The organism is Streptomyces sp. NPDC051907, from assembly GCF_040681075.1.
GTDB lineage: Bacteria > Actinomycetota > Actinomycetes > Streptomycetales > Streptomycetaceae > Streptomyces.
This window is the reverse complement of sequence record NZ_JBFAYB010000060.1, coordinates 1-53,947: the sequence shown is the minus strand read 5'-3', so window position 1 is coordinate 53,947 and position 53,947 is coordinate 1. Positions and strand designations below refer to the sequence as shown.

Genomic DNA, 53,947 nt, shown 5'->3' with positions numbered 1-53,947 from the left:
GGGTGAGCCCGGCGCCGCCTGGCCCGGCGCGGGGCCGCCGCCACTGAGGCCGGGGCCTCGCTGGGCCCCGCACCACTGAGCCCCGCATCGCAGAGCCCCTGCGGCGGGGCCGGCGGCCCTCAACCCCCGCCCCCGCTCCTACCCCCGCCCCGCCGCCGCCAAGAAGCGGCGCAAAATCTCCTCGCCCGCGGCGATGCCCTTCTCCTCGAGTACCTCCACGTCCGGGGCGCTCCAGCCGGTGTCGGCCAATTCGCCGTGGCCCGGGCGCCAGGCGTGGTCCGCCGACAGCAGCAGGTCGGCGTCGAGGAGCGAGTCCCCGGCCGCCAGGATCTCCTCCGCGCCCGTGCGGCGCGCCACCTCGCGCACCGCCGCGCTCTTGGTGAGCGGCTGCGGCACGGCGTAGATCTTGCGGCCCTGCAGGGAGACCGTCCAGCCCCGGGGCTCGGCCCACTCGGCGAGCTCCTTCACCCAGCCCTCGGGCAGCAGCGAGCGCTCCACGACGAGGTACGCGAAGAAGTCCTCGGCGATGCGCTCCTTGAGCAGCCACGCGGGGTCCGCCGCGGCGAGCAGATGGGCGCGGACCTCGCCGAGCGAGGCGCACTCGTCGGCGAGCCGGGCGGCGACCTGCCGCTGCCAGTCCGGGTCGCTGACGCCGTCGACGAGCAGATGCCCGCCGTTGGCGCAGATCGCGAACCGGGCGGCGGGGCCCGGGAGGCTGATCCGCTGGTACTGCTCGCGGGTGCGGGTCGTGGTGGGCACGAAGACGGCGGTGCGGGCCAGTTCGTCCAGCAGGGCGGCCGCGGTCTCGGTGACGTACGACAGCGGCTTGCCGCCGTACACCTCGACGCAGAGCAGGCGGGGCGCGTCGGCGTCCGGCATGCGCAGGCCGAGCGCGGCGGCGGAGTAGATGAGCGTGCGGTCGAGGTCGCTCGCGACGAGAGTCGTCATGGCGCCGTCACCGCCTTGCCGTCCGCGCCGGTGGCACCGCGGGTGTACTGCGGGTGGATCAGCCCGACGCAGGTGTACGGCAGGTCGTCGACCTCCTCGACCGCCACGCCGCGCTGCTCGGCGAGCAGCCGCACATGGTCGAGGTCCGCGCCCGCGCCGCGCTTGGCGAGGATCTTCCAGGGGACGCGGCGCAGCAGCACGCGCGTGGTCTCGCCGACGCCCGGCTTGACCAGGTTCACATCGTTGATGCCGTACTCCGCGCTGATCCGCTCGACGGCGGCCCAGCCCTCCCAGGTGGGCGCGCGGTCGGCCGCCAGCAGTTCCTTGACGTCGGCGTCGACGGCGTCGGCGACCTCGTCGAAGCGGGCGGCGACGGTGTCCAGGAAGTCGTTCGACACGTCGGCGGAGGCGAGTTCGCGGTAGAACTTCGCGCCGTGGAAGTCGTGCGGTCCGACCAGGTCTGCGCGCAGGACGGTGCGCGATATCAGGCCGGAGACGGTGGAGTTGAGGCAGGCGGAGGGGATGAGGAAGTCCTCGCGGGTGCCGTAGGTGCGGACGCAGCCGCCGGGGTCGGCGAGGACGGCGATCTCCGGGTCGAAGCCGGCGACGTCGTCGCAGGAGGTCAGGGCCGCGGCCAGTTCGCGGGTGATCGCGCCCTTGCCGGTCCAGCCGTCGACGAAGACGACGTCGGCGGGGTCGTGGTGCTGCTGGAGCCAGCGCAGGGCGTTGGCGTCGATGCCTCGGCCGCGGACGATGGAGACGGCGTAGTGCGGCAGGTCCAGGCCGTGCCGGTGCTGGGCCCAGCGGCGCATCAGCACGCCGACGGGCGTGCCGGCGCGGGCCAGCGAGACCAGGACGGGGCGCGGCGACCGCTCGGCGAGGACGGTCTCGGTGACGGCGCCGACCGCGCGGGCGATCCGGGCGGCCGAGGTCTCCAGGGCGGCCTTGAACAGCTGCTGGTACTGGGCGCTGGGCTGGTACTCCACGGGCAGCGACTCGGCGTAGTGCGCGCCGCCGCTCTGGATCGCCTCCTCGCGCTCCTCCGTCGGGGCCTCCAGGTCGGCGTCGGACAGGTCCTGGAGCAGCCAGCCGACCTCGTCGGGGGCGTACGAGGAGAAGTCGGGGCCGCGGAGGGGCTCGGGCAGCATGGAGGCCCTTTCGGTTGCTCGGGCGGCTACGGGCGCGCCACCGCGGGCGGCCGTCGCGTCGGAGACGGACGAGGGGACGTACGAGGGGACGTACGAGGGGACCACGGCCAGCACGACCCGCGGGGTGTGCGCCGCGAGCTGGGCCAGCAGGCCGTCCTCGCCGTGGAGCAGGGGCGTGTCGGCGGTGGAGTCGACGACGGCGACGACGGCGTCGAAGCCCGCGCCGGCGACGTTGTAGGCGTACCGCTCGCCGGGGCCGTCGGCCGGGTCGTCGTGGGCCGGGAAGACGAGGCGGCTGCGTATGGCGTAGCCGGGGTCGTCGACGGCGAGGACGGGAGAGCGGGTGGTGGTGGAGTACGCGACGTCGGCGCGGACGGTGTGCTCCAGGGCGGTCCCCAGGCGCAGCGGCGCGTACATGAGCTCCTCGAACCCGAGGACGAGGACGCGGGCGCCGTCGTCGGCTGCCCGGTCGCCCAGCGCGTCGGCTATGTGCTGGGCCATCGCGGGCAGGGCGGCCTCCAGCCGCTCCCGGTGCTCGGGCAGGAAGCCGTGCCGCCCGCCGTCGGGGACGGAGGCGGGCCACCCCAGCTCGACCCGCACCGGCGCGGAGCCGGGCGCGCCCTGCGGAGGCTCGGCGGCACCCGCCGCGGCCTGCGGGAGCTCAGTGCCCGCCGCGCCCTGCGGGAGCTCAGCGACCCCCGCCGCGCCCTGCGAAACCCCAGCCGCACCCGCCACGCCCTGCGCAGACCCAGCCGCACCCACCACGCCCTGCGCAGACCCATCCGCACCCGCCACGCCCTGCGAAAGCCCAGCCGCGCTCTCATGGATCGCGACCAGTTCCTGGCCCTTCGCCAGGACGTCGTCGGGGAGCTGGACCGTGCCCGAGGCCAGCGCGATCAGGTCGATCCTGGCGTCGATCTCCTTCGCGAAGTCCGTCAGCCGTGCCCGGTCCGCCGCCGAGCGCATATCGACCAGGGCCACGATCACGTACCACTGGCGCGGATAGCGTTCGTGCAGGTCACGAATGGTGTTGAGCACGGTGTTGCCGGTCGAGAACTCGTCGTCCACCAGCACCAGCGGCCCCTGGCCCGCGAGCAGCTCCGCGTCCTCGGGGAGCAGCAGGTGCGAGGTCGCGTGGGAGTGGGCCTCCTCGAAGCCTCCGGCGCTCGCGACGCCGGCGACCGGGCGGCGCGTGGAGTGCAGGTAGGGCGCGAGGCCCACCCCGTCCGCGACCGAGTGGCCCAGGCCCGTGGCCGTCTCCGCGTACCCCAGGACGACCGAGCGCGCCGCGGCCTGCTCGCCGAGCAGCTCCCGCACCCGCTCGCCGAGCTCGTACCCCGCGCCGTACACCACCGCGGGCGACTGCGGCACATGCTTGCCCAGCACGTTCGACACGAGCAGATGCGCCCGCTTGGGGTTGCGGCGCAGGGCCAGGCCCAGCAGCTCGCGCAGCCTGCCGTCGCCGGCCAGGCCGACGCCGAGCCGGTCGGCCACCCAGGTACCGGACCACACCACGTTCTCGTTCCCTGTCTGCGCCTGTCGGCGCTTCGCCTGGCTCATCAGCGGCCCAGTCCCGCGGCCAGCAGCTCCACGAATCCGACGTCCTCGTGCGCCACGCCGAAGACCTCGGCGCGCAGCAGCGTCCGCTCCGCCCAGGCGCGGTGCGGCTTCACCTCGTTCATCTTGTTCGTGTACGCCGAGCGCATCACTCCGCCGCCGCCCCGCTCGGGCCGCAGGATGTCCTGCGCGTCACTGAACTCCTCGTGGCTGACCACGGACAGCGCGTGCACGGGCAGCACATGGGAGGGGTGGATGCAGGTCTTGCCCTGGAGGCCGTTGGCGCGGTCGAGCTCGATCTCGCGCAGCAGCCCGTCCAGGTCGTGCTCGATCAGCGCGGTGCGCAGCTCCTCGGTGCCGCCTTCGAGGAAGGGGCTCCGCCGCAGCTGGGGCTTGAACATGCGCTCCTGGAGGCGGAAGTACTCCCACACCGGGCCGGTGATCGTGTAGCCCGTGCCGTCGGAGCGGCTGAGCACATTGACCACGTCGCCGATGACGGAGGCGACGATCTGCACGTCGTACGCGGTCATGTCGGGCGGTCTGCGCAGTCCGTACGCCGAGCAGAAGTCGGTGACGCCCAGGCGCAGCGCCAGCACCCGCTCGCGGTACGCGTCGACGGTGCGGGCGATCCCGGCGAGGGTCCCCGTCCGGGTCTCCAGATGCAGCAGCTCCGGCGACTCCAGCACGGGCATGGCGAACAGCCGCCGCCCGCTCGCCGCCTCCGCGGCCGTGAGCGCCTCCAGGAAGGGGACGCCGCGCTCCTCGGTGAATTTGGGCAGCACAAAGCCCGACAGGAGGCGACCGGAGGACCCCAGTCGGCTGACGAGGTCCGGGATCTGCGCCGGCTCGCGGACCCGGATGAACAGCAGCGGCAGCTCGCCGCCCGACTCCTCGAGCTCGGCGAACTGCTTGACCAGGTTCGCCTCGGCGGCCTCGACCTCGGCGTCGTCGATGGAGTCCTCCAGGCACAGCACCATGGAGACGACTCCGCGGCTCGCCTGCTTGATCACATCGTCGGCGAGCTTCGGCCGGGTGGCGGGGCTGTAGAGCGTGGCGCCCAGGGCGGCTGCGAGCGTCCGTGCCGGGGAGTCCGGGCTGAATTCGCTCGGTTCCTGGTGGAACAGCCCCTTCTGGACAGCGGGCGGGATATGCCCGAAATGACGCATGGTAGTCCCCCGTACTGCCGTTATGGCCTGAAGTTGTGTGGCCGGTAATAGTACGTAGACGCCGGTGTCAAGAGTTCCCCAAGTGCATGAAATCCAGGTAACCCATCTGCTCTACCTCCATGCCCTCAGCGTACGCAGTCCTACGGGGAGTGACCCCGCGGGTCCCAGGAGTCACAGGAATCACTGAGATCGTCTGGAGTATTCCCCGCTGAGCCGTCTGAGGCGTCATGCGCCGAGATCCGGGGGAGAGACAGCGAGCGGGAGCGGGGCCCGGAACTGCGGCCCCGCGTTGTCCGGGCGGGCTCCGGGAAGGCAGGATGACGGACATGACGCACGCCATGCTGAAGGGCTCGAACGTCCCACTCGATGCCACGGCCGTACGGGCCGTGCTGCGCTGGACCCCGGGCGGCCGGGTCCCCGACGTGGACGCCTCGGCCCTGCTCCTCGGCGGCGACGGCCGTGTGCGCTCCGACGAGGACTTCGTCTTCTACAACCAGCCGCGCCACCCCTCCGGGCTGGTGCGACGGCTGTCGAAGAAGCGCGTCGCGGAGCATCTGACCGACACGGTCGAGGCGGACCTCGCGGCGCTGGACGCCTCCGTGGACCAGGTGGTGCTCGCGGCGTCCTCGGACGGCGACACCTTCGAGCACGTGCGCGACCTGCGGATACTTCTCTACGACGCGGCCGCCCCGGCCGACGGCGAGCCGCTGGCCGTCTTCGATGTGAAGCCGGAGACCGGCGAGGAGACGGCGATCATCTGCGGCGAGCTCTACCGCCGCGGGGAGGGCTGGAAGTTCCGCGCGGTGGGCCAGGGCTATCCGACCGGCCTGGTCGGCCTGGCCACGGCGTTCGGCATCTCGGTGGACGAGGCGGAGGCCGCCGCCGAGCCGGTCGCGGAGCCCGAGCCGCCGGCCGCTCCCACGGTGGCGCCCGACGCCCCGACCACCGCCCAGCCCGCCTACGGCTACCCGCACCCCGGAGGGGGCCCGCAGCCCGCCTACGGCTATCCGCACGCCGGAGGGGGCGCCCAGCCGGCCTACGGCTACCCGCAGCCCGCGTCCGCCCCGCCGGCTCCAACCGCGCCCCCGGCGCAGCCCGCGTACGGCTACCCGCAGCCCGCCGCCGCGGCGGCGCACGCTCCCGACCCGAACTTCCAGCTGCCGCCGATGGGTCCGCAGTTCGTGCGCCCCTGATTCGTACGCCCCTGATCCGTACGCCCGTGAGCCAGGGTCTGAGCAGGGGTCCGAGCGGGTGTCCGAGCCGGGCCCTGGAGCAGCGCCCCCGCCGGCGCCCGAGACAGAGCATGAGCCTGAGCCGCACGCCCCCGGGCCGGTGACCCCCGGCCCGGGCCCGCGCGCGCTCATACCCGGCTCTTGTAGCCGCGTCCCCACTGCAGACCCCATCCGTACAGCCGGTCGAGCTCTGCCTGGAAGCCGTACACGAACTTCACCTCGCGGCGCACGATCAGCTCGCCCTTGACGTTCTCCATGGAGAACACCGCGCAGGAACGGGCCTGGGGCGCACGCTCGTCGAGCTCGATCTCGACCCGCGGGCCGTTGCTCGGATAGAGCGTCACATGCGCGTGCGTACGGTCGAACGCCGGCGTCTGGTCGTAGATGTACGCGAAGAACAGCAGGCGCTTGATCGACTCGCGGTGGTCGAGGTTGACGTAGATCGTCTCGCCCGAGGGCGAGCCGAACCGGTCGTCGCCGCTGAGCTTCACATAGGGCGCCTCGTTGAGGCTGCCGAAGAAGCTGCCCAGCGGCTGCACGACGCCCTTGGAGCCGTCCGTCAGCTCATAGAGGCAGCCCAGATCGAGGTCCACGTTGACGACGCCCTGGGTATGGGCCTGGACCACCTCGGGCTGAAAGAGCTTCAAGGGGTTCCGCAGCAGCCTGCCGCTCTGCCTCGACCTGCCCTCGATGTCGGAGGTGCGCATCCGCCAGGAGAGGTTGACGCGCAGATTGCCGGTGGCCGCGCCCTGCTTGGTGAGCGAGACCGACGGACGCCGCTTGGTCAGTTCGATGGAGTTGCTCGCGGCGCTTCCCGAGTCGAACTGCTGAGCACGCCCCTGCCACAGGCTGTCCCAGAAGGCCATGCCCCACCCCCAGTCACTTCGATGAACCCCGCGACGAACCCCGTGCGGGGCGGCTGCGAGGACTGCCTCGCAACCGCCCCGCACAGAGCGTTCCTCAATCCCCGCAGGGTCACACCTTCGCGGATTCCTCAGCTGCGGCTTCCTCGGCCGCCAGGCGCTTGTTACGGCGCACGGAGGACCAGAAGGAGGCGGCGATGAGGAGCACGCCGACGGAACCGGTGATGAGCTCGTCGATCTGGTGCTCGATGGTGACGAGCAGGATCACGGCGAGGGCGCCGATCGCGTAGTGCGCGCCGTGCTCCAGGTAGACGTAGTCGTCCAGGGTGCCCTGGCGGACCAGGTAGACCGTGAGCGACCGGACGTACATCGCGCCGATGCCGAGGCCGAGCGCCATCCAGAAGATGTGGTTCGTGATGGCGAACGCGCCGATGACGCCGTCGAACGAGAAGGAGGCGTCCAGCACCTCCAGGTACAGGAAGAGGAAGAAGGCCGCCTTGCCGGCCAGGCCGACCGCGGAGACGGGCTTGCCCTCCTTCTCGGCCTTCTCCTCCTCTTCGTGCTCGCGCTCCTCCTCTTCCTCCAGCTTGTCCTCGAAGTAGCCCGAGAGTCCGCCGACGATGAGGTAGGTGATCAGTCCGGCGACGCCGGAGAGCAGCACGGTGGCGGACTTGTCCGCGTAGCCGGAGCTGGTGTGGGCGTGCGTGGCGAAGGTGACGGCCGACAGGAGCAGCGCGATCAGCGCGACGCAGACCGACAGCATGTCGACCTTGCCGAGCTTGGCCAGCGGGCGCTCCAGCCACTTGAGCCACTTGATGTCCCGGTCCTCGAAGATGAAGTCGAGGAAGATCATCAGGAGGAACATTCCGCCGAACGCGGCGATCGCCGGGTGTGCGTCGGTGACCAGGGCTTCGTACTGCTCGGGCTCGTCCAGCGCCAGCTGGACCGCTTCGATCGGTCCCACCTTGGCGCTGATGGCGACGATCACGACGGGGAAGACCAGTCGCATGCCGAACACGGCGATCAGAATGCCGATCGTCAGGAAGATCTTCTGCCAGAAGGCATTCATCTTCTTGAGGATTCCGGCGTTGACGACCGCGTTGTCGAAGGACAGCGAGATCTCGAGGATGGACAGGATCAGTACGACCCCGAACGCCTCCCACCCCCACTGCCAGGCGGCGAAGGCTAGGCCGAGTGCCGTGACGGCAAACGACCAGCCGAAGGTTTTCAGAACCACTGGCTACCCAATCGTGTAAGTACGGGTCTCCCCCGCGCCGTGCGCGGCTTTACGAAACGTTGACCCCGAAGTCTAGAGCGATGCCCCTCAGACCCGACGCGTACCCCTGCCCCACTGCACGGAACTTCCACTCCGCGCCGTAGCGATAGAGCTCGCCGAAGATCATCGCGGTCTCGGTGGAGGCGTCCTCGCTGAGGTCGTACCGCGCGAGCTCCTGGCCGTCCGCCTGGTTGACGACCCGGATGAAAGCGTTGCTGACCTGGCCGAACGTCTGCCCACGATTGTCGGCCTCATGGATGGAGACCGGGAAGATGATCTTGTCGACATGGGCGGGCACCTTGGAGAGGTCCACCAGGAGAGACTCGTCGTCGCCGTCCCCCTCGCCCGTCAGATTGTCGCCGGTGTGCTCGACGGAGCCGTCGGGGCTCTTGAGATTGTTGTAGAAGACGAACCACTCGTCGCCGAGCACCCGGCCGGTCTGGCAGAGCAGGGCGCTGGCGTCGAGGTCGAAGGGCGCTCCGGTGGTGGAGCGTGCGTCCCAGCCGAGTCCGACCAACACCTGTGTGAGGTTCGGCGCGGCCTTGGAGAGGGAGACATTGCCTCCCTTGGCGAGCGTGACGCCCATGAGTGAGTCCTCCCCTAGGTGGTGACTTGTTGCGAGGCGCTGCGGGAGCGGGCACGGCGTGCGCCGCGGGCCGAGGCCGAGCGGGTTGAGCACGTCCGGCGCCGCACACAGCGTGCGGCGCCGGACACGGAGACAGAGCTGGCTCAGACGTTCACACCGAAGTCCTGCGCGATGCCGCGCAGGCCCGAGGCGTACCCCTGGCCGATGGCGCGGAACTTCCACTCCGCGCCGTTGCGGTAGAGCTCGCCGAAGACCATGGCGGTCTCCGTGGAGGCGTCCTCGCTGAGGTCGTACCGCGCGAGCTCCACGTTGTCGGCCTGGTTCACGACGCGGATGAACGCGTTGCGCACCTGGCCGAAGGACTGCTGGCGGCCCTCGGCCTCGTAGATGGAGACCGGGAACACGATCTTGTCGACGTCGGCCGGAACGCCGGCGAGGTTGACCTTGATCTGCTCGTCGTCGCCCTCGCCCTCGCCGGTGAGGTTGTCGCCGGTGTGCTCGACGGAGCCGTCGGGGCTCTTGAGGTTGTTGAAGAAGACGAAGTTGCCGTCGCCGGCGACCTTGCCCTCGGCGTTGGTCAGCAGGGCGCTGGCGTCGAGGTCGAAGTCGGTGCCGGTGGTGGTCCGGACGTCCCAGCCCAGGCCCACGATGACCGCGGTCAGGTTAGGCGCGGCCTTGGTCAGCGAGACGTTGCCGCCCTTGCTGAGGCTGACTCCCACGAGTCCCTCCAGGTGTTGTCAGGGGCAGCGCCCCCGTCGTTCTTTGGTGTCGGATCAACGAGTGGATCCTAGTGACCGGTTCCCGCTCAAACAGCCCTTTAGCGCGGGGAACGCCCAAGAATCAGAGCCCAGGAACCGGAGCCTGGGAATCAGAGCTCGGGAATCAGAGGGCGCCGAGCGCCTTGACGTACTCGTTCAGGTCGCGGGCGTCGGGCAGGGCGTTGACGACGCTCCAGCGGACCACGCCGTCCTTGTCGACGATGAAGGTTCCGCGCACCGCGCAGCCCTTGTCCTCGTCGAAGACTCCGTACGCCCGGGAGACCTCCCCGTGCGGCCAGAAGTCCGACAGCAGCGGGTACTCCAGAGCCTCCTGCTCGGCGAAGACGCGCAGGGTGTGGATGGAGTCGTTGGAGACGGCGAGCAGCTGGGTGTCGTCGTTGACGAAGGCCGGCAGCTCGTCGCGCAGGGCGCACAGCTCGCCCGTGCAGACGCCGGTGAAGGCGAAGGGGTAGAAGAGGAGCACCACGTTCTTCTCGCCCTTGAAGTCCGAGAGCCTCACGGTGCGGCCGTGGTTGTCCTTCAGCTCGAAGTCAGGGGCCTTGGTGCCGACCTCGATCGCCATGACATGCGTCCCTTCGCTGGGCTGGTCTGGGCAGCTGTTTCGCGCAGCTGGTCTGTTCGGGTGGGTCCACCCTACGCAGAGGGCCCCCGCCGACGGATGTCGGCGGGGGCCTGGGGTCTGTCAGCGTCTCAGCGCTTTTTCGCCGCCTTGGGAGTCACCAGCCTGCCGCCGTTCCAGTCCTTGCCAGCGTTGATGCTCTTCGTCTGGGAGAATCCCGCGGTCTGGGCGGCCTCGTTGATGTCGCTCGGCTCGACGTAGCCGTCACGGCCGGTCTTGGGAGTCATCAGCCAGACGACGCCGCCGTCGTCGATCAGACCGATGGCGTCCACCAGCGCGTCCGTAAGGTCGCCGTCCTCGTCGCGGAACCAGAGCATGACGACGTCGGCGACGTCGTCATAGTCCTCGTCGACGATTTCCTGGCCGGTTACAGCCTCGATGGCCTCACGGAGCTCCAGCTCGACGTCGTCGTCATAGCCGATCTCCTGGACCACCTGTCCGGGCTCGAACCCCAGCCTCGCTGCCGGGTTGGTCCGCTCCTCCGCGTGGTCCGCGGTCGCGCTCACGGCTTGCCTCCTGATCATGTTCGGAAAATGCTTCAGCCGCGCGCGTACGCGTGGCGTTGGCCGTAGTCCACACGGGCGGGGCGGATCGCGCAAGTACCCGGCCGTCCAGACCGCCGAAACGGTGACGTTTGCGGCCGTCTCGACGCAACTCCAGGCGCCGTCGAGCCGCCGTGGGTGGTGCGTGCCACACCATTCACCCATCTTTGCCGACTTCTGTCCTCTCGGTACGCGACGAAATGTCTTAACGGGACCGATCGGATCCGAACAGCGAAACGGAACACATGGCCGCCTTGGGCGTAAGGTTGCGATTTGACCGGGCCTGGAGACGCGGTCCGGAACACGTGCCCCGGAGAACACGGGTTACCCCCCGGTAGAGATGACGTAGGCCGCCTCGCGGTACACGATGGAGGCGGTGCGACACCGCTCAGACGTCCCACGGCACCCCGTAGAGGCAGTACCCCCCGAACAGCGAAGGAATAGCGTGGCTTCCGGATCCGATCGCAACCCGATCATCATTGGCGGCCTTCCCAGCCAGGTCCCGGACTTCGATCCAGAAGAGACCAAGGAATGGCTGGACTCTCTCGACGCCGCAATCGACGAGCGGGGCCGGGAGCGCGCCCGCTACCTCATGCTCCGCCTGATCGAGCGAGCCCGCGAGCGGCGCGTGGCCGTTCCCGAGATGCGCAGCACGGACTACGTCAACACCATCGCCACCAAGGACGAGCCCTTCTTCCCCGGCAACGAGGAGATCGAGCGCAAGATCCTCAACGCGACCCGGTGGAACGCCGCGGTGATGGTCTCCCGCGCGCAGCGCCCGGGCATCGGGGTCGGCGGCCACATCGCCACCTTCGCGTCCTCCGCGTCCCTGTACGACGTGGGCTTCAACCACTTCTTCCGCGGTAAGGACGGGGGCGACGGCGGCGACCAGATCTTCTTCCAGGGCCACGCCTCGCCCGGCATCTACGCCCGCGCCTTCCTGCTCGACCGGCTCAGCGAGGCCCAGCTCGACGCCTTCCGCCAGGAGAAGTCGAAGGCGCCGAACGGGCTGTCGTCGTACCCGCACCCGCGGCTGATGCCCGACTTCTGGGAGTTCCCGACCGTCTCCATGGGCCTCGGCCCCCTCGGCGCGATCTTCCAGGCGCGGATGAACCGCTATATGGAGGCGCGCGGCATCGCCGACACCTCCAAGTCCCATGTGTGGGCCTACCTCGGCGACGGCGAGATGGACGAGCCCGAGTCGCTCGGCCAGCTCTCCATCGCCGCCCGCGAGGGCCTGGACAACCTGACCTTCGTCGTCAACTGCAACCTCCAGCGCCTCGACGGCCCGGTGCGCGGCAACGGCAAGATCATCCAGGAGCTGGAGTCGCAGTTCCGCGGGGCCGGCTGGAACGTCATCAAGCTCATCTGGGACCGCTCCTGGGACCCGCTGCTGGCGCAGGACCGCGACGGCATCCTGGTCAACAGGCTGAACACCACCCCGGACGGCCAGTTCCAGACGTACGCGACGGAGACCGGCGCGTACATCCGCCAGCACTTCTTCGGCGACGACCAGCGGCTGCGCTCCATGGTCGAGAACATGACCGACGAGCAGATCCTGCACCTGGGCCGCGGCGGCCACGACCACCGCAAGGTCTTCGCGGCCTACACGGCGGCCAAGGCGCACAAGGGCCAGCCGACGGTGATCCTCGCGCAGACCATCAAGGGCTGGACGCTGGGGCCGAACTTCGAGGGCCGCAACGCCACGCACCAGATGAAGAAGCTGACGGTCGACGACCTGAAGCGCTTCCGGGACCGGCTGCACCTGCCGATCACGGACAAGCAGCTCGAGGACGGCGCGCCGCCGTACTACCACCCGGGCCGGGACTCCGAAGAGATCCAGTACATGCACGACCACCGCAAGGCCTGCGGCGGCTATGTGCCGACCCGTATTGTGCGGGCGAAGCCGCTGGAGCTGCCGGACGACAAGACGTACGCGGCCGTCAGGAAGGGCTCCGGCCAGCAGTCGATCGCCACGACGATGGCGTTCGTGCGGCTGCTGAAGGACCTGATGCGGGACAAGGAGATCGGCAAGCGCTTCGTGCTGATCGCGCCCGACGAGTACCGCACCTTCGGCATGGACTCGTTCTTCCCGAGCGCCAAGATCTACAACCCGCTGGGCCAGCAGTACGAAGCGGTGGACCGCGAGCTGCTCCTCGCGTACAAGGAGTCGCCGACCGGCCAGATGCTGCACGACGGCATCTCCGAGGCGGGCTGCACGGCCTCGCTGATCGCGGCGGGCTCGGCGTACGCCACGCACGGCGAGCCGCTGATCCCGGTCTACGTCTTCTATTCGATGTTCGGATTCCAGCGGACCGGCGACCAGTTCTGGCAGATGGCCGACCAGCTGGCGCGCGGATTCGTCCTCGGCGCGACCGCCGGACGCACGACTCTGACCGGCGAGGGTCTTCAGCACGCGGACGGCCACTCGCAGCTGCTCGCCTCGACGAACCCGGGCTGCGTCGCGTACGACCCGGCGTTCGGCTTCGAGATCGCGCATATCGTCAAGGACGGTCTGCGCCGCATGTACGGCCCCGAGGCCGAGGACGTCTTCTACTACCTCACGGTCTACAACGAGCCGATCCAGCACCCGGCGGAGCCCGACGACGCCGACGTCGAGGGCATCCTCAAGGGCGTCTACCGCTACAAGGCGGGCGAGGCCGGGGCGATCCCCGCGCAGATCCTGGCGTCGGGCGTCGCCGTGCCGTGGGCGGTCGAGGCGCAGCGGATGCTCGCCGAGGAGTGGAACGTCAAGGCCGACGTGTGGTCGGCGACCTCCTGGAACGAGCTGCGGCGGGAGGCCGTCGCGGTCGAGCAGCACAATCTGCTGCACCCCGAGGAGGAGCAGCGCGTCCCGTATGTGACGCAGCGGCTCTCCGGCGCCGAGGGGCCGTTCGTGGCCGTCTCCGACTGGATGCGCGCGGTTCCCGACCAGATCTCGCGCTGGGTGCCGGGCCGGTACAGCTCGCTGGGCGCGGACGGCTTCGGCTTCGCGGACACGCGGGGCGCGGCCCGTCGCTACTTCCACATCGACGCGCAGTCGATCGTGCTGGCGGTGCTCACCGAGCTGGCGGCGGAGGGCAGGGTCGACCGCTCCGTGCTGAAGCAGGCCGTGGACCGCTACCAGCTGCTGGACGTGGCCGCGGCGGACCCGGGCGCCGCGGGCGGCGACGCGTAGCGACTGAGGCTGAGCAGGGCGAAGGGCGGCGGAACCGCGGGGTTCCGCCGCCCTTCGCCGTGTTCTCCTTCTTCGCGGTCTTCGCGTTCTTCGCGCCTTCCTTACGATGCAGGGCATGAAACAGCGAACGGCGCAGGTCCAGTGGGAACAGCGCATGCAGAATCCGCTGCTGGCACTCGCCCTCGTGTTCGCCGTCGCGTACGCGACGCCGATCGTCGTGCCCGACGCGGACCCGTCGGTGCACAGGCTGTGCATGGTCGCCGAGTGGGTCGTCTGGGCGGCCTTCGCGGTCGACTACCTGATACGGCTGGGTCTGGCGCCCGGCAAGTGGCTGTTCGTCCGCAGCCATCCGCTGGACCTGGTGGCGGTGGTGCTGCCGCTGATCCAGCCGCTGCGGCTGCTGCGGGTCGTCGCCACGCTGCTGCTGGTGGGTCGGCGGGCCGGGATGGCGCCGCAGATCACCCTGACGACGCACGTCGGCGGCGCGGTCGTGGGGCTGATGATGTTCGGCTCGCTGGCCGTGCTCCATGTGGAGCGGGACGCGCCCGACGGGAACATCAAGACGCTGGGTGACGCGGTGTGGTGGTCGTTCACGACGATGACCACGGTGGGGTACGGCGACCATGCTCCGACGACCGGTCTGGGCCGGGTGCTCGCGGTCGGGCTGATGCTCTCGGGGATCGCGCTGCTCGGTGTGGTCACCGCCAACATCGCCGCCTGGTTCATCTCCCGCTTCGAACGGGACGACGCTCAGGAGCGCCGGCAGACGGCGCTGCTGGAGGCGCTGACCGTGGAGGTCAAGGAGCTGCGGGCGGAGGTGGCGCGCCTGTCGGGCGGCGCGGCGGAGGAGCCGGGGACGGCCACGGTCCCCGCGGCGGCGGCCCCGTCCGCCGCCGGGCCTGCCGTCACGGCCCCGGCGGCGCAGGGGGACGTCCCATAGCACTGCGCCGCGCGAGGGTCCGTCGTGGGCCGGGGGCTAGTTCTCCCACACCTTGAACGCCCTGATCCTGTACGGGGACCGGGGCGCCCAGGTCCCGCTGCCCGGGTAGGTCTCGAACTCGCCCGTCTCGTCGCACTCCTCGGACTGGTACGTCGTGACGGGCCGCCCGGTGCGGTTGGCGAGCGCCTCGGCGGAGGCGCCCGCCGGCAGCGGCACGCACGAGTCGACGTCGAGGCGGGCGAGCTCGTACGTGCTGCGGGCGCCCTTGAAGTCGCTCTTCGCCCAGAGGCAGAGCTCGCCGGGCCCGCACGGCCCGAGGCGCGGTCCGGACGCGGCAGCCGGAGCTGTGGCGGGCGCGGCGGCTCCCGCGTCCGCCATGGCCGGCGTCAGGACGGCGGTCAGGGCCAGGGCGGCGGCCGCGAGGACAGTCGTACGCATATGGATCAACCCCCGTGTCGTAACTGATCGTTCGTCCTCACCCTGACCGCGCGCCGGGCCGCCGGGGAAGACCCGTAGGGCCAGTCCACCCTGATAGGCGACAGCCCCGCCGGAACCGTCCGGCGGGGCTGTCGTACGTCGCGAGGTTGACGTCTGGGCGCGGCGGCCTCAGATGTGCGCGCCGCCCGCGCCCGCCTCGGCGTTCGCGCCGCGCTTGGTGAAGAAGGCGACCACGGCGGCGACGACCGCGACCACGCCGGCGACGGTGAAGGCGGAGCCCATGCCCGACATGAACGTGTCGTGTATAACCCCGCCGATCTTGTCGAAGACGTCCGGCGTGACGCCCGGCGCTTTGGCCAGCTCCTCCGGCACGGCCCCCAGCTTGGCGGCCTCCTCGAGCCTCGGGTCGGGCGGCGTGGGAATGCCGGCGTCGGCCCAGTTGCCGGCGAAGTCGGAGTTGACCCGGGAGGCCATGACCGCGCCGAGCACGGCCGTGCCCAGGGCGCCGCCGACCTGCATGGCGGCCTGCTGGAGACCGCCGGCGACGCCGGAGAGCTCCAGCGGGGCGTTGCCGACGATGACCTCGGTCGCGCCGACCATGACGGGCGCGAGGCCGAGCCCGAGCAGGGCGAACCAGACGGACATCGGCAGCGTGCCGGTCTCCGTCGAAAGAGTGGTCATGCCGAACATGGCGACCGCCGTGAAGACCATGCCGCCGACCAGCGGGATGCGCGGGCCGACCTTGGTGATCAGCGCGCCCGCGATGGGCGAGGAGACGATCATCATGGCCGTCAGCGGCAGCAGGTGCAGTCCGCTGTCGACCGGGCTCATGCCGTGGACGCCCTGAAGGTAGAACGTCACGAAGAACAGACCGCCCATGAAGGCGAAGGCCATCAGGACCATGAGGATCGTGCCGGCGGAGAGCGGCACGGAGCGGAACATGCCCAGCGGGATGAGCGGTTCCCTGACCTTGGTCTCCCAGAAGGCGAAGACCGCGAAGAGAAGCACGGAGCCGCCGAGCCAGGCCCAGGTGTTCCCGCTGCCCCAGCCCCAGGACTCGCCGGCCTTGATGATGGCCCAGATGAGGGCGAACATCGCGCCGGACAGCAGCAGGATGCCGGGGACGTCGAAGGACTTCGGCGCGTTCTCGGCGCGGAAGTCCTTGAGGACCAGCAGGCCGAAGACGAGGGCGAGGACGCCGACCGGGACGTTGACGAAGAACACCGACTGCCAGCTGACGTGTTCGACCAGCAGACCGCCGACGATCGGGCCGCCCGCGGTGGAGGCGCCGATGACCATGCCCCAGATGCCGATGGCCATGTTCAGCTTCTCGGCGGGGAAGGCGGCGCGCAGCAGACCGAGCGCGGCGGGCATCAGCAGTGCGCCGAACAGGCCCTGGAGGGCGCGGAAGGCGATCACGAGGCCGATGCTGTCGGACAGGCCGATCGCGCCGGAGGCGGCGGCGAAGCCCGCGATCCCTATCAGGAAGGTCTGGCGGTGTCCGAAGCGGTCGCCGAGCTTGCCCGCGGTGATGAGCGCGACGGCGAGGGCGAGGAGATAGCTGTTGGTGATCCACTGGACCTCGGAGGACGACGCCTGGAGATCCTTCGCGATGGCGGGGTTGGCGATCGCGACGATCGTGCCGTCCAGCGCGACCATCATCACGCCGACGGCCACGGACAGGAGCGTCAGCCAGGGGTGGCCGCGCAGCCCCTTGGCCGGGGCGGTCGCGGAGTCCTGCGGACCCTGCGGATCCCGCGGCGCTTTTTCGACGGTGGTCTGACTAGTCATGCGTTCGAGGCTAGTGTCAGCGACTGACAGTTGACAAACCAATTCGTTAGTCGGTCGCTGTCACCTAGCTCACAGGTAGGCTGAGCTGGTCAAAGTGGCGAGAAGAGGTCCATGAAGTGACGGCGAGGTCCATGAAGTGACGGCCGAGTCGCCGACCGAGGCGCCCGGACTGCGCGCACGCAAGAAGCAGCGCACCCGTGACGCCCTGCTGCGCGTCGCGCTCGAACTCTTCACCACCAAGGGGTACGAGCAGACGACCGTGGACGAGATCGCCGCGGCGGTCGAGGTCTCCCAGCGCACCTTCTTCCGGTACTTCGCCAGCAAGGAGGAGGCGGCCTTCGCCGTCCAGGAGCTGGTGGAGACGCACTTCATCGCGGCTCTGCGCGAACGGCCGGCGGCGGAGGGGCCGTTCGAGGCGATGCGCAACGCGGTGCTCAACGCGTGGGACACGATCGGCGAGGCGATCGAGGAGATCGTGCCCGTCGACCTCCATATGCGCAGCTACCAGATGATCGAGTCGACGCCGGTGCTGCTGGCGGTCCATCTGCGCCGCTCCACCGAGCTGGAGGAGACGATCGCAAAGCTGATCGCCGCGCGCGAGGGCCTGGACATGGACACGGACCCCCGCCCCCGGATCGCGGTGGCGGCGTTCAGCGGCGTGATGAGGCTCACAGGCCGGCTGTGGGGTCAGGGCGAGGACGCGAGCATGGAGGCGATCCGGAGCCTGACGGAGTCGTACCTGGATCACATCGGCCCGGCGCTCGCGGCGAACTGGCGCGATGCCCCCTGACACCCCTGAGCGCAGCGCCCCCGAGCACGACGCCGCCGAGCACACCGCCCCCTGACGCGACGCCGCAAGCCCCCTGACGCGACCGACGCGACGCCGCCGGGCACACCGCCCCGACTCGACTGGCGCGACGCGCCCGAGCACGACGCGCCCGGACACGGCACACCCGGAGCAGGACGCGCGCGGGCCCGGCCAGAAACGCGCGTAAGCCCCGCGTAAGGTCCGGGCGCGAGCGGCGAACGGGCGGGGCGCGAGAGGCGGTTGGATCATCGCCGCCGACGACGGACGATCGGCCCGAGCGCGGCGGAGCGTACTACCGATGCGTACGCAATGTGACGTCCTTCCCCTCAGTCCCCCTCAGAACACGTGATCTGGCTCACGGTGTTCGCGACGTCCCTCTCAAGTCTCCTAGGGTGTCCCGCAGTGACTTCCTTCGACTCCTCCCCCAACCTCCCCGCTTGGCGTGCGCTGCTCGCCCTCGCGGTCGTGTTCGTGATGCTGGCGACGACCGGCTGGACCGCCGTACGGCATCAGGGCGGTCCCCGCAGCCCTCTCGAAGCCGAGCTCGCCAGCTGGGGGAAGGCGCACGTCGGCGCGCAGGCGCTGCCCGACCCCGAGTCGCCGCCCCCCGCGATGGCCGGATTCTTCGCCTCGCTCACCGGCCTCCAGCGGTCCCGTCTCGCCGACCGGTACCCCCTCATCGTCGGCAATCTCAACGGCGCTCCGGTCACGCTCCGCTACCGCGCCAACCGCGCATCGCTCGCGAAGTCGCTGCGTGTCGAGCGCAAGCGCGTCGACAGCGCGGAGCTCAGCCCCGACGGGCGGAACCAAGCGGTGCGCCGGATGCACCGCTTCGAGGCGCTGATGAGCCCCGAGCGCAAGATCCTCGCCTTCGACCCGTCCGGCTCCGGCAAGGTCGCCGAAGTCTTCGGCGACCTCGACAGCGCCGAGCGCGTCTCCGTCGTCGTCCCCGGCGTGGACACCAATCTGCTGACCTTCCAGCGGACCAGCCGCAAGTACAGCGCGCCCGTCGGCATGGCGCAGTCGCTGTACGCAGCCCAGCGCGACGCCGCCCCCGACACCCGTACCGCTGTCATCGCGTGGGCGGACTACACCGCGCCCGTCGGCGTCGGCATGGACTCCGCGATCGGCCGGCTGGCCGAGAACGGCGCCGTGCGGCTGACCGCGCTGGCCGGCGCGCTGCCCGGCGACTCGCGTGTGACGCTCATCTGCCACAGCTACGGCTCCGTGGTGTGCGGCGTCGCCGCTCGCCGGCTGCCGGACCGGGTGGGCGACATAGCGGTGGCCGGCAGCCCCGGGATGCGCGCCGAGAACGTGGCCGATCTGCGTTCCCACGCCCGTGTGTGGGCGATGCGGGACGCCGACGACTGGATCCAGAACGTGCCGCACCTCGCGGTGGGCGAACTCGGCCACGGCGAGGACCCGGTGACGCCGGAGTTCGGCGCGCGCGTGCTCTCCGCGGCCGGAGCGGTCGGCCACACCGGCTATTTCGAGCCGGGAACCGAGAGCATCAGCAACTTTGCGGCCATAGGCGTCGGTTCGTACGGGAGCGTGAGCTGTGCAAGCGCCGACGACACCTGCCGCAGCGGTATTTACCGCGACGAAGCGGCCTGACGCGCGTAGAGCGTTGCGCGTCGGGGTGAGCGCCGAGGGGCGACGCGCGGGCGCACGCCGCATACGATGAGGCACATGGGTGATGTGCTGGCGGGAATTCAAGCCACCTGGGAGTTCGAGACCGACTCCGTGCTCATCCGCTTCGAACGGGGGATCCGCACGCCGAAGCTCTTTCAGGCGCTCCGCGAACGCCGCATCCCTCACGAAGCGTTGGCCGCGGTGACGCTCACTCCGGGCAAGCGGGGGACGGTGGTGCTGCACGCTGTGCCCAGGCCCGGCGCCGATCCGCTGATGGACGCGGCGGCGGGGCAGTTGAAGGAAGGCTGCGATCCATATCGGCTGGTGCTGCCCGCGGAGCGCGAGACGCTCGCCGAGTACTACGGGGACGAACTGCGGGCGCTGCTGCCCAAGGACGCCGACCAGCCGGCAGAACGGTACTGCGTCGCCGCGCCCGAGGCCCCGCTCAACTTCAAGGCGTACGACGGCAAGGCCTCCTTCGACGGCTCGCACGTCTCCTTCCGCTGGTTCTGGACGGGCGCGTCGTCGGCCAAGTGGAAGGCGGGCGACCAGAGTTTCCCGGTGTCGGAGCTGAGCGGTGTGGAGTGGCGCTCGCCGGAGGTCTTCGACGGGTACCTGCGGCTGCTGCGACGCGGCAGCGGATCCGGCGCGGAGTCCGGCGGCGGGGAGGGCGCAGTACAGCCGGCGCAGGCGGACCAGGACCCGGCGGCGGTGGTCTTCGGGCTGGGGTACGGGCCGGTGCACGAGTCGCTGCCGTTCGCGGCGGCGGTGCTGGAGGCGGTGCGCACGGCGGACACGGCGCTGCCCGCCCCGGCCGCCCTGCCGAGAAGCGGCCCGGCCCGCCGGGACCCGGCGGACATCGCGGAGCGCATCCGGCACCTGGGCGAGCTGCACCAGGCGGGCCTGGTGACGGACGAGGAGTTCAGCTCGAAGAAGGCGGAGCTGCTCGCGGAGCTCTAGACGGCGCGGGGCTCTGGACCTCGCTGAGGTCTGGAGCTCGGAGCTCTCGACCTGCACGGAACTCTGGACCTCGCGGAACTCTGGACCTCGGCACTCCAGACCGCCCCGCGCCGCCGCCCCCGGGCGGGAGCGACGGCGCACGGGCTTGCCGCAAGCTGCGGGGCCGCTCGCGGGCGGGCTCGGGCCCGGGGCCGCAGCCGCCGCCCCGCAGGACCCGCCCGCTACTCGCGGGCGGCCGACGTGGAGGACATGTCCGGGTAGCGGTCGCCCGCCACCTGCGCGGCGATGGGCTCCAGCACGGCCAGCTCCTCCGCGCTGAGCGTCAGCCGGGTCGCGGCGACGTTCTCGAGGAGGCGGCCGCGCTTGCGGGTGCCGGGGATCGGGACGACGGCGAGGCCGTGCGCCTCGGCCCGCTGCTGCACCCAGGCGAGCGCCGTCTGCGCGGCCGTCGCGCCGTGCGCCGCCGCGATCTTGTGCACGGGCTCCAGCAGGGCGGCGTTGGCGACCGCGTTCTCCCCGGTGAAGCGGGGCTGGTACTGGCGGAAGTCGTCCTGGGACAGCTCCTTGCCCGCGTCCGCGAACGCCCCGGTCAAAAAGCCCCGGCCGAGCGGCGAGTACGGCACGAAGGCCACCCCGAGCTCCGCCGCCGCACCCACCGCGCTGCGCTCCACGTCCCGGCTGAACAGGGACCACTCCGACTGGAGGGCGGCGATCGGGTGCACGGCGTGCGCCTCGCGCAGCTCCGCGCCGGTGACCTCGCTCAGCCCGAGGTGCTTGACCTTCCCCTCCTCGACGAGCTCCGCCATGGCGCCGACGGACTCGGCGAACGGCACGAGGGGGTCGCGGCGGTGCATGTAGTAGAGGTCGATGACGTCGGTGCCGAGCCTGCGCAGGCTGGCCTCGACGGCCTGGCGGATGTACGCGCGGTCGTTGCGTATGCCCCGGTAGTGCGGGTCGTCCGTGCGCTCTATGGCGAACTTCGTCGCCAGGGTGATCTCGTCGCGGTGCGCGGCGACGAACGGCGCGAGGAACTCCTCGTTGGCCCCGCGGCCGTATACGTCCGCCGTGTCGAACAGCGTGACGCCCGCCTCCAGCGCCGCGTCCAGGGTGTCCCGGGCGGCGGCCAGGTCGGTCTCTCCGTAGAACTCGCTCATGCCCATGCAGCCCAGGCCCTGCACGCCGACCAGCGGCCCGCCGGCGCCCAGCCGCACTTGTTCGATCTTGGTGTTGCTCATCGGGGTTCAGACCCTCTCCGACGCCCGTCGGGCGTCCGATTCCGGCGCCCTTCGGGCGTCCGCGTAAAAGCCGATCTTGTGGTCCAGCACGGCGAGCGTGTCCTGGAGCTCCGCGATGCGTGATCGCACATCGCGCCGCGTCTGCTCCAGCAGCTCCTGCCGTGCCTCGAAGGTGTGCTCGCCCTCCCGCACCAGCTCCGCGTAGCTGACCATGTCGGCGACGGGCATCCCGGTCAGCCGCAGCTTGCCGACGAAGGAGAGCCAGTCCAGGTCGCGGTTGCTGAAGCGCCGCTGTCCCGTGTGCGACCGGTCGACGTGCGGCATCAGTCCGATCCTCTCGTACCAGCGCAGGGTGTGCGCGGTGAGTCCGGTGAGGGCGGAGACCTCGCTGATCGTGTAGCGGTCCTGCCCCTCGGGTCGGGGGTGCGGCCGGCGCGGCGGCTCGCAGATGTCCGACAGGGCGGGCTTGCTCTCGATCAGCGTCATGGCCTCAACGCTAGAACGTTGGAGTGCACTCCAAGCAAGCAGAAACGGATGGCAGTCTCCATACGTCGCCGCATAGCCTCCACGGCATGACCGACGCACGACGCGCCACCGCCGAGGACGCCGAGGAACTGGTACGCCTGCGGCAGGTGATGCTGGACTCGCACCTCGGGCCGAATCCGGACGTGGGCTGGCAGCGGGAGGCGGTGGCCGTCCTGCGCGCGCGGCTCGCGGACCCGGCCGGGGATCTGACGGCGTTCGTGGTGGACCGGCCCGGCGGCCTGGCGGCCTGCGCGGTCGGCACGATCGAGTACCGGCTGGGCAGCCCCGGCAATCCGAACGGCACGACCGGCTATGTCTTCAGCGTCGCCACCGACCCCGATATGCGCAGGCGCGGTCTGTCGCGGGCGTGCATGGAGGCGGTGCTGGAGTGGTTCCATGAGCGCGGCGTCCGCAGGATCGACCTTCGGGCGTCGGCCGAGGGCGAGCCGCTGTACGCGTCGCTGGGCTTCGTCCTCACGCCCGACCCCGCGATGCGGCTGGTTCTGTAGAACCGGCCGGTTCTGCCTGGCCGCCCGCGGGACTGCTCGGGGTACGGCTCGCGGGACTGCTCAGGGGACGGCTCGGAGGACGGCTCGGGGGACGGTCTACGCTCGTACGCATGTTGCAGAGCCTCGCGATGATCGAGAACTGGCCGGTGACGACCGCCGCGGCCGCCGTCGTCCGAGCGGACGGCACGCTGGCCGGTTCGCACGGCCCGACCTCGCACCGCTTCCCGCTGGCCTCCGTCACCAAGCCGCTCACCGCGTACGCGGTGCTGGTGGCGTACGAGGAGGGGGCCGTCGAGCTCGACGAGCCGGCCGGGCCCGAGGGGTCGACGGTCCGTCATCTGCTCGCGCACACCTCGGGCCTCGCCTTCGACGAGCACCGGGTCATGTCCCAGCCCGGGACGCGGCGGCTGTACTCCAACGCGGGCTTCGAGGTGCTCGGCGACCACATCTCCAAGGCGACGGACATCCCGTTCGCGGAGTATCTGCGGCAGGCGGTGCTGGAGCCGCTGGGGATGACGGCGACGACGCTGGAGGGCTCCCCGGCCAAGGACGGCGTCTCGACGGTCGACGACCTCGCGCGCTTCGCGGCCGAGGTGCAGGCGCCGCGGCTGCTGGACGCCCGTACGGTCCTGGAGGCCATGTCGGTCGTGCAGGGCGGACTGTCGGGGATCCTGCCGGGCTACGGCCACCAGAACCCGAACGACTGGGGCCTGGGCTTCGAGATCCGGGACGGCAAGTCCCCGCACTGGACCGGGAGCTCGTCATCGCCGCGGACGTTCGGGCACTTCGGGCAGTCGGGCACGTTCCTGTGGATCGACCCGGCCGCGGGCGCGGCGTGCGTGGCGCTCGCGGACCGGGCCTTCGGACCGTGGGCGATCGAGGCATGGCCGCCCTTCACGGACGCGATCCTGGCGGAGCTGCGCTGAGCGGCTTCAGGGCCGGGCTACGGGGCTGATCCGCCCGGCGGAGCCACGGCCCCTACGGAGAGGCGGCTCCCGTGCCGCGGCGGCACGCGGTATCGCTCCCCGGCACGGCGGCGGCCGTCACCTTCCCGCGATGGACCTCTCCCCCACCGGCCGCCGCTGCGGGCCCGGCACGTCGACGATGTTGGAGCGCGGCCCGTTCTTGAGCGAGCTGTTCATCCCCCAGAAGTTCCGCCTGTCGTCGTTCATATAGGTCTTCACCTCGTAGACGGCCACGCCCTGCGCGTCCGGCTCCACGATCTGGAACGCGAGGCCGGACCACGCCGCATGGTGCACCATGCACACGTACTTGGTGCCGCTGCCCGGCGCGACGGTGACCGTCACCCGCCACAGGGCGTACTTGTCGTTCTGCGAGATCCGGGTGGCCGACGCCGTGGGCGCCGCCGGTCCCTCCGGGCTGGTGCGTTTGCCGCATTCGCCGCCGTAGGGAAGCTCCCCCGTCGCGGCGGCGGACGTGCCGCCCATGCCCGCGGTCAGCAGCGCGGCGGAGAGTAGGGCGACAGCGGTGTGGCGTAAGCGTCTCATCGGTTCTCCTGATTCCTCGTCGGAAGCGGCCACGATCCACGAGGCCGCTGGAGATCGACTGGAACAAGAGTTCACAACGCGGGCTCACAACAGGGGTTCACATCTCCCAGAGGAGCACTTCGGCGGGGGCGTCGGCCGCGGCGAGCTCCAGGCCCTCGGCGTCGGCGAGCCGGGCCGCGTCGCCGGGGCCCAACTCGTCGGCGCCGAGCCGCACTCGACCGCGTACGACATGGACGTAGACGGCGGCGGCGTCGGGAACGGCGGTGCGCTCGCCCGGGGTGAGCCTGCGCACGTGCAGCATCGCCCCTGCCTGCGGGAGGGCGTACGGCGTGGAGTCCGCGATGCCGCGCACCACCTCGTAGGAGGGGTCGCCGCCGGGCGTCTGGGGCGCGAGCCACATCTGCACGAAGACCAGCGGGACGTCCCCGTCGTTGCGCTCGACGTGCCGCACGCCGTCGGCGGCGCTGAGCCGCTGGACGTCTCCGGGGCGTACGACGGTGGAGTGCCCGGCCGAGTCGCGGTGGGTGAGCTCGCCCTCGACGACCCAGGTGACGATCTCGGTGTGGCTGTGCGGATGCTCGTCGAAGCCGGCGCCGGGCTCGAGGCGCTCCTCGTTGCAGGCGAGGACCGCGCCGAAGCGGAGGTTGTCGGGGTCGTAGTGCCGCCCGAAGGAGAAGGCGTGCAGAGACTGAACGCCGGAGGCGGGATCGCCGCCGCGGTAGCGGTCGGCGGAACGCCATACAGATTTCACGGGCTCCACGGTAGCTCCGCGGGAACGGGCGGGAGCATTTCCCCACGCATCCGGAGGGGACGGACTCCATCCGGTATGGCGGGACGGACTCATCCGGTCGGCCGGGGACCGACTCCGCGTCGGAAGGGCACGGACTCCCCGTCGGCCGGGGACCGACTCCCGGCCGGAAGGGCACCGACTCCCCGGCGACCGGGGACCGACTCCCGGCCGGAAGGGCACCGACTCCCCGGCGACCGGGGACCGACTCCCCGACGGAAGGGCACCGACTCCCCGGCGACCGGGGACCGACTCCCGGCCGTAAGGGCACCGACTCCCCGACGGATGGGCACGGACTCCCCTCCCTCGCCGCACCTCCCCGGCCCGGCCGCCCGCGCCGCGGTGGCGCCGGGACGCGCCGTCGTCGTCGAGCACGGCGCCAGCCTCGGCATCGCGCACGACGGCGACGCGGACCGCCGCCTGGCCGTGGACGCGTCCGGCGCGGAGATCGACGGCGACCAGATCCTCGCCGTGCCGTGCTCGCGCTCGCCGTGCGCGAGGCCGGGACGCCGCGCGGCGACACGGTCGTAGCCACCGTGACGCCCCCACCGCGCACCCGCCCCCTTCCCTCGCCGGGGACGCGCACCGCGCCCGCCTCCCCTCCCCGACGCCCCCGGGCTCCGTTCGTGCGTCCTGATAAGGCACTCTTGTCCCCGTGCCCGAACCTGCAGCGAACGCCTCACACCCGCATTCCGCGACTCTGCGCCGGCTGGAGCAGTCCTCCGGCCGGCTCGCCGCGAACGCCATCGCGCGCATGGACGAGACGCTGCCCTGGTACCGGGCCATGCCACCGGAGAACCGGTCGTGGATCGGCCTGGTCGCCCAGGCCGGCATCGCCGCGTTCACCGAGTGGTTCCGGCATCCCGAGACGCCCCAGGCCATCTCCACCGACGTCTTCGGCACCGCGCCCCGCGAGCTGACCCGCGCCATCACCCTGCGGCAGACCGTCGAGATGGTGCGGACCACCATCGAGGTCATGGAGACCGCGATCGAGGAGGTCGCCGCCCCCGGCGACGAGTCCGTGCTCCGCGAGGCGCTCCTCGTCTACGCCCGCGAGATCGCCTTCGCCACCGCCCAGGTCTACGCCCAGGCCGCCGAGGCCCGCGGCGCCTGGGACGCCCGCCTGGAGTCGCTCGTCGTCAACGCGGTGCTGTCCGGCGAGGCCGACGAGGGCGCCGTCTCCCGCGCCGCCGCCCTCGGCTGGAACTCCCCCGAGCATGTGTGCGTCATCCTCGGCACCGCCCCCGACGGCGACAGCGAGCTCACCGTCGAGGCCATCCGCCGCGCCGCCCGGCACGCCAAGCTCCAAGTCCTCACCGGCGTCCTCGGCGACCGGCTCGTCGTGATCGCCGGGGGCAGCGACAACCCGCTGAACGTCGCCAAGTCCTTGATCGGCCCGTACGCCGCGGGACCCGTGGTCGCCGGCCCGATCGTCCCCGACCTGCTCGCCGCCACCCGGTCCGCGCAGGCCGCCGCCGCCGGGCTCAAGGCGTGCACCGCCTGGCAGGACGCGCCGCGCCCGGTGCTCGCCGACGACCTGCTCCCGGAGCGCGCCATCGCCGCGGACCCCGCCGCGCGCGAGCAGTTGGTGGAGGAGATCTACAGACCGCTGGAGGAGGCGGGGTCGGCTCTGCTGGAGACGCTGAGCGTCTACCTGGAGCAGGCGAGCAGCCTCGAGGGGGCGGCCCGGATGCTCTTCGTCCACCCCAACACCGTGCGCTACCGGCTGCGACGTGTGACCGACGTCACCGGCTGGTCACCCTCTGATGTCCGCTCCGCGTTCACTCTGCGAATCGCGCTGATCCTGGGGCGTCTGGCCGACGGGGATACCCAGTCCTAGACTTTTGTCGAACACCGACAATTCCCCTGACGGTTCTTCGTCCCTGTCCCCACGGGCGGGTTGAGCCGTCCACAAGAGAGAGTGTGAGGGTGCTCGTACTCGTCGCTCCCGGCCAAGGCGCTCAGACGCCCGGCTTCCTGACTCCCTGGCTCGACCTCCCCGGCGCCGCCGACCGCATCGCGGCCTGGTCCGACGCCATCGGGCTCGACCTTGCCCACTACGGCACGAAGGCCGACGCGGACGAGATCCGCGACACGGCCGTGGCCCAGCCGCTGCTCGTCGCCGCCGGTCTGCTCGCCGCGGCCGCGCTCGGCGATGCGCGGCCCTCCGCCGTCGCCGGCCACAGCGTCGGCGAGATCACCGCGGCCGTGTTCGCGGGCGTTCTCGACGAGAGCGCAGCCCTCGGGTTCGTACGCACCCGCGGCCTGGCCATGGCCGAGGCCGCAGCCGTCACCGAGACCGGCATGGCGGCCGTCCTCGGCGGCGACCCGGAGCAGGTCGTGGCCCACCTCGAGAAGCTCGGCCTGACCCCGGCGAACGTCAACGGCGCCGGCCAGATCGTCGCCGCGGGCACCGCCGAGCAGCTCGCCGCGCTGGCCGATGACAAGCCGGAGAAGGCGCGCGTCATCGCCCTGAAGGTGGCGGGCGCGTTCCACACGCACCACATGGCTCCCGCGGTCGCGACCCTGCAGCAGGCCGCCGACGGCCTCGCGGTCGCCGACCCGACCGTGCCGTACGTCTCGAACAAGGACGGGCAGACCGTCGGCACCGGCGCCGAGGTCGTCTCGCGTCTGGTCGGCCAGGTCGCCAACCCGGTCCGCTGGGACCTGTGCATGGAGACGTTCAAGGCGCAGGGCGTCACCGCCCTCATCGAGGTCTGTCCCGGGGGTACGCTCACCGGTCTCGCCAAGCGCGCCCTGCCGGGTGTGCAGACGCTCGCGCTGAAGACCCCCGACGATCTCGACGCGGCCCGCACGCTCGTCGCCGAGCACGCCGCCCAGGCCTGACAAGGAGCCGTTGCGTATGTCGAAGATCAAGCCCAGCCAGGGCGCCCCGTTCGCGCGCATCATGGGCGTGGGCGGCTACCGCCCGACCCGGGTCGTGCCCAACGAGGTGATCCTCGAGACGATCGACTCGTCCGACGAGTGGATCCGCTCGCGCTCCGGCATCGCCACCCGCCACTGGGCCTCCCCCGAGGAGACCGTGACCGCGATGTCGGTCGAGGCGGCCGGCAAGGCGATCGCCGACGCCGGGCTGACTCCGCAGCAGATCAGCGGCGTGATCGTCTCCACGGTCTCGCACTTCAAGCAGACTCCGGCCGTGGCCACCGAGATCGCGGACAAGATCGGCGCCAACAAGCCGGCCGCGTTCGACATCTCCGCCGGCTGCGCGGGCTTCGGCTACGGGCTGACCCTCGCCAAGGGCATGGTCGTCGAGGGCTCGGCGGAGTACGTGCTCGTCATCGGCGTCGAGCGGCTGAGCGACCTGACCGACCTGGAGGACCGCGCGACGGCCTTCCTGTTCGGCGACGGCGCCGGCGCGGTCGTCGTCGGCCCCTCGAAAGAGCCCGCGATCGGACCCACGGTCTGGGGCTCCGAGGGCGACAAGTCCGACACGATCAAGCAGACCGTCCCGTGGACGGACTACCGTGACGGTGAGGTCGCGAAGTTCCCCGCCATCACGCAGGAGGGCCAGGCGGTGTTCCGCTGGGCCGTCTTCGAGATGGCGAAGATCGCCCAGCAGGCGCTCGACGCGGCCGGGATCACCGCGGACGACCTGGACGTCTTCATCCCGCACCAGGCGAACATGCGCATCATCGACTCGATGGTGAAGACTCTGAAACTGCCGGAGCACGTCACGGTCGCCCGTGACGTGGAGACCACCGGCAACACCTCGGCCGCCTCGATTCCGCTCGCTATGGAGCGGCTTCTGGCGACCGGACAGGCCAAGAGCGGCGACACCGCGCTGGTCATCGGCTTCGGGGCGGGTCTCGTCTACGCCGCGTCGGTCGTTACCCTCCCCTAGGCAGACCGGATATTCCGGCTTGCACACCCTCTGAGACACACACCGAAGGAGCGCCACATGGCCGCCACTCAGGAAGAGATCGTCGAAGGTCTCGCGGAGATCGTGAACGAGATCGCCGGCATCCCGGTCGAGGACGTCCAGATTGACAAGTCCTTCACCGACGACCTGGACGTCGACTCGCTGTCCATGGTCGAGGTCGTCGTCGCCGCCGAAGAGCGCTTCGACGTCAAGATCCCGGACGAGGACGTCAAGAACCTCAAGACGGTCGGCGACGCCGCCGACTACATCCTCAAGCACCAGGCCTGAGCCTGAACGCGCTTGTCGCCACCTGACGGTGGCGTCGTAAAAGATTCAGCACCCTCTAAACGTGGAGAAAGAATTCCTGTGAGCTCGACCAATCGCACCGTGGTCGTCACCGGTATCGGCGCAACCACACCGTTGGGTGGCGACAGCGCATCGACCTGGGAGGGCCTGCTCGCCGGGCGCTCCGGGGTCAAGGCCCTCGAGGGCGAACGTTTCGCCGACCTTCCGGTCCGGATCGCCGCGCCCGCCGCGGTCGACCCGGGCGACGTCCTGCCGCGCCCGCTGGCCCGCAAGCTGGACCGCTCGGCGCAGTTCGCGCTGATCGCGGCGCGCGAGGCCTGGGCGGACGCGGGCTACACGGCCCCCGCCGGCGAGGACGACAAGATCACCCCCGAGCGTCTGGGCACGGTCATCGCGTCCGGCATCGGCGGTGTGACGACTCTGCTCGACCAGTACGACGTACTGAAGGAGAAGGGCGTACGGCGTGTGTCGCCGCACACCGTGCCCATGCTCATGCCCAACGGCCCGTCCGCGAACGTCGGCCTCGAGGTGAACGCCCAGGCGGGCGTGCACACTCCGGTCTCGGCGTGCGCGTCCGGCGCGGAGGCGATCGGCTACGCGGTGGAGATGATCCGCACCGGTCGCGCCGACGTCGTCGTCGCGGGCGGCACGGAGGCGGCGATCCACCCGCTGCCCATCGCCGCGTTCGCCAACATGATGGCGATGTCCAAGAACAACGACGAGCCCGAGAAGGCGTCTCGTCCCTACGACACCGGCCGTGACGGCTTCGTCCTCGGCGAGGGCGCCGGCGTCGTCGTCCTGGAGTCGGCCGAGCACGCCGCCCGGCGCGGCGCGCGGGTCTACTGCGAGGTCCTGGGCCAGGGCCTGTCCGCGGACAGCCACCACATCGCCCAGCCCGAGCCGACCGGCCGGGGCATCGCGACGGCGCTGCAGAACCTGCTGGACTCGACGGACCTGAAGGCCTCGGAGGTCGTGCACCTCAACGCGCACGCGACGTCCACGCCGCAGGGCGACGTCGCGGAGATCAAGGCGCTGCGCAAGGTCCTCGGCGACGACCTCGACCATGTGGCGGTCTCCGGCACGAAGTCGATGACGGGTCACCTGCTGGGCGGCGCGGGCGGCATCGAGACCGTCGCCACGGTCCTGGCCCTGCACCACCGGACGGCCCCGCCGACCATCAACATCGAGGAGCTGGACGAGGCGGTGGACGCGGACGTGGTCCGCGGCGAGCCGCGCCCGCTTCCGCAGGGCACGATCGCCGCGATCAACAACTCGTTCGGCTTCGGCGGCCACAACGTGGTCCTGGCGTTCCGCACGGTCTGAGGCCCCACCGGGCGCCCGGCCGACGCCGGGCGCCGAGGCCGCTGACGACAGACAGCGAGGCCCGCCTCCCCCGACGGGGAGGCGGGCCTTCGTCGTCGCTCGCCGGGCGCCTGCGCGGCTCTCAGACCACCTGGTGGAGCCAGCGGACCGGGGCGCCCTCGCCGGCGTAGCGGAAGGGCTCCAGCTCGTCGTCCCAGGGCTTGCCCAGCAGCTTCGCGATCTCCGCCTCCAGGTCCGTCTCGCCGCGCGTCGACCGCGCCAGCGCCGCCCGCAGCCGGTCCTCGGGGATCAGGATGTCGCCGTGGATGCCGGTCACCGCGTGGAAGATGCCGAGCTCCGGCGTGGCGCTGTAGCGCTCGCCCTCCGCCGTCGCGCAGGGCTCCGCGGTCACCTCGAAGCGCAGCAGCTGCCATCCGCGCAGCGCGGACGCCAGCTTGGAGGCCGTTCCCGCCTCCGCCTGCCAGGAGAACTCCGCTCTCCAGGTGCCGGGCGAGGCCGGCTGCCGGATCCAGTCGAGCTGGACCCGCACGCCTAGCACTGCCGCGACCGCCCATTCGACGTGCGGGCACAGCGCGCGCGGTGCGGAGTGAACGTACAGAACGCCACGTGTCGTCACCGGGACCTCCAGTGTGGGACGAGGATCGCCTTCCCAGCGGCCTCAGTAAACAGCATCGGGAGTCAATCTCCACAAAAGGGACAGCATGTGACGTGATGTAATTTACTGAAGCCGATGGGCACACGCCTCTGGGTCGACGGGGAAAAGCTACCGTGCGGCGATGGCCGAGGGGTGACGTACCGTCGGTCCAGGGGTCCGTACGCACCAAGCTTTCACCCGGCAGGACGGCAGAGACCCCCGAATCGGAGGGGAACAGGGGATGCGGGAGACCGATACGACACGCCGCTCACACCGTGCCACGGCAGCCCTGGCGGCTGCCGTTCTCGTCGCGACCGGCGTGCTGGCGACCGCATGTGACTCCTCGTCGGACTCCCGGGGGAACGGCTCGCCCAGGCCCCGGCCCTCTCCCACCCCCGTGTGGGACCGCAGCCCCGAGTCGGTCGCCGCCGTCGGCGACTCCATCACCCGTGGCTTCGACGCCTGCCTGGTGCTGTCGGACTGCCCCGAGGTGTCCTGGGCCACCGGCACGGACGCCAGGGTGCGCAGCCTCGCGCTGCGTCTGATCGGCGAGTCGGGCCTCACCGAGCGCAGCTGGAACCTCGCCCGCTCCGGCGCGGACGTCAGCGATCTGCCCGAGCAGATGTCCCGCGCCGCTGAGAAGAAGCCCGGCCTGGTCACCGTCATGGTCGGGGCGAACGACGCCTGCGCGGACACGCCGGAACAGATGACTCCGGTCACCGAGTTCCGGGCGTCCTTCAAGGAGTCGATGGGCAAGCTGCGGCGTACGGCCCCCAAGACGCAGGTGTATGTGTCGAGCGTGCCGGACCTCAAGCGGCTGTGGTCGACCGGGCGCGGCGATCCGCTGGGCAAGCAGATCTGGAAGCTGGGGATCTGCGCGTCGATGCTCGGCGACGCGGACGATGTGAGCGTGAAGGCGCAGCAGCGGCGGACGCTCGTGCACGAGCGGGTCATGGCGTACAACGAGGTGCTGAAAGAGGTCTGCGCGAAGGACCTGCGCTGCCGGTACGACGGCGGGGCCGTCTTCGACTACCGCTTCAGCGGGAAGCAGTTGAGCCGCTGGGACTGGTTCCACCCCAGCAGGAACGGCCAGGAGCAGCTCGCGGAGATCGCGTACCGCAATGTGACGGCCTCGGAGCCGCCCCGATGAGCGTCTGACGCTCTGACGCGAAGGGCTGGGTACGGGTTCCGTGGCGCGGGTGTGGCTGAAGTGACGTGCTAGCCACGGCCGTTGGAGGAAGGCGATACTTCCGCCACCCGACCGGAAGGAACCTCGTGTCTCGGATACGCGCCCGCCTGGACGCACTCGGCGTCGCTCTGCTCGCCTCCGCCGCGCTCACCGTGGGGGCGGGCCCGTCGGCCGCGGCCGATCCCGCGGCTCGGGCTCAGCCCCCGGCCCCCGCCCAGGCCTCGGCGCCGCTTCCGCCGACGGTCGAGGAGCAGCGGCTGGGCCGGGCGGCGCCGCAGGAGATCCTGCGGCGCAGCGGATTCGACGCGGTCGCGCCGAGGCTCCAGCGGGAGCTGGGGCGGGCGCGGTCGTACGAGCAGGCCGAGCGGGCGGTCGTACGGCACGGGGCGCGTCTGTGGGAGCAGGCGGTGGACCGGGCGCAGGGCCGGGGGCCGGCCGGAGGCGATCTGAGCCGGGACGACGACCGGCCGCTGTACTGGGCGCGGCTGGCGCTGACCAGCGAGCTTCGGCAGTGGGAGCCGGAGTTCGGGCTCTCGCCGGATCAGCGGGCCCGTCTCCTGGACCGCCTGGAGCGCGGGTCGCGTGGGCAGGACGCGATGGACTTCCCGGCGGGGAAGGGCGTCAAGCGGATCGTGATGACCGGCTTCGACCCGTTCACGCTGGACCGGGACGTGCGGATCAGCAATCCGTCGGGGGCCACCGCGCTCGCGCTGGACGGGACGTGGATCCGCACAGCGGACGGGCAGCGGGCCCGGATCGAGACGGCGGTCTTCCCGGTGCGCTGGCAGGACTTCGCGGACGGCACGGTCGAGCGGACGCTGCGCGGCCGGCTGCCCGAGGCGGACCTGTTCACGACGGTGAGCCAGGGCCGGGTGGGCCGGGTCGACGTCGAGCGCTTCAACGGGGCGTGGCGGGGCGGGTTCGGGGACAACGAGAACGTGTCGCGGACGGGGACGGTGCCGGTGAGCGACCCGGCGTCGCAGCCGCAGTGGACGGCGACGAGCCTGCCGTACCAGGCGATCGTCGCGGCGCAGACGGGCCGCTTCCCGGTGTACGACAACACGTCGGTGACGGAGATCCCGGCGGGCGGGAGCACGCCGGTGGTGCGCCCCGAGGGCCCGACGGCGGGCTCGACGGCGCGCGCGGGAGGCGGCGGCGACTACCTGTCGAACGAGATCGCCTACCGCGCGACGCTGCTGCGGGACCGGCTGGGCCTGAAGATCCCGGGCGGCCATGTGCACACGCCGGTGCTCCAGTTCGGCGCGGGCAACACGACGGAGATCACGGACCCGGACTTCGTCCGCAACCGGCTGGACATCATCGCCCAGGTCCGCGAGATCATCCGGGTCGCGGCGGACAACGCGTAGGACGGGGGGCGGGGGCGCGGGGCGGGGCGCTGGGCGTGTCGCGTCCCCTGCCCGGCGCCCGGGGACGTGGCTCGCGGACTGCGCGCGGACCGCGCCGGGCGGCGAGAAGCGGAGGCGGATGTTCGCGGAGGGACGGGGCATGATGGGGAGCATGATCGTCGCTGCCGCCCAGATCACGCCCATACCCGGAGACGTCGAGAGCAACGTCCACGCCGTGCAGGGGCTCGTCCGCGAGGCAGGCACGCGAGGCGCCCGGCTCGTCGTGTTCGGGGAGCTGGTCCTCACCGGGTACGAGCTGAAGATCATCGCGGCTGATCCGGGGCTGTGGGTCAGCGAGGACGATCCGCGCCTGGAGCCCCTGCGGGAGGCCTGTCGGGCGACCGGCGCCGTCGCCGTCGTCAACTGCGTCGCCCAGGGCGCGCACGGGCGGCCGCAGATCGCCTCCCTCGTCTTCGGGGGCGACGGCCGGCTGCTGGCCCGCTACGACAAACGGCATCTGCACGGAGTCGAGATCGACCTGTTCGAGCCGGGCACGACCGACGGACGGTTCAGCGTCGACGGGGTCTTGTGCGCGCTCGCCGTCTGCTACGACAACCGCTTCCCGGAGCTCGCCGAGCGCGCCCGCGCCGACGGCTGCCGGCTGTACATCGCGAGTTCCGCGCTCGAGATCGGTAACGACTCGTTCGACGTCGTCTATCCCGTCCGGGCCCGGGACAACGGGCTGTACGTCGTCCTCGGCAACCTCGTCGGGCCCAGCGACGCCGGGGAGTGCCGGGGCCACAGCGGCGTCTGGGGGCCGGACGGCGGCCTGATCGCCGACGCGGGCGCGGACGCGCCCGGGTTCGTGCTCGCCGAGCTCGACCTCTCGTCCGGCGCCGGCACCGCCTCCCGCTGAGTCCGTTCGTCCGGCTCCGGCCGAGTCCGTCGGCCCCTCAGGCGGTCAGTTCTTGCCGAAGCTGTACGGCGATCCCGGCGCTCCCGGGGCTCCCTGCGCCCCCGCCGTCGAACCGGCCGCGGCGGCGGACGGCTCGCGGTCCGCGGGCGGGTCCACCAGGTCGCGGACCATCAGCGTCGCTCCCGCCACCGCGCCCGGCATCAGGAACACCGCCACGAACGGGACCACGAAGGCCAGCGCCAGCGGCACGCCGAAGCCCAGCGTCATCATCCGGCGCCCCCGCAGCAGCGCCAGTCGCTCCTTCAGCTCGACGCCGCGTCGCTGAAGGGCCACGGCCGTCAGCTCCTCCGCCAGGAAGAAGCCCGAGACGCAGAAGGCGATCGCCGGGACCACGGTCTGCCCGACGACCGGGATGAAGCCGAGCGCGAAGAGCAGCACGCCGTACAGCACCACGCGTGCCACCACCCGCATTGAGTCGCGGGCCGAGATCCACAGCTCGCGCCAGAGCGGCAGCCCCGACTCGGGGACCTCGCCGCCCTCGCTGCGGTCGACCGCCTCCGAGAGCGACTCGTAGAACGGCTGGCCGACCAGCAGCGTCACCGCGGTGAAGGTGATGACCGCCAGGAACAGCCCGAAGACGAAGAGCAGGGCGGTCAAGAAGCCGCGGAAGGCCCCCTGCCACGGCGAGGACCAGTCGTCGGCGAACGGCGTCGCCCACGCGGTCAGATCGTCCGCTCCATAGGCGAGGCCGAACAGCGCCGCCGCGTACAGCACCAGTGTCACCAGGCCGGGCAGCAGGCCCCAGCCGAGCTGCCGGCCGTGCCCGCCGACCCAGCGCTGGCCCTTCATCAAGTAGCCGAAGCCCACCCCAAGATCACGCATACGCACAGTTTATCGGGGGCGGCCGCTCCGATTATCGGGGGCGGCGCGTCCGGACGCGCCGGCCAACGTCGCACTTGCGCCCTCTTGTTGTTCGAGTGACGACACGGTAGACACCGCGTACTGATCACTTCTGATCATCCAATGGAGGTTTTGTACGCATGGGCCTGCCCCGCCCCGTCCTCATCGCCACCGCCGCGCTCGCCGCGGCGGTCCTCCTCGCCCCCGCCCCGGCCACCGCCGCCCCCGGCCGCAACGACCCGACGCCGTATCCCGTACGGGAGGGAGGCGGGCGCGACGACGGCGAGCCCGCCGCCTCGGCGCCCCCGTCCGTGGCCGCGAACGCCCTCAGAGCCGCGCCCACGGCCGCCCCCGAGCTCGCCCGGAGCGGCGGCTACCCGCGCCGGACCCGGCTGGAGGTCCCGCCCGAGAACCCGGACGACAAGTCGATCAAGCTGGGCCTGACTCCGTACCACTCGATCGCCCCGCGCCTCAACGCCCTGCAGCGGCTCGGCGACCGCGTCAGCGTCGAGGTCGCGGGGCACTCCGCCGGCGGGCACGAGCTGTATCTGGTGACCCTCACCGCGCCCGAGACCGCGCAGCAGGCCCGTGAGCAGGAGCGGATGCGGGAGCTGATCGAGAACTCCCCGGCCGCCGCCGCCAAGGACCGCCGCGTGAAGGCCGCGTACAAGACGCCGGTCTTCATCAACAACAACATCCACGGCAACGAGTGGGAGGGCGCCGACGCCGCCCTGCGGCTCATCGAGGAGCTCGCGAAGAAGAAGGACCGCAAGACCGCCGAGCTGCTGGGCCGCAACCGGATCTACCTCAACGTCACGGCCAACCCCGACGGCCGTATCGCCGGCACCCGCGCCAACGCGAACGGCTTCGACCTGAACCGGGACTTCGTCACCGGCTCGCAGCCCGAGGCGCGCGCCATCCAGCACATCGCCATCGACAAGCAGCCCGCCGTCATGCTCGACCTGCACGGATACGTCAACGGCACGCTGATCGAGCCGACGACTCCCCCGCACGGCGAGAACTACGAGTACGACCTCTTCCTCAAGAATTCCTACGCCAACGCCCTGGGCATGGAGAAGGCCGTCAACGGACTGGGCTACACACCGGCGAAGGACGGCGTCGAGCCCGCGGTCATCCCCTTCCGCGACCAGAAGGAGGGCTGGGACGACTGGCCTCCGATCTTCACCCCGCAGTACATGCCCTTCCAGGGCGCCGTCGCCTCGCACACCATCGAGTTCCCGATGGCGGTGAACAACGAGGAGTACGACTCCCTGCCCGTCGCCGAGCTGCGCCGGCGGTCCGCGATCAACACGGCCGTCGCGGGCGCCGCGATGCGCGCGACGCTGGCGTACACCGACGCCCACCGCTCCTCGGTGATCGCCGACCAGATCGAGACCTTCCGCCGCGGCGCGGCGGGCGAGGCCCAGCGGCCGGTGTCCGAGGAGACCGTGCCGGGCGTTCCGGGCATCGGCCCTGAGGACGTCTACACCACGCGCTTCCCGCGCGCGTACGTCGTCCCGGCGGGGGCCGGTCAGCGCAGCGCGACCGCGGCGGCCCGGCTGGTGGACCATCTGGTCGCCAACGACGTACGCGTGGAGCGTGCGGTGCTGCCCTTCCGGCTGGCGGGGCGCGTGTATCCGGCCGGCTCGTACGTCGTCGACATGCACCAGCCCAAGCGCGGGCTGGCCAATGTGATGCTGGCCGAGGGCCGGGACATCAGCGCGGACGTCTCCACGATGTACGACATCTCGGGCTGGAGCCTGGGGCTGCTGTGGGGCGCGACCGTCGACAAGGCGGTCAAGGGCGATCTGCGGGTGGTGGGGCGCCCGGTCCACGCCGCCTCCCCCACCGGGTACGTCGCCCCGTTCGGGGATCTGCGGCTGCGGCTGTCCGACCCGAAGGAGATCGCCGCGCTCAACTCGCTCCTCGCGCAGGGCGTGCGGGTGCGGCGCGCGGCGGACGGCTCGGCGATCGTGCCGGGCTCGGCCCGCGGGGTGGCGGGCGTGCTCGCGGACCGGCTCGGCGTGGCGTTCGCGGCCACGAAGGAGAGGGGCCGGGGCGCGCTGCACCGGACCGCGGTGGCCGCGGCGGTGAGCCCGGGCGAGCTGTTCGGGCTGCGCGAGATGGGCTTCCCGGTCCAGCCGGTCTCGACCGACGTGCTCAACGAGGGGTACGACTGGTCGGGGACGGACGCGCTGTATGTGTCGAGCGACCTGGACTACGCGAAGCTGAACCCGGCCGCCCGCACCGCGCTGGACGCGTTCCTCGCGCGCGGCGGCGCCGTGGTCGGGCTCGGCTCGCAGGGCGCGGCCTTCAACGCCGCCGCCGGTCTGATCAAGGCCAGGCCGACCGAGGGGAACGGGTCCGCGAACGGCGTGGTCAAGGTCGCCAACGCGAAGAACAGCCCGGTCACCGGCGGCGCTCCGGCGCGCACCTTCGTCTACTCCCCGCTCTGGTTCACCGACCTGGGCCCGGGCGTGCGCGTCGAGCAGTCGTACGGCGCCGGGAACCCGCTCGTGGCCGGGCACTGGCGGCCGTCGGAGGACGGCACGGGCGGCCCGAAGGACGCGGCCGGCAAGGCGGCGGTCGTCAGCGGGGTGAGCGCGCGGGGCGCGGATGTGGTGCTGTTCGGCACCGAGCCGCTGTTCCGCGACCATCCGAAGGGGCTCTTCGCGCAGCTCGGCAGGGCGCTGCTGCTGTGACGGCCGCCGCCGAGGGGGCGGCGCTGAGCGTGCTCACGGCTGAGGGCCGCACCCCCGCGGGGGTGCGGCCCTCGGCCGCTTGTGCGGAACGCCGCTCGCGCGGAACGCCTCGGCGATCGCACGGGGGCGTGGCCCCCGGGGCCGGGGGTGCGTGCCCCTGTGCGGGCGGCCCGCGGGGCGCTGCCCCGGACCCCGCGCCTCAATCTCCCCCAGACTTCGTCCGGGGGGACCCTCACGGGGCGAGACGGCGATCACACCGGGATCAGCCGGCGATCAGACCGATCAGACCGCGAGGTCGACCGTGATGTTGCCGCGGGTCGCCTTGGAGTACGGGCAGACCTGGTGGGCCTTCTCGATCAGGTCCTTCGCGGTGGCGGCGTCGACGTTCGGGATGGTCGCCGAGATCTTGACGATGATCCCGAAGCCGTCGTCGTTCTTGCCGATGCCGACCTCGGCGGTGACGGTCGCGCCGGAGACGTCGGCGTTCTCCTGGCGGGCGACGACACCCAGCGCACCCTGGAAGCAGGCGCTGTAGCCGGCGGCGAAGAGCTGCTCCGGGTTGGTGCCCGCGCCGGAGCCGCCCATCTCCTTCGGCGGGTTGACGACGACGTCGAGCTGGCCGTCGTGCGTGGCGACGCGGCCGTCGCGGCCGTTCTCCGCGGTGGCGACGGCGGTGTAGAGGACGTCGGAGTGCTGGATGGACATGTAGAGGTTTCCTCCTGCTGGTTCACCGCGGCTCGCGCCCACGACCGCGGCGGCTCGGGTCGAGACTAGCGGGTCAGCGAAACGATCATCTTCCCGGTGTTCTCGCCGCGCAGCAGGCCGAGGAAGGCCTCGAAGCCGTTCTCGATGCCCTCGACGACCGTCTCGTCGTACTTCAGCTCGCCGGAGCGGATCCAGGCGGAGACCTCCTGGACGAACTGCGGCTGGAGCGCCGCGTGGTCGTTGACGAGCATGCCCTGCAGACGCAGCCGCTTGCCGATGACCAGCGCGAGGTTGCGCGGGCCGGGGGTCGGCTCGGTGTTGTTGTACTGGGCGATCATGCCGCAGATGGTCGCGCGGCCGTTCACGTTGAACGAGGAGATCGCGGCCTCGAGGTGGTCCCCGCCGACGTTGTCGAAGTAGACGTCGATGCCGTCGGGGGCGGCCGCCTTCAGCTGCTCGCCGACCGGGCCGCTCTTGTAGTTGAACGCGGCGTCGAAGCCGTACTCCTCGGTGAGCAGCTTGACCTTCTCGTCGGAGCCGGCGGAGCCGATGACGCGGGAGGCGCCCTTCAGCTTCGCCATCTGGCCGACCTGGCTGCCGACCGCGCCGGCCGCGCCGGAGACGAAGACCGTGTCGCCCTCCTTGAAGGAGGCGACGTCGAAGAGGCCGGCGTAGGCGGTGAGGCCGGTCATGCCGAGCACGCCGAGGTACGCGGAGAGCGGGGCGAGCGAGGGGTCGACCTTGGTGGCGTGCTTCGCGGGCACGTCGGCGTACTCGCGCCAGCCCAGGCCGTGCAGGACGTAGTCGCCGACGGCGAAGCCCTCGGCGTTGGAGGCGACGATCTCGCCGACCGCGCCGCCCTCCATGGGCTGGTCGAGCTGGAAGGGCGGGACGTACGACTTCACGTCGTTCATCCGGCCGCGCATGTACGGGTCGACCGAGAAGTGCAGATTGCGCACGAGGACGCGACCCTCGGCCGGCTCGGTCACCTGGGCCTCACGCAGAGCGAAGTCCTCCGCCTTGGGCCAGCCGTGGGGGCGGGCGACCAGGTGCCATTCGCGGCTGGATGCGGGAAGTTTCGACATGCTGCGGTGCCTCCTTGAAATGCTTCACTAGGTGAAACAACCATGGACCTAGATATTTCATGTTGTCAAGTATCTGGGTATCCTCGACCTCATGGCCGCTTCCCGCACTGATCCACTCACCTTCGAAGTCGTCGAGCTGATCGGCACCGTCGTAGCCCGCTACCACGCGGAGTACGAGCAGGCCGCAGCGAAGCACGCCCTCACCGGGACCCAGGCGCGGGTCCTGGCGCTGCTCGCCGTGGAGCCCACGCCCATGCGCCGCATCGCACAGCGGCTCAAGTGCGAGCCGTCGAACATCACGGGCATCGTGGACCGGCTGGAAGCGAGGGGCCTGGTGGAGCGGCGGCCCGACCCGAACGACCGCAGGGTCAAGATCGCGGCCGCCACGGAGGAGGGGCGGGGGACGGCGCGCCGGCTGCGGGACTCGCTGGACTTCGCACGCGAGCCGCTGGCGCAGCTGAGCGAGGAGGAGCGCAGGGTGCTGCGGGATCTGCTGCAGCGGATGCTGGGGGTTGAGGGGCGGTAGGGGGGTCCGTCGGGGGCGGAGGGGTGGCCCCGTCGCGGGCGTCGAGGCGCGGCAGGGTGGCCGGCTGACTCGCGGACGGACGTCGAGGGGGCGTCGGGCTTCCGCAGGCGCCGAGGCGCCGTCGAGGTGCCGTAGGGCTTGGCCCGCCCTTGGACGTCGAGGACCGAGGGGCTGTCGTGGACGCCGAGGGCCGTAGGGGCTGTCGTAGGCGTCTAGGCGGTCGGACGACCGGGCGGCCGGTTCTTCGGCGGCGCCCCGGGCGCCGCTCGACGCACCGCTAGATGCACCACCACAGGAACCGGTCGCACGTCTCGGTCGGGCTCGGCTCCGGCTCGGGCGGCGCGGGAGCGGGCAGCGGAGACTTGCTCGGCGGGTCGTCGCCGGTCGGCGGGTCGTCGGAGGACGACGGGGAGGCGCTGCCGGACGGGTCGGGGGACGCGGAAGCGGAGGGAGAACCCTTGGCGGGGCCGGAGGCGGTGGCCCCCGGGCCGCCTGCCCCCGGGCCCTTGGCGGGGCCGCCGGCGCCGGTACCCGCGCCGGCGCCCGTGCTGCCCGTGCCCGTCGGGCGTTTGGACGCGGACGTCGAGGCGACCGGGTCGGTCACCGGCTCCGGACCCTGCGGAGTCTCGTCGGGGCCGTCGGGCTCCGGCGCGTCCTCCGTCTCGACCGTCGCGTCCTCTTTCACAGCGGTCGCCGCGCCGTCGTCTCCAGGGCTCTCCATGGCCAGCTCGGCCAGGCTCAGCGCGCCTGCGGCCAGCACCAGCCCGAACGTGCCGAGCAGCACCTTGCGGCCGCGTCTCTTGCGGGCCCGGCGGGCACGCCCAGCCGGCTTGCGGCGCGGCGGGGGCTGAGCCTGGCGGCGCGCACGGCGGGGCGGCGCGGGCTCGGACACCTCGTCGAGTTCGAAGACGGTGTCCGCCGCGGGCTGGCTGAAATCGGTACGTCGAAGCTCCTCAGCCGGCGTACCGCACCCGGCACACGCCAGAGCGCCGTTGAGGTGCCGTCGGCACGAGTGGCAGTAATCCATGGCGTCCGCAGGCTATGCGGCGCCGCGAACCAACAGTAGGTGGGGCTGTGAGGATCCTGTGTGGAATCTTCACTTCCGGATCGGGTCGGCTGTGCGGAGTTGACGCCCTTGCGGCAGGCCCCGGCGGGGCAGGATGTCGGGCATGACCACTCCCGCCCCCTTCGGCCCTCTCGACTTCCAGCTGGTGCTCCTGCGCCGCATGGCCGACCACCAGCCCGGGCTCGTGGAGGACGCCCGCCAGAGGCTGGGCGCGTCCGTCGGCGAGATGCGCGAGGCGAATCGCCGCTGGCAGGCGATGGTCCACGGGCGCGGCAGGCGCGGCGCGCTGGCCCGGTACCGCTCGGTGCTCCGCGAGCCGGAGCGGGTCGAACGGCGGCGGATCGGCGACCTCGAGTGCGACGCGCTGCTGTGGCCGGTGCCGCTCTGGCCCGATCTCCGGTTCGAGGTGCTGGCGGCGGAAGGCGGGGCGGTGTGGAACGAGTGGCTGGTACGGGCCCCGGGGGCGCCGGGCCCCGAGCTGCGGACGGCGGACGACCTGACGCCGTGGTCGTGCACGGTGGACGAGGCGGCGAGGGCGTTCCCGCCGGCGCGGCCGATGGAGGGTTCGGCGCCGACGAGGTGGCGGCTGGAGCTGACGGTGGGGGAGGGGGAGAGGGTGGTGGCGGAGTTTACGTGGGGGTTGCTGCAGAGGGTGTTGTAGTGGGTGGGTGGCTCGGGCATCCCCGGGCGGAGGTCCGTCCTCAAACGCCGGACCGGCTGAAGGCACGCCCCCGCGGACAGCCCGGGCACCCCGGCTGAGGTGCGTCCTCAAACGCCGGACCGGCTGAACCCGGCCCACGCGGATAGCCCGGGCAACCCCGAGCAGAGGCCCGTCCTCAAACGCCGGACCGGCTGAACCCGGCCCACGCGGATAGCCCCGGCAGCCCCGGCCGAGGTGCGTCCTCAAACGCCGGACCGGCTGAACCCGGCCCACGCGGATAGCCCGGGCAACCCCGAGCAGAGGTACGTCCTCAAACGCCGGACCGGCTGAACCGGCCCACGCGGATAGCCCCGGCAGCCCGGGCCGAGGTGCGTCCTCAGACGCCGGACCGGCTTGGGCACGCCCGCGCGGATAGCCCGGGCACCCCAGCCGAGGTGCGTCCTCAAACGCCGGACCGGCTGGAGCGGGATCACGCGGATAGCCCGGGCAACCCCGAGCAGAGGTCCGTCCTCAAACGCCGGACCGGCTGGAGTGGGCACCCCGGTCAGGACCCTCTCCGAACGCCGGACCGGCTGAAGGCACGCCCGCGCGGCTGAAGTGGGCGGGGGCGGGGGCCGCCAGATGAGGGAACGGATCTGGCGGGGCGTCAGCTCCGTACCCCCGACCGGCTCACCCAGCGCGCGCCGGGCGCCTCGCGATCAGACGATGCGAACAAGTACCGCACTCGGGAGGTTCTGCCGTGACCGTCAGCCTTGAGCAGCTGCGCCGTTGCCATGTCGCCGTCGACCTGGGGGCCGCCAGGACGCGGGTCTTCGTCAAGGGGGCCGGGCTCGTCGTCGACGAGCCGAGCGTCGCCGCCGTGAACACCCGCACCGGCGCGTTGATCGCGGTCGGCTCGTTCGCCGAGAAGATGACGGGCCGCACGCCCGACTACATCCGCGTCGCCCGCCCCATCGCCGGCGGCACCGTCGTCGACATCGAGATGGCCCAGCGGATGCTCCGTCACCTCCTCGGCGAGAAGCTCCGCCGCCAGCTCCGCCGCAAGCCGCGGCTGCGCGCCGCCGCCTGCACCCCGCACGACAGCGACCCGCTCGCCCAGCGCGCCGCCGTCGAGACCCTCGTCGGCCTCGGCGCCCGCCGGGTCGAGCTGGTCGACACCCTGATCGCCGCGGCCGTCGGCTGCGGACTGCCCGTCGAGCAGCCCACCGCAACCATGATCATGGTGTGCGGCGCGGCGACCACTCAGGTCGCGGTGCTCTCGCTGGGCGCGATCGTGACGGCCGAACGGATCCCGGTGGGCGGCAACGCCATCGACCACGCCGTGATCCAGCACCTGCGCCACCAGCACGAACTGATGCTGCCCAGCCAGTCCGTACGCCCCCTCCAACTGGCCCTGCACGGCAACGGCCTCACCACCCAGGGCCCGGAGTCCACCGAGATCCACGGGCGGGACGTGGCCACCGGGCTCGCCCGTTCCGTGCGCGTCGACACCGCCGCCGTACGCGACGCCATCCACACCCCGCTGACCTCCGTGCTCGACGGCATCGGCAAGGTCCTCAGGGACTGCCCGCCCGATCTGGTCGCCGATCTCGCCGACCGCGGGATCATGATGGTCGGCGGCAGCGCGCTGCTGCCGGGCCTGGACCAGATGCTCCGGGACGCCACCGGAATGCCGGTGCACATCGCCGAACGCCCGGACGTCTGCGCCGTACTCGGCCTCGGCGCCATGCTGGAGGGCAAGATCCAGCCGATGGTCCTCGACCCCCTCGCCGACGCCGACTGAGGGGGCGGGCAAGACCCCGGGGCCCCCTCCGCCCCCGGGAAATTCAGGTGCGCGGGCCGGCGGGCAGGGCCGACAGTGGCACGCATGAGCTTGTGGACCACCGGGGTGTCCGGCGCCGTGGCCGGCCTGGGCGTAGCCGTGCCCATCGGTGCGATGGGCGTGCTCCTGGTCCAGGAGGGCATGCGCGACCGCCGTCATGCCGTCGCCGCCGCGTCCGCCGTGGCCGTGGTCGACCTCGCGTACGCGGCCGTCGCCACCGCCCTCGGCCCGCTCGTCTCCTCCGCCCTCTCCGGCGTGGAGGCCTGGGTCCGGCTGGTAGCGGCGGCGGTGCTCATGGCCATCGCGGTGCGCGGCCTGCTGGCCTCCCGGCGCGGCGCCGGATCCGCAGCCGGATCCGCCGCCGGGCCGGAGTCCGGGACCGGCACGGACGCGGGCGCCGCATCGGGAGGCGGACCCGTGCGGACGTTCACCCGGTTCGCCGCGCTCACCCTGATCAACCCCACCACCGCGCTCTACTTCGCCGCCCTCACCACCGCACAGGGCGCCGCCCTCACCGGCCCCGCGGCCGGCGCGGTCTTCGTGGGCGGCGTCTTCGTCGCCTCCTTCGGCTGGCAGCAGCTGCTGGTCGCGGCCAGCGGCTTCGCCGGCGCCCGGATCTCGGCGACGGCCCGCGCCTGGACGTTCCGGATCGGGTTCGGCCTCGTCGCCGTGTACGCGGTGAAGGTCGCGCTCCCTCTCCCGTAGCCCCGCCACACGAGCCGCCCCTCGCCGAGCGCGTCGCCCGCGGTCCACGACGGACGCGTCCGACGACGGCTCCTACGCCGCTAGCCCGTCGCGTACACCGCGCTCGCGTCCGTCTCCGCCCCGCGGGCGAACTCCGCTTCGAACTCCCCCTCGCCCAGCGCCTCGCGTGCCCGGCGCGTGATGCGGTCCACGTCGGTGCGTTCCGCAGGCGGCAGCGGTGCGCCCGTGGAGGCGCGGGCCGTGGACGCCGCGCCCAGCAGTCGGGCGGCGCGCGCCGGTTCGCCGGTGAGGGCGTGTGCGCCGGCCAGCCCCTCCAGGGCGAGGGCGACCGCGCGCGGGTCGCCGGTCGTCAGGGCCGTGCTGTAGCCCTCCTGTTGGCGGGCCAGCGCGGCGGCCGCGTCGCCGCGCAGCTCGGCGATGAAGCCCAGTTCCGCGTGGATCAGGGCGTTCGCGCCGTCGAGGCCCACCTGGCGGTGCCACTCCAGGACCGTCCGCAGACGTTCCTCGGCCTCCTCCAGGAGCCCCTCCCTGCGCGCGCCGAGGCCGAGGCCGAGCTCCGCGTTGATCTCCCCCGCGCGGAAGCCCAGTTCGGCCGCGCCGGCCCGGGAGCGCTCGTGGTACTCGCGGGCCTGTGCCAGGTCGCCGGTGAGCAGCGCGGTCCGCCCGAGGCCGGAGAGCAGGTCGGCGGCCTGGGTGGAGAGCCCGAAGTCCTGCGCGGTCCACAGCCCGGAGCGCTGGAGCTGCCCCGCGCGCCGGTAGTCGCCGCGGATCTCGGCGACCGAGGCGAGCGGGTAGACGGACCACAGCCGCCCGCAGGAGTCGCCTACTTCGGCGAAGAGGTCGGCGCTGGCAGACGCGTCGTCCTCCGCCCCGGCGAGGTCTCCGCCGAGGAGCCGCTGAACGGAGCGGTCGGCGAGCGCGGCCGCGGCCCCCCACGCGTCGCCGAGCGCCCGGAACCCGTCGAGGGCGCGCTCGGTCAGCGCGCTCCCCTCGGTCAGGTCGCCGGTGCCGCCCAGGGCGTGGGAGAGGAACCACCGCGCCCAGGCGAGCCCGGCGGAGTCGTCCACCTGCTCGTCCACCTGCTCGTACGCCGTGAGCGCCGCGGCGATCCGCTGGGCCCGGTCCGTGCCGTCTCCGGTCAGGACGACGATCCCGGTGTGCCAGACGACGACCTTGGCCAGCAGCTCGGGCGGCACACCGGCCCCGGCGTCCCCCGCGCCCCTCGCGACGTCCAGCGCCGCCCCCGTCGCGCGGCTCGCCTCGCCGAGGCGGCCGCGCAGAATCCAGTACCAGCTCAGCGCGTCGGCCAGGCGCAGCGCATGCTCGGGGGCCTTCTGGGCCGCCGCCGTCTCCAGCGCGCCGCGCAGGTTCGCGGTCTCCGCGTCGAGTCGCCGCAGCCACTCCCGCTGGTCGTGGCCGCGCAGCCGCGGCTCGGCCTGGCGGGCCAGCGAGGTGTAGAAGGCCAGATGCCTGGTCCGTACGTCCTCGTACTCCCCCGCCTCCCGCATCCGCTCCGTGCAGTACGCCGAGACCGACTCCAGCAGCCGGTAGCGCGGGCCGTCGGGGGTCTCGCCGGCCACGACCAGGGACCGGTCGACGAGGCGGATCAGCAGGTCCAGTACGTCCTGCGGCGCCACGCCGTCGCCCGCGCAGACCTCCTCCGCCGCCTCCAGGCCGCAGCCCTCCGCGTGGACGGCGAGCCGGCGCAGGACGGTGCGCTCGGGCTCGGCCAGCAGCTCCCAGCTCCAGTCGATCATCGCGCGGAGGGTCTGCTGCCGGGCGGGCGCGCCGCGCCGGCCGGAGCTGAGCAGGCGGAAGCGGTCGTCGAGGCGCTCCAGCAGCCGGTGCACTCCCAGCGCCCGCACGCGGGTCGCGGCGAGTTCCAGGGCGAGCGGCAGTCCGTCCAGGCGGCGGCAGATCGCGGCCACGGCCGCGGTCGCGGCCTGGTCGGACGGGTCGATCGCCGTGTTGCCGGGCGCGGCGGCCGAGGCCCGTGCGGTGAACAGTTCGACCGCCCCCTGCTCGGTGAGCGGCGGCACCTGCCACAGGGTCTCGCCGGCCAGTGCCAGCGCCTCCTGGCTGGTCGTCAGGACGGTGAGCGAGGGGGCCGTGCGCAGCAGCAGCTCGGCGAGGGCCGCCACCTCGTCGACGACCTGCTCGCAGTTGTCGAGGACGAGCAGGAGCCGCTTGTCGCGCAGCACCTCGGCGAGCCGTTCGCCGGGGCCGCGGCGCTCCGCCTCGCCCCAGACGCCGTCGTCCCGCAGGTCCAGCGCCCCGGCGACGACGTCGGCCAAGTCGCCGCTGGCTCCGGCGAGTTCGACCATCCACTCGCCGTCGGGGAAGGTCCCGGCGAGCCGTCCGGCCGCGGCGAGCGCGAGACGGGTCTTGCCGACCCCGCCCGGCCCGGTGAGCGTGACGAGGCGGCGGGTCCCGAGCAGCTCGCACACCTCGTCCACCGCGCTCTCGCGGCCGATCAGCCCGGAGAGCGGCGCGAGGAGATTCGTACGGCGGCGCACCGCGACGGGCGCGGCGGGCGGCGCCTCCAGCTCGGGGGCCTGTTGGAGCATCGCCTGCTGGAGGGCAGCCAGTTCGGGGCTCGGGTCGAGGCCCAGCTCGTCGGCGAGCCGGGCGCGCAGCTCTTCGTACCCGGCCAGCGCCTCGCTCTGGCGGCCCGCCCGGTACAGCGCTCTGAGCTGGACGGCGCGCAGCCGCTCGCGCAGCGGATGGAGCTCCACCAGTTCCGCCAACTCGCTTACGAGCAGGGCGTGTTCGCCGTCGGCGAGGCGCGCATCGGCCTGGTCCTCCAGTACGGCCAGCCGCTCCTCCTCCAGCCGGTTCACGGCCGCCCGGGCGAAGGCCTCGTCGGCGAAGTCGGCGAACGCGGGCCCCCGCCACAGCGCGAGCGCGTCGTTCAGCAGGGCGGCCCTGGCCCGCGGGGTCTCCGCGGCTCTCGCCCGGGCGGCCAGTTCCGCGAACCGGTCGGTGTCGAGCGCGCCGGCGCCCGCCGCGAGGAGATAGCCGGGCGCACGGGAGACCACCAGCTCGCGGCCCCCCGCCTCCGCCTCCTCCAGGACGCGGCGCAGCTGGGAGACCTTCGCCTGAAGGGCGCGGGCGGGGTTGCCGGGCGGCTCCTCGCCCCAGAGGTCGTCGATGAGGCGGTGGGCGGCGACGGGGCGGCCCGCGTCGACGAGGAGCGAGGCGAGCAGGGTGCGGACCTTGAGCTCGGGAACCCGTACGGGCCGGCCGTCGGACGTCCAGACGGCCACTTCCCCCAACACCCCGAATTTCATGGCGTCACCGTAACCCGGGGCCCTAACTCGCCCCCGAACAGGGCCGTAACACCATCCGAGCCGAACCCGAAGCGGCACGCCGGATGGTTGGTCCCAGCCCGCAGCACAGCGGACGGACACAACCCCCGCGGCACAGCGGACCAACACCACCGAGGAGCCCCGACATGAGCCGTATCGACACCCCCGCCAAGCTCGCCGGCAAGACCGCCCTCGTCACCGGCGCCAGCCGCGGCATCGGCCGGAGCATCGCCCTGCGCCTGGCCGCCGACGGCGCACGGGTCGCCGTGCACTACGCCGCCAACGACGCGGCGGCGAAGGAGACCGTGGCCGCGATCGAGGAGGCGGGCGGCCAGGCCTTCGCGATCCGCGCCGAGCTGGGCGTCCCCGGCGACGCGGAGACGCTGTGGCGGGCGTTCGACGAGCACGCCGACGGCGTGGACATCATCGTCAACAACGCGGGCATCGCCGGCCCCGGCCTGATCCACGAGGTCTCCGAGGCGGACTACGACCGCGTCTTCGCCGTGAACGCCAAGGCCCCCTTCTTCATCGTCCAGAAGGGCCTCGACCGGCTCCGCGACGGCGGCCGCATCGTCAACATCTCCTCAGGCGTCACCAAGGTCGCCTTCCCCGGGATGACGTCGTACGCGGCGAGCAAGGGCGCGGTCGAGGTGCTGACGCTCACACTCGCGCAGACGCTCGGCGCCCGCGGCATCACCGTCAACGCCGTCTCGCCCGGCACCATCGAGACCGACATCCACCCGTGGATGGCGGACGCCGACGCGAAGGCGGCCGCCGCGGCCTTCTCGGTCTTCAACCGGGTGGGGCAGCCCGGAGACGTCGCCGACGTGGTCGGCTTCCTCGCCTCGCCCGACGCGCGCTGGGTGACCGGCCAGAACATCGACGCGAGCGGCGGCTCCGGCCTCGGCATCTGACCTGCCCACCCGTCCCCCTGGTTCACCGCCCCTGGCTCCCCCCTGACTCACCGCCCCGCTGACTCACCGAACCGCGCCCGGCCGCTGCACGCACTCGCAGCGGCCGGGCTTCCTTCTATTCCACGCGCCGCAATTCCACGCGCCCCGCAATGCGGCGCGCCCCGCGATTCCGCGCGCCCACACCCATCCGAGGAGCAGACCCATGTCCCACACCCTGCTGGTCCTGGCCCACCCCCGCGCCGACTCGCTCACCGCCCAGGTCGCCGGCCGCGTACACCGCCGTCTGGAGGCGGAGGGCCGCACGGTCGATCTGCTCGACCTGTACGCCGAGGACTTCGACCCCCGACTGACCCCGGCCGACGAACCCGACTGGGAGGACCGCGAGAAGACGTACTCCCCCGAGGTCCGCGCCCACATGGGCCGCGTCCTGGCCGCCGACGAGATCGTCGTGGTCTTCCCCGTCTGGTGGTACGCCCCGCCCGCCGTCGTCAAAGGCTGGATCGACCGGGTGTGGAACTACGGCTTCGCGTACGGGCGGAGCAAGCCGCGCCTCGCCGGGAAGCGGATGCTGTGGCTGGGCCTCGCGGGCGGCTCCGCGAAGGAGTACGCGAAGAGCGGGCTCGGCGGCTCCATGGAGCACCAACTCCGGGTGGGGGTGGGCGAGTTCTGCGGCGTACGGCAGACGTCGGTGCGGCTGCTCCACGACACCGAGCTCAGCGGCGTGCCCGCCGCGCTGCGGCCCGCCCGGGTCGAGGAGATCCTCGCGGAGGCGGACGCCACGCTGGCGGAGTTCCGCGCCTGACCGCCCTGTGAGACTGCGCCCCGCCCGCCGGACCCTCGGCGGGCGGGGCGCAGTCTTATCAGAAGGGCAGAGGTGCAGAAGGGCAGAAGAGCAGCAGGACAGAGGGCAGAAACGCGGAAGCGTCCCTGTCTGCGGGGCCGAGGCCGCCGTCGGCAGGGACGCTTCCGGGGTGTCAGGGATGCTTCCGGGGTGGGGTGACGCGCTAGGCAGGGTCTCCGACCGTCTCCCCGACGCGCTCGCCGCCCTCCTTCGCCTCAGCCGCCACATCCACCACGGCAGTCTCCGCGACCTCCCCGGCCTCCCCCGCCTCGCCCGCCGAGATCGCGGGGATGTGCCTCAGCAGCGTCGCCGCCAGCACCGCCGTCACCAGCGCGAACCCGGCGCTGACGACGGCCGCGGTGTGGAACCCGGACGTGAACGCCTCCCGCGCCACCGCCAGCAGCTCCTCGCCCGCCGTCCCCGACAGCCGCTCCGCCGCGGCGGCCGCGCCGCCCAGGGTGTCGCGGGCCTGCTCGGGGGCGGCCGAGGGGATCTCGTCGCGGTACACGGCGACCGCGACGCTTCCGGTGACGGCGATGCCGAGGGCGAGGCCCAGGTCGTACGCGGTCTGGCCGGTGGCGGCGGCCGCGCCCGCCTTCTCGGCCGGCGCCGACCCGACGGCCAGGGCGGTGCCGAGGACGCTGACCGGCGCCGCGCCGAACATGATCACGGCCAGGCCGAGGGCGAGGACCGCGACCCCCGTGCCGACGGCCAGCACGGCGTACCCGACGAGGGCCACGAGCGCCCCGCCGACCAGGACGTACGCCGGTCGCGTCCGCCGTGCCAGGACCGGGGTCAGCTGGGAGCCCGCGATCAGGCCCGCCGCTCCGGGCAGCAGCCACAGCCCGGCCTCCAGCGGCGACAGTTCGGCCACGGCCTGCAGATACTGCGGTACGAGGTACTCCACTCCGTTGAGGGCGAGCATCCCGAACAGAAGCGTCAGCAGGGCCCCGGCGAAGGCGCGGTCGCGGAACAGCCGCAGGTCGAGCAGCGGGACGGCCAGCTGTCCCTGCCTGCGGACGAAGGCGACGCCGAAGCCGGCGCCCAGCGCGAACGCGACGCCGGTGGCGAGCCCGAGGCCGTGCTCGGCCAGCTTCTTCACTCCGTACACCGCGGGCAGCACGGCCAGCAGGAACAGCGCCACGCTCAGCAGGTCCAGCCGCCCGGCGGCCGGGTCGCGGTACTCGGGCAGCAGTACGGGCGCCGCGACCAGGGCGAGCACCATCACCGGCACGCCGATCAGGAACACGGACCCCCACCACCAGCTCGCCAGCAGCACCCCGCCGATCACCGGCCCGATCGCGAGCCCGACCGAGAGCGCGGTCACCCACATCGCGATGGCGGTGGCCCGCTGCCGGGGGTCGGCGAACATATGGCTGATCAGCGCGAGGGTGGAGGGCAGCACGGCGGCGCCGGCGACGCCGAGCACCGCGCGGGCGGCGATGAGCACCTCGGGGTTCGGCGCGTACGCCGCGAGCAGCGAGGCCGCGATGAACGCCAGGGAGCCCGCCATCAGCAGCTTGCGCCGCCCGACGCGGTCGCCGAGCGTGCCCATGATCACCAGCGTGCCCGCCGTGAGGAATCCGTAGACGTCGGTGGTCCACAGCAGTTCGGCGCTGGTGGGCCGCAGATCGGCGGCGAGATAGGGGGTTGCGAGCCATAGGACGCCGAGGTCGGCGGTCATCAGGGTGACGGGCAGCAGCAGGACGGCGAGGCCGATCCACTGCCGCGCCCCGGCTGCCGCCCGGGCTGTGGGGGAAGGAGAAGGGGAGGTCTTGGAAGTCATGGCAGCACCGTGCGGGACGGCGCTTCGGACCCGGCTCGGATGGTGTTGCGGTGGTGTTCGGACGCGTCGAGGGGCGTTGTGCGGCCCGGGCGAATAGCGTGAGGTCGAATGGCGTGAAAGACGCGAGATAAACCTCAGAGCCCTCGGACGGGAGGCTGGAAGCCATGGCCGCGCTACCGGAAGGCACGCCCTGCTGGGTCGACGCGATGTTCCCCGACCTGGCCGCCGCGAAGAGTTTCTACGGCGAGCTGCTCGGCTGGACGTACGCCGAGGGCTCGGTGGAGTTCGGCGGCTATACGCAGGCGTTCTCGGACGGCAAGGCCGTGGCCGCCGTCGTCCCGCAGATGCCCGGCATGGGCGGCCCGCCCTCCTGGAACCTGTACTTCGCCGCCCCGGACATCGCCGCGACGGCCGAGAAGATCCGCGACAACGGCGGCGCGCTGCTGATGGACCCGATGCCGGTGGGCGACTACGGCACGATGGTGACCGCCGAGGACCCCAGCGGCGCGTTCTTCAGCGCCTGGCAGTCCGGCAGCCACGAGGGCTTCGAGAAGACCAGCGCGCCGGGGGCGTACGCGTGGTCCGAGGTGACCACGCGGGACGTCGAGAAGGCGGACCACTTCTTCCCGAGCGTCTTCCCCTTCGAGGTGAAGACCATGAAGCACGAGACCGAGGACTTCAAGCTCTGGCACATCGGCGGCCAGCCGGTCGCGGGCCGGTTCAAGATGTCGTCGGACTTCCCCCACGAGGCACGGCCGTTCGTCAATGTGTACTTCGCCGTGGAGGACTGCGACGCCGCCGTCGCCACGGTCTCGCGGCTGGGCGGGAAGCTGCACAACGGGCCGATGACCACGCCCTTCGGCCGGTTCGCGGTGGTCGAGGACCAGCAGGGGGCGGTGTTCTCCGTCATTGACCTGACGACGACCGGGGGCGAGATGCCGGAGTTCGCGTAGCCAGTGTTCGCGTGAGAGCGGCGTACGTGTGAGACGCGGGGTGGACTGAGGCTGGCTCACCCCGCGCCCAGACCCCCTGAGGCCCGAGACCGCCCGGACCCCGAGCCGCCCGAGGCCCGAGACCGCCCGGACCCTGAGCCGTCCGAAGCCCGAGACCGCCCCGACCCCGAGCCGCCCGAAGCCCAAGGCCCGAGGGTGCCTGAAGCCCGAGCGTCTCCCTTGAAGCCCAAGCGTCTCCTCCCCTCTCCTACTCCCCCGTTCAGTCGGCGGCCCCCCGAATCGGCCGCCCCCTGCCCATCGGCCCGCCGGGCGGCGGCTTCATCGCGTCCCGCGAGGTCAGCGTGGGCAGTGCCGCCCGGCCGTCCGGGAGCGCCGCCTCCCGCTCGGGCACGCGCCTCGGCGGCGGTACGGGCGAGGGAGCGGGGGCGGGTCCGAGCGCGGCGTCGGCCGCCCGCTCCGCGCCGCCGACGCGGCGCACGCTGTGCCCCGGCGGCTGGCTGTCGCGCTCCCGCTTCGGCCTGGGGCCTGGCCTGGCGTCCCCGTGCTCGCGCCGCGGCTTGTGCGAGCGGCCGGCGCGCGGCTCGGGCGGGACGTTGACCTCCGCCGTGGTCGGCGCGCCGGTCGAGCCGTCCGGCTGGATCCTGGGCGCGGCGTTGAGGCCGTCGGTCGCCCACCGCTGGGCCTGCGATCCGTCGCGGACCTTGACGACCACCTTGGCGCCGCGGTCGACGGAGGCCGGGACCAGCGCCAGCCCCTCGTTCCAGCGGGGGATGACATTGCCCTGGATGGTCAGGTCGTAGCGGACGTCCCCGGCGTTCGGGGCCGAGCCGACGGAGCAGGCGTCGAGGACGGAGACCCCGTCGATCTCGTGGGAGCTGAGGCAGAGGTCGGGCGCGGCGGCGCTGCGCAGCAGCCCGTCCTGTTCGTACACCCACTTCTGGGTCTGGCCCGATGTGCAGTCCGCCATCGTCGCCTCGGCGCCGGCGACGGCCCGCCCGTCGCGGACGTCGAGGCAGAGGTCGCTCTCGGCGTTGCGCAGCCGGGTGTTGACCGGGCCGGTCGGCAGGCCGGCCGAGGTGGCCGACGGCTCCGGCGCGGGGGCGGACGGCGACGGGCCGGCGGCGCCGGGGACGGTGTTGGAGACCATGCCGCCGGGCGCGCCCGGCTGTGCCCGGTCGCCGTCGTCGCCTCCGGACCAGGCGCTCACGACGACGGCCACGACGAGCAGCGCGGTCGCGAGCCCCGCGCGATCCTCACCGGCGCGGGAGACGCGCACCGTCAAGGACAACGTCGAACTGCCCCTGGAGATCCTCGGGATCTCGGGCGCCGAGCGCTCCCGCAAGGCGCTG

At 72.2% G+C, this 53,947-nt stretch carries 47 protein-coding genes and 1 pseudogene; 25 read left to right on the top strand and 23 right to left on the bottom strand.

What is annotated here, in order from left to right; all coding sequences use genetic code 11:
* Positions 1–138: 138 nt before the first annotated feature.
* The 3 genes from AB0M39_RS27100 to AB0M39_RS27090 are packed head-to-tail and all read right to left on the bottom strand — an operon-like array spanning position 139 to position 4,819.
* A complete protein-coding gene (locus tag AB0M39_RS27100; protein WP_365368519.1) occupies positions 139–948 on the bottom strand; it encodes an HAD family hydrolase in 810 nt (269 codons plus the stop codon).
* Entirely contained in the window at positions 945–3,656 is a 2,712-nt protein-coding gene (locus tag AB0M39_RS27095; protein WP_365368518.1) for a phosphoribosyltransferase, read from the bottom strand. The genes AB0M39_RS27100 and AB0M39_RS27095 overlap by 4 nt, the downstream gene beginning before the upstream one ends.
* Entirely contained in the window at positions 3,656–4,819 is a 1,164-nt protein-coding gene (locus AB0M39_RS27090) for an HpcH/HpaI aldolase/citrate lyase family protein (RefSeq protein ID WP_365368517.1), read from the bottom strand. The genes AB0M39_RS27095 and AB0M39_RS27090 overlap by 1 nt, the downstream gene beginning before the upstream one ends.
* Positions 4,820–5,136: 317 nt before the next feature.
* Here AB0M39_RS27090 and AB0M39_RS27085 point away from each other — a divergent pair, with 317 nt between their 5' ends.
* On the top strand, positions 5,137–6,012 hold the full coding sequence (locus AB0M39_RS27085; RefSeq protein ID WP_365368516.1) for a TerD family protein: 876 nt from the start codon (positions 5,137–5,139) through the stop codon (positions 6,010–6,012).
* A gap of 167 nt (positions 6,013–6,179) precedes the next feature.
* On the opposite strand, the gene AB0M39_RS27080 is transcribed toward AB0M39_RS27085, so the two are convergent.
* The 6 genes from AB0M39_RS27080 to AB0M39_RS27055 form a co-directional block, all read right to left on the bottom strand.
* Positions 6,180–6,917, bottom strand: coding sequence for a Tellurium resistance (locus tag AB0M39_RS27080; protein WP_365368515.1), 738 nt, complete (start codon positions 6,915–6,917; stop codon positions 6,180–6,182).
* A 109-nt stretch (positions 6,918–7,026) separates the two neighbouring features.
* On the bottom strand, positions 7,027–8,151 hold the full coding sequence (locus AB0M39_RS27075; RefSeq protein WP_365368514.1) for a DUF475 domain-containing protein: 1,125 nt from the start codon (positions 8,149–8,151) through the stop codon (positions 7,027–7,029).
* Positions 8,152–8,200: 49 nt separating this feature from the next.
* Complete coding sequence (locus AB0M39_RS27070; protein WP_365368513.1) at positions 8,201–8,776, bottom strand: TerD family protein; 576 nt, start codon at positions 8,774–8,776, stop codon at positions 8,201–8,203.
* Between the two features lie 143 nt (positions 8,777–8,919).
* On the bottom strand, positions 8,920–9,495 hold the full coding sequence (locus AB0M39_RS27065) for a TerD family protein (RefSeq protein WP_365368512.1): 576 nt from the start codon (positions 9,493–9,495) through the stop codon (positions 8,920–8,922).
* A gap of 163 nt (positions 9,496–9,658) precedes the next feature.
* Positions 9,659–10,117, bottom strand: a complete 459-nt coding sequence (locus tag AB0M39_RS27060; RefSeq protein WP_365368511.1) for a peroxiredoxin — start codon at positions 10,115–10,117, stop codon at positions 9,659–9,661.
* Between the two features lie 128 nt (positions 10,118–10,245).
* Positions 10,246–10,680, bottom strand: a complete 435-nt coding sequence (locus AB0M39_RS27055) for a DUF3052 domain-containing protein (protein WP_365368510.1) — start codon at positions 10,678–10,680, stop codon at positions 10,246–10,248.
* A 481-nt stretch (positions 10,681–11,161) separates the two neighbouring features.
* On the opposite strand from AB0M39_RS27055, the gene aceE reads away from it, so the two are divergent.
* Positions 11,162–13,894 carry a pyruvate dehydrogenase (acetyl-transferring), homodimeric type gene (gene aceE / locus AB0M39_RS27050; protein WP_365368508.1) on the top strand — a complete coding sequence of 911 codons (2,733 nt, stop codon included), beginning with the start codon at positions 11,162–11,164 and terminating at the stop codon, positions 13,892–13,894.
* A 115-nt stretch (positions 13,895–14,009) separates the two neighbouring features.
* A complete protein-coding gene (locus tag AB0M39_RS27045; RefSeq protein WP_365368507.1) occupies positions 14,010–14,834 on the top strand; it encodes a potassium channel family protein in 825 nt (274 codons plus the stop codon).
* Between the two features lie 36 nt (positions 14,835–14,870).
* Here AB0M39_RS27045 and AB0M39_RS27040 read toward each other — a convergent pair whose 3' ends face one another.
* Together AB0M39_RS27040 and AB0M39_RS27035 are read right to left on the bottom strand one after the other, a co-directional pair.
* Positions 14,871–15,272 carry a peptidase inhibitor family I36 protein gene (locus AB0M39_RS27040; protein ID WP_365368506.1) on the bottom strand — a complete coding sequence of 134 codons (402 nt, stop codon included), beginning with the start codon at positions 15,270–15,272 and terminating at the stop codon, positions 14,871–14,873.
* Positions 15,273–15,440: 168 nt separating this feature from the next.
* Positions 15,441–17,063 carry an MFS transporter gene (locus tag AB0M39_RS27035; RefSeq protein WP_365368505.1) on the bottom strand — a complete coding sequence of 541 codons (1,623 nt, stop codon included), beginning with the start codon at positions 17,061–17,063 and terminating at the stop codon, positions 15,441–15,443.
* Positions 17,064–17,199: 136 nt separating this feature from the next.
* On the opposite strand from AB0M39_RS27035, the gene AB0M39_RS27030 reads away from it, so the two are divergent.
* From AB0M39_RS27030 to AB0M39_RS27020, 3 genes are all read left to right on the top strand, one after another.
* Positions 17,200–17,853, top strand: coding sequence for a TetR family transcriptional regulator (locus AB0M39_RS27030; RefSeq protein WP_365368504.1), 654 nt, complete (start codon positions 17,200–17,202; stop codon positions 17,851–17,853).
* A 420-nt stretch (positions 17,854–18,273) separates the two neighbouring features.
* Complete coding sequence (locus AB0M39_RS27025; protein WP_365368503.1) at positions 18,274–19,485, top strand: alpha/beta hydrolase; 1,212 nt, start codon at positions 18,274–18,276, stop codon at positions 19,483–19,485.
* A 75-nt stretch (positions 19,486–19,560) separates the two neighbouring features.
* The gene (locus tag AB0M39_RS27020; RefSeq protein WP_365368502.1) at positions 19,561–20,463 is read left to right on the top strand and encodes a DUF4429 domain-containing protein; all 903 of its coding nucleotides are present in this window, start codon (positions 19,561–19,563) and stop codon (positions 20,461–20,463) included.
* A 221-nt stretch (positions 20,464–20,684) separates the two neighbouring features.
* Here AB0M39_RS27020 and AB0M39_RS27015 read toward each other — a convergent pair whose 3' ends face one another.
* Together AB0M39_RS27015 and AB0M39_RS27010 are read right to left on the bottom strand one after the other, a co-directional pair.
* Positions 20,685–21,698 (bottom strand): aldo/keto reductase, encoded by a 1,014-nt coding sequence (locus tag AB0M39_RS27015; RefSeq protein ID WP_365368501.1) that lies wholly within the window; start codon positions 21,696–21,698, stop codon positions 20,685–20,687.
* A gap of 6 nt (positions 21,699–21,704) precedes the next feature.
* Complete coding sequence (locus AB0M39_RS27010) at positions 21,705–22,184, bottom strand: MerR family transcriptional regulator (RefSeq protein WP_365368500.1); 480 nt, start codon at positions 22,182–22,184, stop codon at positions 21,705–21,707.
* Positions 22,185–22,270: 86 nt separating this feature from the next.
* Between AB0M39_RS27010 and AB0M39_RS27005 the strand changes: the two genes are divergently transcribed.
* Positions 22,271–22,732 (top strand): GNAT family N-acetyltransferase, encoded by a 462-nt coding sequence (locus AB0M39_RS27005; protein WP_365368499.1) that lies wholly within the window; start codon positions 22,271–22,273, stop codon positions 22,730–22,732.
* 113 nt (positions 22,733–22,845) lie between these two features.
* Positions 22,846–23,658, top strand: a complete 813-nt coding sequence (locus AB0M39_RS27000; RefSeq protein WP_365368521.1) for a serine hydrolase domain-containing protein — start codon at positions 22,846–22,848, stop codon at positions 23,656–23,658.
* A gap of 117 nt (positions 23,659–23,775) precedes the next feature.
* Here AB0M39_RS27000 and AB0M39_RS26995 read toward each other — a convergent pair whose 3' ends face one another.
* A complete protein-coding gene (locus tag AB0M39_RS26995; protein WP_365368498.1) occupies positions 23,776–24,240 on the bottom strand; it encodes a hypothetical protein in 465 nt (154 codons plus the stop codon).
* Between the two features lie 97 nt (positions 24,241–24,337).
* On the bottom strand, positions 24,338–24,991 hold the full coding sequence (locus tag AB0M39_RS26990) for a pirin family protein (protein ID WP_365368497.1): 654 nt from the start codon (positions 24,989–24,991) through the stop codon (positions 24,338–24,340).
* A gap of 390 nt (positions 24,992–25,381) precedes the next feature.
* Between AB0M39_RS26990 and AB0M39_RS26985 the strand changes: the two are divergent.
* The 6 genes and pseudogenes from AB0M39_RS26985 to fabF all read left to right on the top strand — a co-directional run.
* A pseudogene (locus tag AB0M39_RS26985) lies at positions 25,382–25,566 on the top strand (phosphoglucosamine mutase); the annotation flags it as partial.
* 116 nt (positions 25,567–25,682) lie between these two features.
* Positions 25,683–26,867, top strand: coding sequence for a helix-turn-helix domain-containing protein (locus AB0M39_RS26980; protein ID WP_365368496.1), 1,185 nt, complete (start codon positions 25,683–25,685; stop codon positions 26,865–26,867).
* Positions 26,868–26,956: 89 nt separating this feature from the next.
* On the top strand, positions 26,957–27,874 hold the full coding sequence (locus tag AB0M39_RS26975) for an ACP S-malonyltransferase (protein ID WP_365368520.1): 918 nt from the start codon (positions 26,957–26,959) through the stop codon (positions 27,872–27,874).
* A gap of 16 nt (positions 27,875–27,890) precedes the next feature.
* Entirely contained in the window at positions 27,891–28,892 is a 1,002-nt protein-coding gene (locus tag AB0M39_RS26970) for a ketoacyl-ACP synthase III (protein WP_365368495.1), read from the top strand.
* Between the two features lie 57 nt (positions 28,893–28,949).
* The gene (locus AB0M39_RS26965; protein WP_365368494.1) at positions 28,950–29,198 is read left to right on the top strand and encodes an acyl carrier protein; all 249 of its coding nucleotides are present in this window, start codon (positions 28,950–28,952) and stop codon (positions 29,196–29,198) included.
* A gap of 78 nt (positions 29,199–29,276) precedes the next feature.
* Positions 29,277–30,539, top strand: a complete 1,263-nt coding sequence (fabF, locus tag AB0M39_RS26960; RefSeq protein ID WP_365368493.1) for a beta-ketoacyl-ACP synthase II — start codon at positions 29,277–29,279, stop codon at positions 30,537–30,539.
* Positions 30,540–30,660: 121 nt separating this feature from the next.
* Here fabF and AB0M39_RS26955 read toward each other — a convergent pair whose 3' ends face one another.
* The gene (locus tag AB0M39_RS26955) at positions 30,661–31,155 is read right to left on the bottom strand and encodes a DUF3145 domain-containing protein (protein WP_365368492.1); all 495 of its coding nucleotides are present in this window, start codon (positions 31,153–31,155) and stop codon (positions 30,661–30,663) included.
* A gap of 259 nt (positions 31,156–31,414) precedes the next feature.
* Between AB0M39_RS26955 and AB0M39_RS26950 the strand changes: the two genes are divergently transcribed.
* From AB0M39_RS26950 to AB0M39_RS26940, 3 genes are all read left to right on the top strand, one after another.
* The gene (locus AB0M39_RS26950) at positions 31,415–32,323 is read left to right on the top strand and encodes an SGNH/GDSL hydrolase family protein (RefSeq protein ID WP_365368491.1); all 909 of its coding nucleotides are present in this window, start codon (positions 31,415–31,417) and stop codon (positions 32,321–32,323) included.
* Between the two features lie 125 nt (positions 32,324–32,448).
* Entirely contained in the window at positions 32,449–33,729 is a 1,281-nt protein-coding gene (locus AB0M39_RS26945) for a pyroglutamyl peptidase (protein ID WP_365368490.1), read from the top strand.
* A 151-nt stretch (positions 33,730–33,880) separates the two neighbouring features.
* Entirely contained in the window at positions 33,881–34,624 is a 744-nt protein-coding gene (locus AB0M39_RS26940) for a carbon-nitrogen hydrolase family protein (RefSeq protein ID WP_365368489.1), read from the top strand.
* 45 nt (positions 34,625–34,669) lie between these two features.
* Here AB0M39_RS26940 and AB0M39_RS26935 read toward each other — a convergent pair whose 3' ends face one another.
* On the bottom strand, positions 34,670–35,506 hold the full coding sequence (locus AB0M39_RS26935) for an EI24 domain-containing protein (RefSeq protein ID WP_365368487.1): 837 nt from the start codon (positions 35,504–35,506) through the stop codon (positions 34,670–34,672).
* A 158-nt stretch (positions 35,507–35,664) separates the two neighbouring features.
* Here AB0M39_RS26935 and AB0M39_RS26930 point away from each other — a divergent pair, with 158 nt between their 5' ends.
* A complete protein-coding gene (locus AB0M39_RS26930; RefSeq protein ID WP_365368486.1) occupies positions 35,665–38,226 on the top strand; it encodes a M14 family zinc carboxypeptidase in 2,562 nt (853 codons plus the stop codon).
* Positions 38,227–38,508: 282 nt separating this feature from the next.
* Here the strand turns inward: AB0M39_RS26930 and AB0M39_RS26925 are convergent, their stop codons facing one another.
* Entirely contained in the window at positions 38,509–38,931 is a 423-nt protein-coding gene (locus tag AB0M39_RS26925; RefSeq protein ID WP_365368484.1) for an organic hydroperoxide resistance protein, read from the bottom strand.
* A 65-nt stretch (positions 38,932–38,996) separates the two neighbouring features.
* On the bottom strand, positions 38,997–40,016 hold the full coding sequence (locus tag AB0M39_RS26920) for an NADP-dependent oxidoreductase (protein WP_365368483.1): 1,020 nt from the start codon (positions 40,014–40,016) through the stop codon (positions 38,997–38,999).
* Between the two features lie 91 nt (positions 40,017–40,107).
* On the opposite strand from AB0M39_RS26920, the gene AB0M39_RS26915 reads away from it, so the two are divergent.
* Positions 40,108–40,542 carry a MarR family transcriptional regulator gene (locus tag AB0M39_RS26915; RefSeq protein ID WP_365368482.1) on the top strand — a complete coding sequence of 145 codons (435 nt, stop codon included), beginning with the start codon at positions 40,108–40,110 and terminating at the stop codon, positions 40,540–40,542.
* Between the two features lie 277 nt (positions 40,543–40,819).
* Here the strand turns inward: AB0M39_RS26915 and AB0M39_RS26910 are convergent, their stop codons facing one another.
* Complete coding sequence (locus AB0M39_RS26910) at positions 40,820–41,569, bottom strand: hypothetical protein (RefSeq protein WP_365368481.1); 750 nt, start codon at positions 41,567–41,569, stop codon at positions 40,820–40,822.
* 133 nt (positions 41,570–41,702) lie between these two features.
* Here AB0M39_RS26910 and AB0M39_RS26905 point away from each other — a divergent pair, with 133 nt between their 5' ends.
* From AB0M39_RS26905 to AB0M39_RS26895, 3 genes are all read left to right on the top strand, one after another.
* Complete coding sequence (locus AB0M39_RS26905) at positions 41,703–42,269, top strand: hypothetical protein (protein ID WP_365368480.1); 567 nt, start codon at positions 41,703–41,705, stop codon at positions 42,267–42,269.
* 739 nt (positions 42,270–43,008) lie between these two features.
* Positions 43,009–44,052 carry a rod shape-determining protein gene (locus AB0M39_RS26900; RefSeq protein WP_365368479.1) on the top strand — a complete coding sequence of 348 codons (1,044 nt, stop codon included), beginning with the start codon at positions 43,009–43,011 and terminating at the stop codon, positions 44,050–44,052.
* A gap of 84 nt (positions 44,053–44,136) precedes the next feature.
* Positions 44,137–44,796, top strand: coding sequence for a hypothetical protein (locus AB0M39_RS26895; RefSeq protein WP_365368478.1), 660 nt, complete (start codon positions 44,137–44,139; stop codon positions 44,794–44,796).
* 80 nt (positions 44,797–44,876) lie between these two features.
* On the opposite strand, the gene AB0M39_RS26890 is transcribed toward AB0M39_RS26895, so the two are convergent.
* Positions 44,877–48,086 (bottom strand): BTAD domain-containing putative transcriptional regulator, encoded by a 3,210-nt coding sequence (locus AB0M39_RS26890; RefSeq protein WP_365368477.1) that lies wholly within the window; start codon positions 48,084–48,086, stop codon positions 44,877–44,879.
* Between the two features lie 164 nt (positions 48,087–48,250).
* Between AB0M39_RS26890 and AB0M39_RS26885 the strand changes: the two genes are divergently transcribed.
* Both AB0M39_RS26885 and AB0M39_RS26880 read left to right on the top strand, forming a co-directional pair.
* Positions 48,251–49,018 (top strand): SDR family oxidoreductase, encoded by a 768-nt coding sequence (locus AB0M39_RS26885; RefSeq protein ID WP_365368476.1) that lies wholly within the window; start codon positions 48,251–48,253, stop codon positions 49,016–49,018.
* Positions 49,019–49,220: 202 nt separating this feature from the next.
* A complete protein-coding gene (locus tag AB0M39_RS26880; RefSeq protein WP_365368475.1) occupies positions 49,221–49,820 on the top strand; it encodes an NAD(P)H oxidoreductase in 600 nt (199 codons plus the stop codon).
* Between the two features lie 202 nt (positions 49,821–50,022).
* On the opposite strand, the gene AB0M39_RS26875 is transcribed toward AB0M39_RS26880, so the two are convergent.
* The gene (locus tag AB0M39_RS26875) at positions 50,023–51,645 is read right to left on the bottom strand and encodes an MFS transporter (protein ID WP_365368474.1); all 1,623 of its coding nucleotides are present in this window, start codon (positions 51,643–51,645) and stop codon (positions 50,023–50,025) included.
* Positions 51,646–51,809: 164 nt separating this feature from the next.
* Here AB0M39_RS26875 and AB0M39_RS26870 point away from each other — a divergent pair, with 164 nt between their 5' ends.
* A complete protein-coding gene (locus AB0M39_RS26870) occupies positions 51,810–52,598 on the top strand; it encodes a VOC family protein (RefSeq protein ID WP_365368473.1) in 789 nt (262 codons plus the stop codon).
* A 259-nt stretch (positions 52,599–52,857) separates the two neighbouring features.
* Here AB0M39_RS26870 and AB0M39_RS26865 read toward each other — a convergent pair whose 3' ends face one another.
* On the bottom strand, positions 52,858–53,745 hold the full coding sequence (locus tag AB0M39_RS26865) for an RICIN domain-containing protein (RefSeq protein WP_365368472.1): 888 nt from the start codon (positions 53,743–53,745) through the stop codon (positions 52,858–52,860).
* Positions 53,746–53,947 lie beyond the last annotated feature (202 nt).

What these genes read in the sequence shown, in the direction of transcription:
- AB0M39_RS27100 (WP_365368519.1), bottom strand. Translation starts at nt 948, where the DNA reads ATGACGACTCTCGTCGCGAGCGACCTCGACCGCACGCTCATCTACTCC.
- AB0M39_RS27095 (WP_365368518.1), bottom strand. Translation starts at nt 3,656, where the DNA reads ATGAGCCAGGCGAAGCGCCGACAGGCGCAGACAGGGAACGAGAACGTG.
- AB0M39_RS27090 (WP_365368517.1), bottom strand. Translation starts at nt 4,819, where the DNA reads ATGCGTCATTTCGGGCATATCCCGCCCGCTGTCCAGAAGGGGCTGTTC.
- AB0M39_RS27085 (WP_365368516.1), top strand. Translation starts at nt 5,137, where the DNA reads ATGACGGACATGACGCACGCCATGCTGAAGGGCTCGAACGTCCCACTC.
- AB0M39_RS27080 (WP_365368515.1), bottom strand. Translation starts at nt 6,917, where the DNA reads ATGGCCTTCTGGGACAGCCTGTGGCAGGGGCGTGCTCAGCAGTTCGAC.
- AB0M39_RS27070 (WP_365368513.1), bottom strand. Translation starts at nt 8,776, where the DNA reads ATGGGCGTCACGCTCGCCAAGGGAGGCAATGTCTCCCTCTCCAAGGCC.
- AB0M39_RS27060 (WP_365368511.1), bottom strand. Translation starts at nt 10,117, where the DNA reads ATGGCGATCGAGGTCGGCACCAAGGCCCCTGACTTCGAGCTGAAGGAC.
- AB0M39_RS27045 (WP_365368507.1), top strand. Translation starts at nt 14,010, where the DNA reads ATGAAACAGCGAACGGCGCAGGTCCAGTGGGAACAGCGCATGCAGAAT.
- AB0M39_RS27040 (WP_365368506.1), bottom strand. Translation starts at nt 15,272, where the DNA reads ATGCGTACGACTGTCCTCGCGGCCGCCGCCCTGGCCCTGACCGCCGTC.
- AB0M39_RS27035 (WP_365368505.1), bottom strand. Translation starts at nt 17,063, where the DNA reads ATGACTAGTCAGACCACCGTCGAAAAAGCGCCGCGGGATCCGCAGGGT.
- AB0M39_RS27020 (WP_365368502.1), top strand. Translation starts at nt 19,561, where the DNA reads ATGGGTGATGTGCTGGCGGGAATTCAAGCCACCTGGGAGTTCGAGACC.
- AB0M39_RS27015 (WP_365368501.1), bottom strand. Translation starts at nt 21,698, where the DNA reads ATGAGCAACACCAAGATCGAACAAGTGCGGCTGGGCGCCGGCGGGCCG.
- AB0M39_RS27010 (WP_365368500.1), bottom strand. Translation starts at nt 22,184, where the DNA reads ATGACGCTGATCGAGAGCAAGCCCGCCCTGTCGGACATCTGCGAGCCG.
- AB0M39_RS27005 (WP_365368499.1), top strand. Translation starts at nt 22,271, where the DNA reads ATGACCGACGCACGACGCGCCACCGCCGAGGACGCCGAGGAACTGGTA.
- AB0M39_RS26995 (WP_365368498.1), bottom strand. Translation starts at nt 24,240, where the DNA reads ATGAGACGCTTACGCCACACCGCTGTCGCCCTACTCTCCGCCGCGCTG.
- AB0M39_RS26970 (WP_365368495.1), top strand. Translation starts at nt 27,891, where the DNA reads ATGTCGAAGATCAAGCCCAGCCAGGGCGCCCCGTTCGCGCGCATCATG.
- AB0M39_RS26965 (WP_365368494.1), top strand. Translation starts at nt 28,950, where the DNA reads ATGGCCGCCACTCAGGAAGAGATCGTCGAAGGTCTCGCGGAGATCGTG.
- AB0M39_RS26950 (WP_365368491.1), top strand. Translation starts at nt 31,415, where the DNA reads ATGCGGGAGACCGATACGACACGCCGCTCACACCGTGCCACGGCAGCC.
- AB0M39_RS26940 (WP_365368489.1), top strand. Translation starts at nt 33,881, where the DNA reads ATGATCGTCGCTGCCGCCCAGATCACGCCCATACCCGGAGACGTCGAG.
- AB0M39_RS26935 (WP_365368487.1), bottom strand. Translation starts at nt 35,506, where the DNA reads ATGCGTGATCTTGGGGTGGGCTTCGGCTACTTGATGAAGGGCCAGCGC.
- AB0M39_RS26930 (WP_365368486.1), top strand. Translation starts at nt 35,665, where the DNA reads ATGGGCCTGCCCCGCCCCGTCCTCATCGCCACCGCCGCGCTCGCCGCG.
- AB0M39_RS26925 (WP_365368484.1), bottom strand. Translation starts at nt 38,931, where the DNA reads ATGTCCATCCAGCACTCCGACGTCCTCTACACCGCCGTCGCCACCGCG.
- AB0M39_RS26920 (WP_365368483.1), bottom strand. Translation starts at nt 40,016, where the DNA reads ATGTCGAAACTTCCCGCATCCAGCCGCGAATGGCACCTGGTCGCCCGC.
- AB0M39_RS26915 (WP_365368482.1), top strand. Translation starts at nt 40,108, where the DNA reads ATGGCCGCTTCCCGCACTGATCCACTCACCTTCGAAGTCGTCGAGCTG.
- AB0M39_RS26910 (WP_365368481.1), bottom strand. Translation starts at nt 41,569, where the DNA reads ATGGATTACTGCCACTCGTGCCGACGGCACCTCAACGGCGCTCTGGCG.
- AB0M39_RS26905 (WP_365368480.1), top strand. Translation starts at nt 41,703, where the DNA reads ATGTCGGGCATGACCACTCCCGCCCCCTTCGGCCCTCTCGACTTCCAG.
- AB0M39_RS26895 (WP_365368478.1), top strand. Translation starts at nt 44,137, where the DNA reads ATGAGCTTGTGGACCACCGGGGTGTCCGGCGCCGTGGCCGGCCTGGGC.
- AB0M39_RS26890 (WP_365368477.1), bottom strand. Translation starts at nt 48,086, where the DNA reads ATGAAATTCGGGGTGTTGGGGGAAGTGGCCGTCTGGACGTCCGACGGC.
- AB0M39_RS26885 (WP_365368476.1), top strand. Translation starts at nt 48,251, where the DNA reads ATGAGCCGTATCGACACCCCCGCCAAGCTCGCCGGCAAGACCGCCCTC.
- AB0M39_RS26880 (WP_365368475.1), top strand. Translation starts at nt 49,221, where the DNA reads ATGTCCCACACCCTGCTGGTCCTGGCCCACCCCCGCGCCGACTCGCTC.
- AB0M39_RS26875 (WP_365368474.1), bottom strand. Translation starts at nt 51,645, where the DNA reads ATGACTTCCAAGACCTCCCCTTCTCCTTCCCCCACAGCCCGGGCGGCA.
- AB0M39_RS26870 (WP_365368473.1), top strand. Translation starts at nt 51,810, where the DNA reads ATGGCCGCGCTACCGGAAGGCACGCCCTGCTGGGTCGACGCGATGTTC.
- AB0M39_RS26865 (WP_365368472.1), bottom strand. Translation starts at nt 53,745, where the DNA reads ATGGTCTCCAACACCGTCCCCGGCGCCGCCGGCCCGTCGCCGTCCGCC.